Genomic DNA, 57,671 nt, shown 5'->3' on the forward strand with positions numbered 1-57,671 from the left:
CCGCGAGTCAGTACCCGAATTTCTTGACGACCATAGAGCGTTGGAACCACCTGATCCCATCCCGAACTCAGAAGTGAAACGATGCATCGCCGATGGTAGTGTGGGGTTTCCCCATGTGAGAGTAGGTCATCGTCAAGATTAAATTCCGAAACCCCAATTGCGAAAGCAGTTGGGGTTTTGTTTTGCCCGCAGGAAAGTGCTTTGCATGCCAACTCAGGCACTAACTGCTTGTTTTTGCCTCGATCTGACGCGAAAGCCACGCCCGGCTGTAGGCCAGAACACGGCTAGCCATGATGGTCGGAAAATGGATAAAGCCATGGGCGGACGAGGGCAATAGATGTACTTCAGCAGGTGCTGATTGTTGCCAGCGCTGAGCCAGTTCCAGCGTGTCATCGCGTAGCGGATCCAGTTCACCGGTGAACATCAACGCCGGTGGCAATCCGCTCAAGTCGCCGTACAGCGGAGACAGTGGCGCCCGCCGGCGCTCATCATCGCTCAAGCCCGGAGTCAGCAGGCCCAATGCCTCGGCCATGCCCGGGCCGTCTAACACCAGCGTTTCAGCAGCGGCTGAGTGCACGCTCGGGGTGCCCGCGAGATCGTAGACGCCGTAATAAAGCAGGGCGCCGCTGACCCGCTGCAGCAAATCGGCTGATTGCTTGAGCGACAACAGCGTGGCGACGGCCAGGTGCGCGCCCGCCGATTCGCCGACAACGATCACCGGCAGGCCGACGAACTCCGTGCAATCGTCGCTGAGCAGCCAGCGTGCGGCGCACAGACAATCCTGCATGAGATCCTCAATAGGCGTATTGATTGCCAATCGATAGTCAACCGATACCACTGCCACGTTGCATGCCTTGACCATGGCGATATTGAGGTCGTCGTTCATCTGCGCATTGCCGATCACCCAGCCGCCACCGTGGTAATCCAGCACCACACCTTGAGCCTTCCCTTGCGGTCGGATGATTCGGACGGGCACTGAAGTACCTTGCGAATAGACCACAGTGTTTTGCGCAAGCAGGTCATATTTGAGCGGTTTGTCCGTGCCGACAATCTGACTGAAGCGCAGCAATGCCTGGATCAAACGCGGAGTCAGCCGATTGCGGATGCGAAACCGCGGCAGCCAGGCGAGTTTGCGGTTGAAGCGCTGCATCTGCGCCAGATCACTTTCGCTGAATTCAAGCGTGTTATCAGCCAAATCCTTTCTCCCTCATCAGCAATCCCCCCTTAAAGATACATGCCGTTACGGCGGAGAGGTGAAGGGCGCCGCGCGGTCAGGAACATGTGCATCATTCCCCACGCGCTGCAATGTTTCCGGCACCGCCAACCACAACAGCATAAACGCCACCCCGGCAATCACCGCCAGGGTCAGAAAAGCCGCGTTGTAACCGGCCTCCTGCAACACAATGCCCGCGACACTACTGCTCAATGCCGCGCCCAGGCCGAATACCGTCGAGAGGGCGCCGAGGCTGATGTTGAAGTGGCCGGTGCCCTGCGTCAGGTCTTTCACTACCACCGGGAACAGTGCACCGAAAATCCCCGCACCGACGCCGTCGAGCATTTGCACCGCAACCAGCCAGTAAGGATCAGCAGACAAGGTGTAGAGCACGCCACGCAACGGCAGAATCAGGAAGCCTGCGAGCAGCAGCGGCTTGCGTCCCCACACATCGGCTTTGGCCCCGACCAGCAAGGCGACCGGCACCATGACCAGTTGCGCGGCGACAATGCAGGCCGAGGTCAACGGCGTCGCCATCTGCAAGTTGACCTGCGCCAGTTTCTGGCTCACCAATGGCAGCATCGCCGCGTTGGCCAAGTGGAAGAGGGCACAGCAGATGGCGAACATCAGCAGCGCCTTGTTGGTCAGCAGCACCGCGAATCCCGAAGGTGCCTTGGCATGTGCGGCGTCGCTGGGGTCCAGTCCCCGTGCCAGATCATGGTTGATCGCGTTGGCATCGACGAAGCTCACGGCGATTACACTGCACAGCGCCATGACCGCCATCAGATAGAACACCGCCACCGGCCCGAACAGGTAGGCGAAACCACCGGCCAGCAGCGCCGCGCAGGCGTTGCCGGCGTGGTTGAAGGTTTCGTTGCGTCCGGTGCGTTGGGTGAAGGCTCGTGGGCCGGTGATGCCGAGGGTGATCGCCGAAATGGCCGGGGCGAACACCGACGCTGCCGCGGCGCTCAGCGCTTGGGTGATCGCCACCAGGCTGAAGGAGGTAACGAACGGCAACACCACGCAACTGCCGGTTACCAGCAGCGCGGCAACTGCGATCGCTGCCCGCTTACTACGGGTGTTGTCGACCAGGGCGCCGGCGGGTGTCTGGGTGACAAGGGCGGCGATGCCGGCCAGGGTCATCACCACCCCGATGCTGGCCGGCTCCCAGTGGTGAACCGCCAACAGATAAATCGCCAGATACGGCCCGAGTCCGTCGCGCACATCGGCGAGGAAGAAATTCAGGCTGTCCAGCGAGAGGTTGTTGCGACGATCGTTATGAGTGACCACGCTGGCATCTTCAATAAACGAGGTTTGGCGAAATGCCTCAACCTCCGCTAAGTCAGTGACTTGTCGCCTGCGGATTTAGTTTCGTGCAGGGTGCAGGCGCGAGGCTCGAATCGCTCGACGTTCTCCCGAGCAATGGCAACCCGAAAAGGGTCAAGCCAATACCGAACAGGGCGCTGACACTCAGCGGATCGTCGAACTGCAGCCACGCCCACAGCAGCGTCACGGGTGGCGTCAGAAACAGTGCGCAACTGATGCGTTGCATGCTGAAACGCTGCAGGCAAAGCCAGTAAAACCCATAGCCGCCGAAGGTCGAGAAAATCACCAGCCACAGCACGCCACTGGCGAAATCCGTACTGATGGGCGGGCACAATTCACCCTCGACACCGGCCAGCAACGCAAACAGCGGCACCACGGCACACACCTGAATGAACAGCGCTGTAGTGACCGGCATTGCCACGCCGGCGCGGGCTTTTTCAAACAAGGTGGCAGCCGCCAGCGACAGCACCGCCAGCAATGGCAAGCTGTAGACCCACAGCGTCGCATTGGCCCATTCGACACTCGCGGCGCTGGCCAGCAGCATGCCGATCACGCACAGCGCCAGCCCCAGCCATTGCCAGCCGCGCGTGCGCTGGCCCGGGACGCTGCCGGCCAGCAGCACAATCGTCAGCGGCAACAGATTGGCAAACAGTGACGCGGTTCCCGGCGTGACGCCAAGTTGAATCGAGGCGGCAATCGGTCCGATGTAGCCACCCATTGCGAACAGCCCAAGCAGTGCCTGGTGCAGCACATCTTTTCCGCGCAAACCACGCAAGCCAGCCCAGGCGAAGGGCAACAACAGCAACCCCGCCAGCACAAATCGCCACAACGAGGCCAGATACACGCTGCCCTGATCGGCGATGTAGCGATAACCGATGAATCCGGAACTCCAGCTGACCACCATCGCCATCAGCAAGCAAAAATTCAGCAGTGAAAATCGAATCGATATGACGTTCATCGAGTGGCACCTGACAGGGGGCTGAGTTCGATGATATGAATCAACCGCTGATGCACACAAACGATACGATCCGCACCACTGATGCAGGAATTCTCAAGCATGGCCGAAGCCCTTGATATCGAACTGTTGCGCACCTTTCAGGCGATCGTGCGCTTCGGGCAATTTCTCGCCGCCGCGAGTTTCCTCAACAAGAGCCCGTCAGCGGTCAGCCTGCATGTGCGGCGTCTGGAAGCGCTGGCGGGCGGGCGCTTGCTGGAGCGCGATAACCAGACGGTCAACCTCACTCCACTGGGTCGACGCTTTGCCCTGCAGAGCGCCGAATTGCTGCGCCACCACGATCAATTGCTGGCGAGTTTCAGCACGCCGCTGGCCAGCGGGCGGGTTCGCCTGGGGATTTCCGAGGAGTATGCCGGCGCGGTACTGGGCTGTACGTTGCCGCACCTGTCGGCAAATTTTCCGCACATCGAACTGGAAGTCGAAACGGGTGCCAGTGGCCGTTTGAGTGCGCGTCTGGAGCGCGGGCAGCTGGATCTGGCGTTGCTGGTGGTCGTCGCCGATGCGCCGCCATCGACGCGTTGCGTAAGGATGCTGGGCCTGACCCAGCCAGTGTGGGTCGCCGCGCACAACTACACGCAGGATCTTACCCGGCCGGTACCGCTGGCCTTGCACGGTAAGGGGTGCCCGTATCGCAGCGTTGCCGTGGATGCATTGAGCGAGCAGGGGCGGCGGTGGCGCGCAGTGATTGTCAGCGCCGGAGCGAGCGCGCTGGAAACAGCCATCGAGGCCAGTCTGGCGGTGGGCATTGTTGATCGCGCGCAAGTGCGCCCCGGCATGCGGGTGCTGAGCAGTGAAGAGGGATTACCCGAGTTGCCGTTGCACGAGTTGCGCCTGATGCAGGCACCGGGTGAATTGAGTGAGGCGGGGGAGGTTCTGGTGCGCTTGATCGGTGACGGCTTCGTATTGTGACGCGTTGATCGACGGCAGCCCCGGGCAGGGCCGCCGTCAGTCATTACATCAGTTGATGCGCGGATGCTGCTGCACCAACTCCTTGCGCTTGGCTTCCAGCTCGGCGATTTCGGCGTCGATGTCTTCGATTTTCTGCTCGATGTTGTCGTGGTGTTCCTTGAGCAGTTCCTTCGCTTCCTCAAGGTCCGACGCCGCCGGCGCGGCACCGCGCAGCGGTTTGTTGGCGGTCTCTTTCATGGTCACGCCGGTGATCAGGCCGACCACGGCAATCACCATCAGGTAGTAGGCCGGCATGTACAGGTTGTTGGTGCTTTCTACCAGCCAGGCCACGGCAGTCGGGGTAAGGCCGGCGATCAGCACCGAGACGTTGAAAGCCGCGGCCAGTGCACTGTAGCGGATGTGTGTGGGGAACATCGCCGGCAGGGTCGAAGCCATGACGCCGATGAAGAAGTTGAGCAATACCGCGAGGATCAGCAGGCCGGAGAAGATCAGACCGATCTTGCCGCTGTTGATCAGCATGAACGCCGGAATCGCCAGCAGGAACAGGCCGATGCTGCCGATCACAATGAAAGGCTTGCGGCCGATCTTGTCGCTGATAAATCCAATAGCCGGCTGCACGAACAGCATGCCGACCATGATCGCGATGATGATCAGCACGCCACGGTTTTCGCTGTAGTGCAGGTTGTGCGACAGGTAGCTCGGCATGTAGGTCAGCAGCATGTAATAGGTGACGTTGGTCACCGCCACCACACCGATACAGGTCATCAGGCTGCGCCAGTGTTTAGTCGCGACTTCCTTGAACGAGACCTTCGGGCCGCCGGCCAGACCTTCACGGTCGCCTTCTTCGAGTTTCTCGACATGCTGTTGAAACGCCGGGGTTTCTTCCAGCGCATGCCGCAGATAAAGGCCGATCATGCCCAGCGGCAGGGCGAGGAAGAACGGCAGGCGCCAGCCCCATTCGAGGAATTTCTCTTCGCCGATGATCGCCGAGATCAGCACCACCACACCGGCGCCTAGGACGAAGCCGGCAATCGAGCCGAAGTCCAGCCAACTGCCGAGGAAACCACGTTTGCGATCGGGCGCGTATTCGGCGACGAAGATTGAGGCGCCGGTGTACTCACCGCCGACCGAGAAACCCTGGGCCATTTTCGCTAGCAACAACAGGATCGGCGCCCAGATGCCGATCGACTCGTAAGACGGTATCAGGCCGATGGCGAAGGTACTCAGCGACATGATCACGATGGTCGCGGCCAGCACTTTCTGTCGCCCGTACTTGTCGCCCAGTGCACCGAAGAACAGCCCGCCCAGCGGACGGATCAGGAACGGCACCGAGAAGGTCGCCAGCGCTGCAATCATCTGCACGCCAGGGTCGGCGCCGGGGAAGAAGATCTTGCCCAGTGCATAGGCGACGAAGCCGTACACCCCGAAGTCGAACCATTCCATGGCGTTGCCCAGGGCGGCGGCGGTGATCGCCTTGCGCATCTTGGCATCGTCGACAATCGTGATGTCTTTCAATCCGATGGGATTGACCTTGTTTTTCCTTGATTTCATGCGGGTCACTCATAGCTGAACGGATTCGATGCCATTGTTTTGCTGGCATGGGTTCTTTCCGTCAGATACAAGAAGACACGAAAAAATTCACTGCTCAGGGCATTTTTGTCGTTTGCCCGTGCTGATGCACCGCGCAAGCAGCGGCTCCCACCCGGCGGCGATTACGCAAAAGCACAAGACGTCAGGCTGAAAACCCGGATAATGGCCGCCAATTCGTTTTTGCTCTCTGGTAAACCCGCATGGAAATCAAGGTCAACTTTCTCGACAACCTTCGACTTGAAGCCAAGTTCGACGACTTCACGGTGATCGCCGATCAGCCCATTCGCTACAAGGGCGATGGCTCGGCACCGGGGCCGTTCGACTACTTCCTGGCGTCGTCGGCCTTGTGCGCGGCTTACTTCGTGAAGCTGTACTGCGAAACGCGCAACATCCCGACCGAGAATATTCGCCTGTCGCAGAACAACATCGTCGACCCGGAAAACCGCTACAACCAGATCTTCAAGATCCAGGTCGAATTGCCGGCGGACATTTCCGAGAAGGATCGTCTGGGCATCCTGCGTTCGATTGATCGCTGCACGGTGAAGAAGGTTGTGCAGACCGGCCCCGAGTTCGTGATCGAGGAGGTCGAGAACCTCGACGCCGATGCGCAAGCGCTGCTGATGCCACACTCGACTTCCGAGGCCGGCACCTACATTGCCGGTAAGGATCTGCCGCTGGAGCAGACCATCGCCAACATGTCGGGGATCCTCGCCGATCTGGGGATGAAGATCGAAATCGCTTCGTGGCGCAACATCGTGCCTAACGTCTGGTCGTTGCACATCCGCGATGCGCATTCGCCGATGTGTTTCACCAATGGTAAAGGCGCGACCAAAGAGGGCGCGCTGGCCTCGGCATTGGGCGAGTTCATCGAGCGCCTGAATTGCAACTTCTTCTACAACGACCAGTTCTGGGGCGAGGACATCGCCACCGCCGAGTTCGTGCATTACCCGAATGAGCGCTGGTTCAAACCGGGCCCGAAAGACGAACTGCCGGCAGAGATTCTCGACCAGTACTGCCTGGACATTTACAACCGCGACGGCGAGCTCAAAGGTTCGCACCTGTTCGACACCAACTCCGGCAACACCCAGCGTGGCATCTGCTCGCTGCCGTTTGTGCGCCAGTCGGATGGCGAGGTGGTGTACTTCCCGTCGAACCTGATCGAAAACCTGTTCCTGAGCAACGGCATGAGCGCCGGCAACACCTTGGCCGAAGCCCAGGTGCAGTGCCTGTCGGAGATCTTCGAGCGCGCGGTCAAACGCGAAATCCTCGAAGGCGAAATGGCCTTGCCCGACGTGCCGCAGGAGGTGCTGGAGAAGTACCCGAGCATTCTTGCCGGGATCAAAGGCCTGGAAGAGCAGGGCTTCCCGGTGCTGGTCAAGGACGCGTCGCTGGGCGGTGAATTCCCGGTGATGTGTGTGACCCTGATGAACCCGCGCACTGGCGGCGTGTTCGCCTCGTTCGGCGCGCACCCGAGCTTGGAGGTAGCGCTGGAACGCAGCCTGACCGAACTGCTGCAAGGCCGCAGTTTCGAAGGCTTGAACGATCTGCCGCAACCGACATTCTCCGGCCAGGCAGTGACCGAACCGAACAACTTCGTCGAGCACTTCATCGACTCCAGCGGTGTGGTGTCGTGGCGCTTCTTCAGTGCCAAGGCTGATTTCGAATTCGTCGAGTGGGACTTCTCGGGTCAGGGCGAAAACTCCAACGCCGAAGAAGCCGCAACCCTGTTCGGCATCCTCGAGGACATGGGCAAAGAAGCCTACATGGCGGTCTACGACGACCTCGGCGCCAACGCCTGCCGGATTCTGGTGCCGGACTACTCGGAAATCTATCCGGTGGACGACCTGATCTGGGACAACACCAACAAGGCCCTGCAATTCCGCGCCGACATCCTCAATCTGCACAGCCTGAGCAAGGTCGGCCTGCGCAATCTCGCTCAAGGCCTGGAAAACAGCGAGCTGGATGATTACACCGATATCACCACGCTGATCGGCATCGAGTTCGACGACAACACGCCGTGGGGCAAACTGACGATTCTGGAACTGCGCCTGCTGATCTACCTCGCCCTGCAGAAATTCGAACAGGCCAAGGATCTGGTCGAAGCCTTCCTGCAATACAACGACAACACCGTCGAGCGCGGCTTGTTCTACCAAGCGGTGAACGTATGCCTGGAAATGGAGCTGGACGAGGATCTGGAACTGGCCGACTACGAGGCCAACTTCCGCCGCATGTTCGGTGACGAGCGCATGGACGCGGCGATCGGCTCGGTCAACGGCAGTGTGCGTTTCTACGGTCTGACACCGACCAGCATGAAACTCGAAGGGCTGGATCGTCACCTGCGTCTAATCGACAGCTACAAGAAGCTGCACGCGGCGCGGGCCAATGCGGCGGGTTTGAATCGCTGATCGGTAAGCCTGTAGTGAGGGGATTCATCCCCGATGGCGTGCAAAGCGAGCCCGGCTTCTTCAACCAATAAAGAAGCGGGCCTGCTGCGCAGTCCATCGGGGATGAATCCCCTCGCCACAAATAAGTATTCTGGTGACACAACCTCATGTGGAAGCGAGCCGGCTCGCGAAGAGCGCGTATCAGTCGCCATCGTCCTGGCTGACAGATCGCATTCGCCAGCAGGTTGGCTCCCTCAGCGCTTGCACTGCGCCTGCACCACCTGACAGGTGTTCGGCGTGCCTCCGGAGCGGCTCGCATAACGCATGCAGTTATTCATCGACTTTTTGCGCGCCATGCTCAAGGTATCGCCCCAGGCCAGCCCCCCTTCGCCGGAAGTGGGCACGGCTTTGGCGTAGCAGTTCGAGCCGTTGGTGGCGTAGCGCTTGCTCGAACAGCCGGCCGTTAGCCCAAGAGTGGTGGCGAGCAGGCTGAGCAGCAGCCATGAGGTGCATTGGCGTACGTTTGTTGCAGTCATCACGGTTCCCCGTTGGGTCAAGCGCATTGATTGCCTGTCTGTCAGGCGTTGGGCATTATCCAGCAATCGACATAAGGAAGCGTCCCCAATGCGTGCACCCACACTACACCTGATGTGCGGCAAGATCGCCTCGGGCAAATCGACACTGGCCCAATCACTGGCTGAGGAGCACGGCGCGCTGTTGCTCAGTGAGGATCAGTGGCTGTCGCGACTGTATCCGGAGCAGATCAAATCCGTGGCGGATTACGTTCGATGTGCGCGGCAGATTCGCGGGGTGCTGGGGCCGTTGGTGATCGATGTGCTCGCGGCCGGGGTGAGTGTGGTGCTGGATTTTCCGGCCAATACTGTGGCGGATCGGCAGTGGCTGCGAGGGCTGGCAGATAGCGCGCGAGTGCCGCACTGCCTGCACTATCTCGAAGTGGATGACGACACCTGCCGCGTCCGGCTGCATGCACGCAACGCGCTGGCGGAGCATGAATTTGCGGCGTCGGATGCGGAGTTTGATTTGATCACGCGCCACTTTCAGGTGCCGGACGTGGGCGAGGGGCTGGAGATCGTCATGCACCGCAATCGGCAACAGGGCTAGTTCCCACCAATGATCTCAGTCTGCCGACCTGCTGCATGACCCTGTAGGAGTGAGCCTGCTCGCGATGGGGCCATGTCAGGCACCCCGCACACTCTGCTGCACAAACCGCTCGATCAACCACCGTGCCGCCGGTCCCGGTGGCAGGTCGGTGCGGTAGATGACGTCGAACGGGTAGATGCCGCTTTGGTACTCCGGCAGGTTCAGCTGTACCAGTCGGCCGGACTGCAAATCTTCCTCGACCATCGGCAACGGCATGTTCCCCCAGCCAATCCCTTCGCGCAGCAGCATGTGTTTGGCACCCAGATCCGCCAGGCGCCAGGTGCGGTTGCTGAGGACGGCGAAGTCGCGATCCTTGGTCAGTTGCGAGCGATCGGACAACACCAATTGCGTCAGTTCACGCCCGGCGCCCGGTGTGTTCGCTTCACCCGAAGCCAACGGATGATTCGGTGCCGCCACCGGAATCAACTCGACATTGCCGGCACCGATACGCTCGATCGCATCGATGCCTTCATTCATTGGCCCACTGACGCCAATGATCGCGCCACGATTGATCACTCGCTCAGTCACCGCCCCCAGCGCCTCCATGTGCAAATGCAGAGCGACGGTGGGAAACGCCTCGCGAAACGACTTCAACGCATCCACCACCCGCTGCGGCGGCAGCATCACGTCCAGCACCACATGCACCTCGGCTTCCAGCCCCTGCAACAGGCCTTTGACCTTGGCGCGCAAGCCATGCACGCCGTTGGCGATGGTGCGCGCCTCGGCCAGTACGGTGCGGCCGGCCTCGGTGAGTTGTGGTTTGCGCGTGGTCTGGCGATCGAACAGCGTTACCCCCAGCTGCAATTCCAAGTTGGCCATCGAATAGCTGATCACCGACGTTGCGCGGTGCAGCTTCCTCGCGGCGGCGGCGAAACTGCCCAATTCCACCACCGTCAGAAACACCCGCAGTTGATCCAGCGTCGGCGTGCCCGGGTCAGAAATCATGGCTGTTACCTCGTCATCATCAGCGAACTGGCATCGTCGCTGAGCTGCGTCAGCTTGTCTATTTTCTAGAACGTAATGATCGAAATTAGTCGGCTATTCAGATTAGCGGGCCAGGCGCACCATTTCCTCACTTGGACGATTCATCTCGGATCGCCGCACCTTTGAAGGAAATACCGTCATGACCACTACCGCAAACATTGCTCCAACCGCTACTGAACAAACCCGCAATGACGTCACCCAGTCCTCGGCCTCGTTGATCGGCCGCATTCTGCTCAGCGCGATCTTCATCCTCTCCGGTTTTTCCAAACTGGCGGCGCCGGCGATGATGATCGGCTACATCGGCTCGGTCGGTCTGCCACTGCCGCAAGTGGCGCTGGCGCTGGCAATCATCGTAGAAATCGGTGGCGGCCTGGCACTGATCGCCGGCTACCGCACCCGAGCCGTCGCCGCTGTGCTGGCCGTGTTCAGCGTGGTCACTGCGCTGGCGTTCCACAACGCCTTGGGCGATCAGAATCAGTTCATCCACTTTTTCAAGAACATCGCCATGGCCGGTGGCCTTCTGCAAGTGGTCGCGTTCGGCGCCGGTCGTTTCAGCCTTGACGCTCGTCGTCACTGATCACGCGCTACCCACTCCAATCGATCGAGGTCTCTCATGAAAGCCATCCGCGTGTATGAATACGGCAACCCCGAAGTGTTGCAACTGGAGGACATCGCCGACCCTGTGGCCGGCGAAGGTGAAGTGTTGATCGAGGTCGCCGGGGCAGGGGTCAACCCGATCGACTGGAAGGTGCTGTCCGGCGCGATGAAAGCGTTCATTCCGCTGCCACTGCCATTCACCCCGGGCGTTGAAGTGTCCGGCAAAGTAATCGCCACTGGCCCCGGTGTGACCCAACTCAAGCTCGGTGATGAAGTGTTCGGCTTCATCAACATCGTCGGTGGCTATGCGAGCAAAGCCGTGGCCCCGGTGAGCAAACTGGCGCTGAAACCGCAATCCCTCAGCGCCTTGCAGGCTGGTGCCGTTCCGGCCACCGCGCTCACCGCGTGGCAAGCGTTGACCGAGCATGCTGGCGTGCAGCGGCGGCAGAAAGTGCTGATTCACGCCGCCGCCGGTGGCGTGGGCAGCATGGCGGTGCAGATTGCCAAGTACCTGGGCGCCGAAGTCATCGCCACCGCCTCGGCCAGTAATCATGCGTACCTCAAGCAACTCGGTGCTGACTACGTTATCGACTACACCACGCAGGCGTTCGATGAGCTGGTATCTGAAGTCGACGTGGTGCTCGATCTGGTGGGCGGTGACACCCAGAACCGTTCGTTCCGCGTGTTGAAACGCGGAGGCTTATTGATCTCACCGGTCAGCGCGCCGAGCATCACGTTGGCCAATGACTACGGCGTAACCCCGATCAACTTCGCCACCCGCTCCGACGGTGCGCAGTTGTCGTTGATCGCCGAACTGTTCGATCGCGGCCACCTCACGGTCGACGTCGAAGTGTTCCCGCTGAGTGAGGCGCAACGTGCGCTCGAGAAAAGCCTGAGCCGCCGTGGTCACGGCCGGTTGGTCCTCGATCCTACGAAGTAGTTCGCCGCTCACGATTGCACCTTAGAGACCTGCTTGCTCTTCATCGGGCAAATACTGAAGTCGGGTCAAATGGTCGACCCGACCTCAGCACGCCATCAGCAAAATCGGCACTTTGCCCGCATCAGGGCAAAACGCTCGGGTGTTGATCAGTCAGTTGGCGCACGACGATCTCCACCGCCTGATCCACGCTGACATTCGCGGTGTCGAGACACAGAATCGGCTGCGTCCAGGCCTCATATTCGTGATTCACAACAGAAAACCAACTCGGTGGCGTCAGCCCCATGATGTCTGATTGCCGCTGCTCAACCCGACGACGATGCTCACGTCGATCCGAGCAAATCACTTCGATGTTGAGCAACGGCACACCCGAGCGAGCCGCGATGTTGGCCCACGCTTGCCGGCTTTCCTCGACAGGGTTCACACAATCAACCACGACACTGTGGCCAGGACGCAGGTTGTTCGCGGCCAGCTCGTTGGCAACCCGGTAACCGCTGGTACCGACATCCTCGGCCAGAACCCCGGCGTTGCGGATGGCTTGTTCGATCGTGTCGATCCGCAGACAGGTCGCATCCAGCCGGATCGCGAGTGATCTGGCGATGGTGGTCTTGCCGGTTCCCGGCAGGCCGCTGAAGACAATTAGCATTGGCAGTCCTTCTTCGCAGTGGCCCATGTCGCGTTCAGAAGTGGATGAAGACCTGACTTACAGCGCCCACATCCGAACCAGGGCAAATTGCAGATCCACAGGGACGCATGTCCGGCCATCCACCCACTCATCTTCGCGAAGACGGCGCCCGGTATTGGTTTCGCGCTCGCCTTTGGCGATGACCAGGACGAACAGGCGGGTAGGGCACTCGAAAGAGCCCAACCGATCAACATCGGCCCGCACCGACCAATCGCCTTCCAGGCACTTGGCCTGCGAGACATCGCCCAGGCATTTGATTTCGGCGACCATCCTCGGGGCGCCGTTGTCGTCCAATGAGTACAGGTCTGCCTTGCGTCGGTCGCCTATCGGCAGATCCGTCCAGATCTCGATCTCATCTTCGAACCAGGCTTGCAGACTGATCTGGGCTTGAATCCAATGCTCGCGGCAACTGTTGAGTTGCAGCACTTGCTCAAGATTCTTCTCCATGCCTTGAAAGGCGCGCTCGAACAAACCGAGCCATTGAGCGGTGTCCATTTCCCATTTCCTGTTTCAGTCCATTTGGGGGGAGGGATTATGGACGGAATCGCCTTCAACCAAAAACTCCACATTCATCACCGGCAGACATCATTCCTGTGGCCAACACAAACAACTGTGGGAGCTGGCTTGCCAGCGATGGGGCCGTGTCAGTCTCCATCCTTCCCGACTGATCCACCGCCATCGCTGGCAAGCCAGCTCCCACAGGGTTATCTGTTGCTCCCGGAATTTGCGAAATAAACTGATCCCTGACGGACAAAAAACGCAGCCCACGGCCCAATCGCGCAGGCATTTGCGTGCGCAGTCGTTCTGTCATATTTGGTATCAGTTGACTGCAGATAGTAGCCAGCCCAACGCTAATTCCAATGAGGCTGCACTGTGTTTCAACGTCTTGTGTGTTCGCTGTCCGTTCTGAGCCTGTCCATCGCCGCTGCCCACGCCGCCGAGCCTGTCGCGCTCGACACGCCGCGCCTGCAAAGCATCGACAACTTCCGTGATGTCGCCGGCCTGACCACTGCGTATTCCACCGCCCACGACGGCACCATGCGTAGCGGGGTGTTTTACCGCTCCAACGCGATCACGCCGTCGGCAGCGGATCTGGCGACCCTCAACAGCCTCGGCATCAAAGCCGTCTACGACCTGCGCACGCCGAGCGAAATCGCCGGCACACCGGACACGCTGCTGAGCGGTGCGATCTACCAGAACATCGACATCATCGGCAGCACCACCTCGGGCGCGAACATCACCACCGTGTCGTTCAAAAGCGCGGCCGACGCCATCGCCATGATGGAACAGACCAACCGCGCCTTCGTCAGCGATGCGGGGATGCGCGGTCAGTTCGGCAAGCTGTTCAACGAACTGGCTACCACCGACGGCGCGCAACTGTTCCATTGCACCGCCGGCAAGGACCGTACCGGCTGGACCACCGCCGTGCTGCAGAGCATCGCCGGGGTCGATAACGCGACCATCATGGCCAACTACCTGGCGACCAACGACTACACCGCCGCCCGCGTCGCCGCGACTCTTAAAGCAATGCCGCCAAGCATGGCCTCGATCTACGCGCCGCTGCTCGGCGTGCAGGCCAGCTACTTGCAGGCCGGTCTGGATGAGGTCACCGCGGAATACGGCAGCATGGACAACTACCTCAAACAAGGCCTCGGCCTGTCGCAGGAAACCATCTACGTGCTGCGCGGCAAACTGGTCGAATACAACAGCCTGCCGGGGCAGGCGGGGTTGATCGGCAACGCTGCTGCGGGTGCCGAATTACTCCGCCAATTGCAGAACACCAGCCTGTCCGGCACCTACAGCGCCTACAACTATTACCTGCAATCGGCGATCGACGCCGGCACCCTCGGCGGTGTCGAATCCCAGGTTGGCGGCCAGGTTCACGCCGACGCCGCCAGTTACCTGCTGCGCCAGAACGCAATGATCGAGCAAGCCGCCGCGCCCTATGCCAGCGGCTCCGATCTGAAAGTCGGCCAATACCGTTTGTGGACCACCGCGCTGGCCGGCTACCTCGGCACCGACGGCTCGTCCCACGCCGAGAGCAGCAACGAACATAGCCAGGGCCTGATGGTCGGCGTCACCCAGCGCTTCTCCGAACAACTCAGCGCGCGCGGCGGCTTCGGCTACAGCAAAGGCACCGTCGGCGGCGCGGGTGGCGAGGCCGATACCGATTTCACCTTCTTCAACCTAGGCGCCCGCTACGGCTTCACCAGCCTGGAACGCGGCTTGTTCGTCGACGCCAACGCCAGCGCCGGCTACGTCGATTACGACAGCAAACGCGAACTGGGCGGCGGCCTCGGCACTGCCAAGGGCGACACCCACGGCAACCTCACCGGCGCGACGCTGGCGCTGGGTTACCGTGTACCGGTCGACGGCATGATCTTCGAACCAAGTCTCGGCGTGCGCGTCAGCCACCTCGATCTCAAAGGCTTCCAAGAGAAGGGCAGCGAACTGGCACTCGACGTCGACGACAACACCGCCACCCGCCGCAGCGCCGTCGCCAACCTCAACGTGGCGTTCGCCCCAGTGGCGATGGGCGCCTGGCAACTGGTGCCGGGTGTGCAAGTCGGCTACGAACGCACGTTGGGCAACAACGACGTCAACAGCAACGGCCACCTGCTGGGCCTCGACATCGAACAACGCGCCGCCTTCGACAACCGCGACCAGTTCAGCGGCGGCGTCAACCTGATGGCCAGCCTCGGCGCCGTCAGCCTCGGCGCAGAAGTCGGCGCCAGCGGCGGCGGTGACAGCCATGGTTTCAGTGGCAGCCTGAAGGCCAGTTACGCGTTCTGAAGCAAGGACAACCGCGCAAGGTCAAGGATGACCAGAATGCAAAAAGTCCCACCAAACCCGTTGGAACGGCCTATCGCCAATCCTGAGTCCACTGCATATTCCTGTGGCAGCGGGCTTGCTCGCGAAGAGGCCATGTCAGTCACCATCAACTCGCCTGATCCACCGCATTCGCGAGCAAGCTCGCTCCCACATTCAGATCCCGACCAGCCGCCAATCCTGAGTCCAGCACATCAGCCGTGTCACCGACCAGCGCCAGTCTTGAGTCCACCAATTAACCCTGTGGGAGCGAGCTTGCTCGCGAAGGTGTCATGTCAGCCAACATCACCATCAACTGACCCACCAGCACTCTTGCCTATAAACCAATCAACCCCGCCCCCTCAATTGCGCCGGACTGACCCCATACGCCTGCTGAAAATACTGACAAAACCGCCCGACATTACTGAAGCCAAAGCGCAGCGCCACCTCCGTCACCGACGCCGAATGCCGCTGTCCCAGCGCCTCGAAAGCCCGCTCCAGCCGCACCTGACGCTGATACGCGACAATCGACATCCCGACAAACCGCCGAAACCCCTCCTGCAATGCACGCTGACTGACATTGCTCAACCGTGCCAGCTCCACGCCACTCACCAGTTGCTCCGGATGGGCCTGAATAAACTCCATCGCCAACTTCACATGCCGCGGCGCCACCCTCGGCACCGGCTGGCGCAACGCCTCGGTAAAATTGTGCGGCCACGCCTCCAGCACCGCATCAATCAACATCTCGCGCAACCGCGACGGCATCAGCGTGCCGCTGTTGAGCAACAGATCAAACTCCGTCCCCGTCGCCAGATCAATCAACGCCTTGATCCCGCCAAATGCCGCCGTGTGCAGATCCACCACCGGCTCAAACACAATCTTCTGCACAACCGGCCGCCCCAACAACGCCGCCAACCGCTCCGTCAGTTGCCCACGATTAACCGAAATCCCGTGCTGCGCGTGATTGTCGAGAAACCGCATCGAACGAATATCCGCCTTATCAATCGCCAACCCCACCTGGACCATGCCGACGGACTCGGTTCGGTGGTTGAACACAATCTTGCCCGCCGTGGGAATCACGAACGTGATCTCGTCCTGCGGGTCGGGAAAGGTGACGGTGAAATCGCCGTGATAATGCATGCGCCGGAAACTGACGCCGTCGTGTCTGCCGTAGACGCCGCCGATGATGATGCTGGAGGGGATTGGCGGGGTGTCGGCGTAGCGATTGCCGAAGAGTCGGGAGAAGAGGGCGCCGAAGTCATCGGAGTGGAGGTTTTCGGAGCGGAGGATGATTTTTGGGCGGGGTGGGGTTGGGGACACCTTGGGGGGCACCTTGGGTTGGGGGCTCTTGGGTGAGGAAATCAGGAAGACGGAGGGGAGGTTAGCAGGTTGGGGGTGACAGGTTTGTGACGGGAAATTGAGTCGCTGGAGTCCAGTCCGCTTTCCGGCATCAGTGGACATTATTGCTTCAGAGCGTGAAATGCCACCAGACGTAAGTTCCGATAACGAACGTCGTTGTTAGCTGTGATGAGATTCCTGTTGGTGCAACGGCTTCGTGCGGAAATGAGGCATTGCCGTTCTAATACCACACCTTACAGTTCAACGAGTCAGGAACACGCCTGAGTTGTACCACCCGCTATCGCACTGTTCATCCTGCTGCACTGCTGAGCTTGTACTGACTAGTTACTTGTCGGGTGCGCAGAAATTCCCGATCTTTGTGCGAATGACGCCCGAGGCTATTGGTTATAACGAAAATACAGGCTGGCAGCTGAAAATGATTTAAGTCGCGCCGTTGACAGTCATGAATGAACTAAGTGATATTTCAATTGCTTTCAAACCCAGGAAATGGAGACAACGGAAAAATGTCATTCAATTATCAGGAAGTCCCTAGCGTACTTATTCAGGATCCGCTGGCGGGGCATGCTTATGTCATCAGCAGCGATGAACTCAAAGAGTTTGAACTTACACCGGCCAGCCTGAAAAGCATAAGTGACGGAGTTGTGACGTTTGTCGTTCCTGATGACGAGTTCATCGAAACGACGCCAGCATTCAACGCCAGCGGTAGTAAAACTCCTAGTGTTATTGTTCAGGTACTTTCTGTAAACAAGTCCTTTCTGCTCAGCTATGAGCAACTTCAGTTATTCCGGGTGCAGCAGCCAAACGATTACGGTGGTTACGGTATTTCCTTCGTCATTCCTTCCGGCAACGAATTCCTCGAAGACCTTTCACCTGTTCAACAGGCGATGTTGCAGAGCGGAGAGGTCTGCGACGCGGGTACGTCCAGTCGCAAGATCTGCTCGCTGCCGGCACAGAGCGAGCAGTACGCTCACTAGTCAATCGGGCCCGGCGCGTTGTGCCCGGGCCATTCAGCAGAATGGATGCCCGCAGCAATGGAACGGTTTTCCCTTTCAAAAAAAAACTTGCCCTGAATCCGTCAGATGATATTCGCTATTTAGTCATTGATGATTTTCTCGAAGATGAAGTCTGCAAGGCACTGCACGCAGAGCTTTTGGCAAATCAGATGTGGCGTCAGAAAAATCCGTTATCAAAGCATCTGCACAACGCTCGTCCTAAAAGCGACCTGATTATCTCTTTGGTTAACGGAATAACTGCGCAAATAAGACAGGATGCGCTTGAAGATGTCGAACTTATAGATTATTGGGCGCTGTTATATTCGCTCAATACCGACGGCAATGTACACGCCGACTTTGGCCAGCTCACACTGACGTATTGGTTGACGCCGGAGCATTACAATCTTGATCCGGTAACGGGCGGGCTTTTGTTATATGACGTGCGGCGCGACCCTGGACAGGGTGCCAATATATATTTGGCGGCGGGAAAGGAGTCCGAAGACTATGTTAATACACGTACGCGAAGAAAAGTGGTTATCCCCTATCGATGCAATCGGGCTGTGCTGTTTGATTCCAGTCACTATCATAAAACCCATTCGCCGAACTTCGATAACTCTCGCCCTGAGGGTATGAGAATGAATTTGACGTTGGCCTATGCCAGCGCCGCACATGTTGAACGACAGTTCAAACTCATCGAAGGCTGATTCGGGCGATCCTCATGCAAGGCATTATTTATAAGCTGTTCAACGAACATTATCGACTGCTCACCGACAGCGCCGAAATGTACGCCTTTCTTCTCGATGTGCTGGAAAAGCACGTCGTCGTCGACGCTCGGGTCAAGCCTAAGTACGACATTCGTATTCCATGGCTGAGCCCGGAGAGAAGGCGCTATCTGACGCGCACGGCTCCCTCGTCGGATCACGCCTTGACGGAGGTTTCCATCCGCGAAGGGGCGACATCGTTCTCGGCATGGTCCAGTACTGCGCCGCCGCTCGTTCCATTCAACCTGGACGTGATTGACGGTCGTTACTTCGCTTTCCATGCGGCGGCTGTCGAAGTCCCCCGGTACGGCGCAATCATCCTGCTTGGCAACAAGGGGGCAGGTAAAAGCACCAACTCGCTGGCCTTGTGCAAGGAGCAGGGCTGGTCATTGCTCACCGATGAAACCTGTGTGATTGACGCTCATGACCTGAGTATTCAGGCCTTGTTGCGCCAACCGCATGGTTATGAAATCGATGAACAGCGCGTCGCGCGCAAAAGCGTACTGCGCTATGCCGACAACCCGTGGCTGGTCACGGCCAGTGTCGCGACCCCGCGACTGGCTTTCGAACTCGTGCACATTCAGGGGCTGTCGATACCCCACGTTCAGCCGATCAGCGACCCGAAGATTGCGACCCAGATATTGCTCAGGCATCAGTTGCAATTCGGCAGTTCGCCCAGTGCTGCCTTGTCGTGCGCGAAAGCATTGGCGGCCAACGTGCAACTGAGTCAGATACATCATGGTGGTTATGAAAGCTTTGCACTGACCCGCGAAACCATTTTCAGCAGCGTCAACAGGATGTTCGCATGACTGCGTTTTTTACTAATCCCTCGCTTTACATACTGCAGACCAAACTGGTTTCCCCGAACAGCCAGGGCAATAGCCGCTGGACGGTCATAAACCCGGATACCACTGCACTTTACGGGGCCGTCGGCAAAGATGTTTACCCCAGACTGCTGCAGATTCTGAAGCGTGCAGGTACGCCGTCCGGCGTGGATCCGGCGGACGTTGCAAACCTGGTGGAGAAGGGGCTGCTTACCCAAGACCAGCACCGCCGGATACGCACTGAGGGCCGATGGTTTCTCGATCATTACCATGAGTTTGTCCACGACTACCGCTTCCATAACTACGCCTCGGTAGAGCGCTTCAGGAAAGATCGAGAACAAATGGCCGAATATGGCAAGATCCAGACGCCGCCATCGGTCTATACGCAACGCGACCAGCGTTCTGAAACCTTCTTGCTTGCACCGCCCCGAATGGACCTCGATGAGGTAGAAGACGAGCTGCAATTACTCAGCAATATTCTGTCGGGTACGTTCCTCGCTGTAGGTCAAATCGAGGGTGGAGATTTCGGGCCTTGGCTGCGCAAGGCCAGCCCCTCGGGCGGCGCACGCCATCCGACCGAAGCGTGGGTGATGGTGTATGGCAAGCGTGACATCGCGGACGGGCTCTATTATTTCGACGCACCTTCCAATCAATTGTTTTGGAAAGGCCCTTATCGGTCGGCCGACGATAGCGAGCAGTTAGCGCTCATCATTACCGCTCACGTAGAGCGACCAATGTGGCGCTACCGTGAAAGCAGAAGTTTTCGTGCCGTACTTCTGGATGCCGGGCACTGCGTGGAAACGCTCAACCAACTGAGCGTAGCATTTGGCTGGACGCTGAAGGGGCGGGATATCCCACAAGCCGTTCTGCAGGTCCTGGACCTTCAGGACATCGCGCTGTGTGCCCTGGACATCTGTCGAGGGGCCGGCGACGGATCGGCTGTCGGGATCGAGCCACCGACGTCTTGTGCCCCTCAAAAGGTGCCGCGCGTAGAGCGAGATACCGAATACCGGACCAATCCTTTTCTGTGGGGATCGTTCACGGGGGCGGAGCTGACCGGCACGATTGCCTACCCGCAAAGCACGCGCCTCACGCTGAGTGACGATATGCTGCGCATATTGAGCTATGCCCAGGTATCCCGACGCGGTGACCGTCCCTCGACGCCGGGCGCTATCAGCGCCAGTCTTGGCGTTCCAGACGAGTTGATCAGAGTCCTTGTCGAGTCGGGACTGCTGCTCGAGCAGGAACGCGTCAAGGCGCTCTATGCCGAGGCCGCTCACTGGATCGCTCACGGCTGGTACCAAAACCTCTTGCTCTACCTGGAATACCGGTCGACCAAGATTCACGCATCAAGCCAACAAAACCTCACGCTTCTCGCACCACCCAGACCTGAACACCCTGGCACCCTCTGGCGGGCGCTTTCGCGCCATCGAAAAACCACCCGATCCTTTACCGCTGACACTATTTCGGCAGAGCACTTGAGCCAAGTACTGGCGCCTTGCCTGGAACTGCTGCAGAGCCACGCCTCGCTGGAGCTGTTTCATCTGAAAAGGCATGCCTACGGTCATTTCGAGGGGGAAAAGTGGAATAAGGCGTCAGCGAGTTTCGTTGCCCAGGCGTCGGTTGCCGCCGCGGCGCTGGAAAGTGCGGTCATCGGTCAAAGCCCGATCATTCAGGCATCGAACGTGCTTTGGCTTTCCATCTCGGTACGGGATCTGACTGCAGAAGGTTATTTCAACGCCCTGATGGTACTGGGTATCGCCGCGCAGAAACTTTGCATCCAGTGTGCATTGCTGGGGTTGGGTATATTCGTGACCCCTGCATCAAACGATGGCGAGGCCGCGACGATCAGCCAGCTCGACTCGCTGCATACTATCAATTACTTCGCAGCCATCGGGCACGGGGCAGGAGCTGTCAAACGTGAAGACTGAAAATGGATCTTTGGCCTACAGCGATCAGCGGCGTCTGCTGAGAAACATCAACCACTCGACACTTGTGCAGTTCGCTACGCTGGCGATGTCGCTGCTCTTCGGCGCCTACATGATCAGGCGCGTCGGTGCCGACTATTTTGGACACATCACGTCGGCCAATGCGGTCATCTCCATCTGCATCATCTTTACCACTTTCGGCTGGCCGGTCCTGCTGACCAAAATTTTCGCCAACGGGCATCGAGCAACAGCGTTGCGGGCACTGCGAAAATCTGTCGGCGATGCATGTGTCATCACAGTCCTGACTGGGGCGGTGCTTTATGTGCTGATTTTGCTCGGCGTTCTGAAAGAACCGGCGTACCACTTTGCCTTTTTGCCCTTGCTGATCTTTCTGCGATCGCTGGCAGCCTTGGCAAAGGCGGTACTTGACGGGCTCGGCAAGGTCGTCGTCGAGCAATATGCACTGGGAATCGTCCTGCCTCTACTGACCATCCTGTGTTTCATACTCGCCGGCACACTGGACAGCGTTGACAGCCTGTTCGTCATTTACAGCCTGTCAGCGCTGATCGGCCTGGCCGTGCTGGCGGGGATCGCCACTACGGCTACCGGCCCGGGGCTCGACGCTAATCAGGCACCACCAGCGGAAAAGCGCTCACACAACTGGTGGCTGATGTCCGCAGGCCTGTCGAACGTCGTGCTGCTGAACACCGACATCATCATCATGGGCCACTACGTCACAGAAGGGGTGATCGCCGTCTACGGGATCATCAGTGTGGTCGTGGCAGTGATGACCATGGCAATCTCGGCTGGAAACGCAATCTATGCGCCAGTCATCGTCAAGCACTATCAGAACAATGATTACAGGGCCGCGCGCATTACCTTCCGCAGCGTGCAGAAACGTGTATTGATCTGGTCACTGCCGTTCTTCCTGATCGTGTCCCTGTTCCCGGGCGGAATTATCGGCGCCCTGGCTGGAAACACGAGCGACCCGGATCTGGCCGGATGCCTGATTATTCTCGCCGTCGCTCAACTGGTGAATGCAGCGACTGGCCCCGTGGCCACTTCGCTTTACATGAAAGGCGAGATTGCGTTCTTCGCCAGCAGCATGATGATCGCAGTCGTGTTGAATATCGCCGGTAACCTGTGGCTGGTCCCTGAGTTCGGCGTGCTGGGGGCAGCTGTTTCCACTGCCGCTGTCATCGCGCTCGCAAACGTCGCCCAGTACCTCAGGGCCCGTCAGTTGCACATCGTCTAGGAGACACGAAATGAGCATCCGCCGTGCCACCCCCGAGGACGCCGTTCAGATCGCCCGGATTCACTGGGCGTCCTGGAAGAGTACCTACCGCGACATCATTCCCGAGGCCTATCTTGAGCGGATCACGGTCGAGTCGCGGCTGGCTCACTGGGAACGCCAGATCGCCAGCGCAGAACTGGACATACAAGTCTGGACCGATGACGCAGGGGACGTCTTGGGCTGGATCGCGACCGGGCCCGATCGCGAAGATCCGAGCAACCCGAACATCGCCGAAATACATGCGTTCTATATTGCACCGCAACACACAGGTAAAGGCATCGGCCGTCAGTTACTCGGCCATACAACGGTGCAGCAGCAGAGCGCCGGAAGATCAAGGATTGTGCTCTGGGTCTTGGAAAGAAATGAATCGGCCGTGATTTTTTACCGCCAGTCCGGCTTTCGCAAAGACCCCGTCAAGACCCAGCTCATCGAGCGCGGCGGGGCTGAACTGGTTGAGTTGAAACTGCAGAGAGTCATTGCCTGACGCATTGCTGGAGCTGTTCGGATAACGCGTTGCGGATGTGCCGTGCACAATTGACGTACCAACGCGGCAACAAAAAACGAATTGACGAAGAGTTTCGTTAAACCATTGCGCAACACGGCATTGAAAATGTGGAAATCAAAAAGGAACACACGGTGCCAGGGGCCTGTCGCGAAGGCGGAAAACGGCCGTTTGATGTCCACAGGATTGTTCTCAGCCCACCGGATCGCTGGTTTGTGACGAATCAATGCATGCCGATTTCTTACAGCTCCCTCCTTGATCCTCACAATAGAGCGCCAAGGAGGGAGCGTTCGCTACGCCGTCGGCACAACATTATCCAACGCCTGATTCACCGCCAGCTCCCCCAGCATCACCACCTGCGCAATGCCCAGCAGCGTCTTGCGAATCGGCCCTTCCACCAGCGCGGCCACATCGCCCAACATCACCGTCGCTGAACCCAGTGATTCACTGGCGTTCGCCAGCAATTCCTCGGTGGCGATTTTGGGGTTGGCGAGGAACATGGCGTTGGGTGTGTAGGGCGTGGCCATGATATGGCTGGCGGGGTTCAGGTAGTGGTCGAGGGCGCGTTCGGCGGCTTCGCTGAGTTTTCGGGAATCGGGGGATTCGTAGGGGGAGACCGTTTCGGTTTCGGGTGGGTTTGGTGTGACCTTGAACATAGTGACGCTCCATATGTGGCTAAGGGAACCATCACATTCGCTACCAAACGAGGGTGGTGGCCATTACGAAGGTTGGTAGACCGGCACACATGGAAAAACCGGCGCGCTCGAAAGCGCCCTGCGCATGGCCACCATAAAACACAGGCGCCAGAAGGCATCTGCGTAAGGTGACGTTTTGCGCCATGTGTGAAACCGGGCTACCAAACCCGATCGCTGCTTTTCAGCGACCGACCCACGATAGAACCCGCACCCTGGGCGCACAAGCCGGCGGATTCTGGCGTAGTCGTAGGCAATGGCGCAAGGCGTTGTAGCCTGGGATGACGTAACACTGGGTGTCTTTAAACGGCTCTGACAGAACCTTAAACACGAGCGGGCAACTGACCGATGCGCGGCTTGAGCATTTCGATCGGGGTGATACGATCGTGGCGTGCCACCCACACCACAGAGCAGAATCGTTCACCATGAAGCCCAGTTTCGAAAAGATCCCCACCGAAGCCACTGCCTCGTGGACGCTGCTGAACCGGCGCCTGCCGCAAGCGATTCCGTTTGAATGGCATCACCATCCCGAGTACGAGCTGACGCTGACGTTGAACAGCCGTGGCCATCGCTACATCGGCAATGATGTCGCGCCATACGATGACGGCGATCTGATTCTGGTCGGGCCGAATGTGCCACATAGCTGGTCGTCGGCGGAGCGGGTCGATGCCGGGCAACCGCATGTGGCGTTGGTGATCTGGTTTTCGGCGGCGTGGGCGGAGTCGTTGGTGGCGCTGTTTTCGGAGATGGGGGCGCTGCGGCAATTGCTCGCGGCGGGGCGACAGGCGTTGAGTTTCAGTGCGGCGGCGTCGCGGGAGATTCGCCCGCTGATCGAGGCGATGGTCGAGCAGGAGCCGTCCGAGCGGTTGATCGCGTTGCTGGTGGTGTTGAACAAACTGACGCGGGACGTCGATGCCAGGCGAATCCTGTCGGCGCCGGACTCGCAGGTTGGCAGTCAGATTGTTGAAGACCCGCGCATCCATCGGGTTCTGGATTACGTGCATGGACACTACGCCCAGGCGATCAGCATTCCCGCGTTGGCCGAGATGGCGTGCGTCAGCGTGTCGGCGTTCCATCGGATGTTCCGCCGTCATACGCGCTGCACGGCGCTGGACTACATCGTACGGCTAAGAGTCGGACATGCCTGTGCGCTGTTGATGCAGGGGCATTCGACGGTTTCGCTGATTGCCGAGGAAGTGGGTTATTCGTCGCTGGCGCTGTTCAATCGCCAGTTCAAGGCGCTGAAGGGGCTGACGCCTTCGGAGTTTCGGCGTCAGCACGGTTATCACTTTCAGTAAGCGGCGCGCCGCTACAACGCCACAATCGTATTACTCGACGCGGCAAATCAGGCTGCCGGCGCCACCCTCGGAAATGGTCCCATACCTGCACCCACAACAAGGTCTGCAGGTCCCCCGATGAGCAAATACCAGGCATTCGAGAGCGCAACGCTGCCGGAGAATTACCGCGACAGCATCGTCAAAATGAAACGCACCTTGCGCGCGCAGATCGGCGATGTGCAGGGGTTGTTCGCCGAAGTCAGTGAGTTTATTGCCGGCGAGATTGCGTCGATCAAGGCGCAGGAGGCGCAGACCGGGTCGGCCTGGCCGGTGCTGGAGTTCGCTGATATCGCCGCTGGCACAGTGACTGCCGAGCAGTTGGCTTTGATCAAACGTCGCGGTTGCGTGGTGATCCGTAATCACTTCCCCCGCGAGCAGGTGCTGCAATGGGACCAGGGCTTGCTGGATTACCTCGACAGGAACCGGTTCGATGCGGTTTACCGTGGGCCGGTCGATCAGTTTTTCGGCAATCTTGAGGCGTCGCGACCGGAGATTTTTCCGATCTACTGGTCGGCGTCGCAGATGCAGCTGCGTCAGCATGAGCGGATGGGCACGGCGCAGGCGTTTCTCAATCGGTTATGGAAGACCCATTCGCACGGTCAGGACTGGTTCAACCCGGACATCAATGCGCTGTATCCGGATCGGGTGCGTCGGCGTCCGCCGGGCACTCACTCAAAAGGCCTTGGGCCGCACACCGATTCCGGGGCGCTGGAGCGCTGGTTGCATCCGGCGTATCTGAAGGTCTTCGACAACCTCTACAGCAACGACTTCGCAGCCTACGACCCGTGGGATGCGGCGTTTCGTACCGAGGTCGATGAATACGCCTACAAGGACACGGTCAAGTGTTCGGCGTTTCGCACGTTTCAGGGCTGGACTGCGCTGTCGGACATGCAGGCCGATCAAGGCGTGCTGCACACCGTGCCGATCCCCAAGGCGATGGCCTGCCTGCTGCTGCGGCCGCTGCTTGATGACGTGCCTGAAGACGAGTTGTGTGGGGTAGCGCCGGGCAAGGTGCTGCCGGTGTCGGCGCAATGGCATCCATTGCTGGTGGAGGGGTTGAGTCCGATACCGGACGTGCAGGCGGGCGATTCGGTGTGGTGGCATTGCGATGTAATCCATAGCGTCGCGCCAGTGGAGAACCAGCAGGGCTGGGGCAACGTGATGTACGTGCCGGCGGCGCCGATGTGTCCGAAGAATCTGCGTTATGCGCGGGATGTGTTCAGGGCATTCGAGCAGGGGACTTCGCCGGATGATTTTCCGCGTGAGGATTATGAGAGGTCGTGGGAGGAGCGTTTTGCTGTGGAGGGGCTGAACTCGCTGGGGCGTGCGGGGCTTGGGCTGGAGTGAGGGGGATTGCATCTTCGCTCGGCAAAGGCCGGGCGAAGATGCTTTGCGTTATCGCGATCAGTAATCCCAGATTGCCGGAATCCAGCGGAATGCTTCGCCGTTGACGGAGACACGGCCAACCGAAGGGAAGGGCAGGTGTGTGGCAACAAACAGTTCTCCGCTGGCGGCGGCTTCCTGCAGCAGTCGTACGCGCACGCGCACCGCTTCTTCGGGGTCGTGCTCGAAGCCGTTGTGCCAGTCCGGGTGGTCGAAGGCTACCGGGAACAGGGCGTCGCCGGCAAAGGTAAGGCGTTCGGCGCCGGACGTCACGTAGACCACGCAATGGCCCGGGGTGTGGCCGCCGGTGAGTCTGGCGACCACGCCGGGGGCCACTTGGTATTGATCTTCGAAGATACGCAGCTTGCTCTGGTACTGGTCGATGAACGCGTTGGCGGTGGAGCGCAAGACGTCCGGCACCGGCGCGGGCATGTCGGTATAGGTGAAGTCCGGCGAGGTCCAGAAGTCGACTTCGGTGGCGGTGACGTGGATACGCACATCGTCACGCAGACGGTTTTTCACCGCGTCGACGAGCAGGCCGCCGATGTGGTCCATGTGCATGTGGGTGATCACGATATCGGTGACATCCGCGAGGTCGATCCCGGCCGCCGCGAGGCGTTTGGGAAACTGCCCGGCACGCGGGAAGCCGGGGAACTGGCCGCCGAGGCCGGCGTCGACGAGGATGACCTGCTCGCCGCTGCGCACCACCAGCACGTTGAGTGCCCAGTCGAACGCGTCGGGGCCCAGGTACATCTCTTTGAACCACGCGGCGCGGTCGGCGGGATCGGCGTTGGTCGACATGGTCTGGGTCGGCAGAGGAAGCACGCCGTCGCTGATGACCATGACGTCGATGTCACCGAGGCGCAGCGCGTAGCGCGACGGCACCAGTTCTTCGGTCGGGGTTTGCAGGGTTGCGCGGTTGGCGGTGAAGGAATCCAGAGGCAAAGTCATGGTGTTCTCCTTTTTATCAGGCAAGGTAATCCGGGGCGAGATCAGGCCACCGGAATCATCGGGTCGGCAGCGGCGAGGGCGGTTCGCCGGTCAGCGGCTGGCGGGTAGATCCACACGCTGTTGATTTGCGTCTTCAGCTCCTTGGCTTCGGCTCGCACCAGTTTCAATTGGCGATCCCAGCCTTCGGTGTACACCGCGCCCCAGGCACCGAGGTCCAGGCAGGTCACGTACTTGGGCTGACGGTAAGTGGTTGGCGCCACACCGAGCAGATCGGCGACGGCGTTGTTGCCGGCATGCCGACCGAGGCTGATGGCGTGCTGGCAGGACATGACCGAGAAATTTCCGACGTCATCGGTGGCGGCGCGGGCGACATCGCCGGCCGCGAATACGTGATCGAGGCCCTGTACTTTGAGGTTGCCATCGACGTGCAGACGCCCCTGGCCATCGCGCTCGGCGGTGAGTTGTTCGGTCAGCGGGCTGGCGCGGAAACCCACGGTCCAGATCACCGTGTTACTTTCGATGTGGCGACCGTCAGCGAGCGTGACGCCGTTGGCATCCACGGCGGCGACTGTCGCGTCGACGATCCATTCGATGCCCAGGTCTTTTGACGCCTCGATGATCGACGGACGAATGCCGTCACCCATGGTCGCGGCGATGTCTTTGCTGCGATCAACGATGATCACCCGAACGTCTTGCTTTGCACCGAGAATGGCGCGCAGACGGCTGGGCATTTCGGTCGCGGTTTCGATACCGGTGAAGCCACCACCGGCGATTACCACGGTGTTGCGCGCAGCGCTGACGGGATGCTTGGCCAGTGAGTGGAGGTGGCGCTCGAGGCGCGCCGCCGATTCGATCTGGTCGACGTCGAACGCATGCTCTTTCAGGCCGGGTACCGGCGGACGGGCCAGTTGGCTGCCGCTGGCCAGCACCAGGCGATCGTAGGTCAGTTCACCGGGGCGGCCCGCCTCATCGCGATACCCGACCCGCCGCGCCTGGCTGTCGACGCTTTCGGCAGTGCCTTTGACGAAACGCACGCCCACGGCATCGAGCAGCGCATCCAGCGGCGCGTACATGCTCTGAACATCGGGCTCGTAGAAACGCGGACGAATGCGCAGTTCGGCTTGCGGTGCGAGCAGTGTGATCTGCACATCGTGGCGGTCATGCATATCCAGCAAGCGCGCGGCGCTCAACGTGCTCCACAGCCCGCCGAACCCTGCACCGATCACCAATAATTGCTGTTTCATAATGTGCTCCCTGACGCAGATGGATGGATAAACCGAGTCGTGATTGCGACTCTGGCGTGACGATCACCGGCCGCCTCAAACTGCTTGCCGTACTGCATGGCGCTAAATCGCCCGCTGTCGAAAGCAATGCTATGGCGGGAGGCCTGCGGGCGCAGTTGTCCATCGGTGTGTGCGGGTTACGCATGGGTCGAAGGGGGGTATACGAAGGTATCGGGCGGGTACGCCAAACTGTAGGAGCTGCCGAAGGCTGCGATCTTTTGATCTTGTTTTTAAAGATCAAAGTCAAAAGATCGCAGCCTTCGGCAGCTCCTACAGGGGAGGTGTTTGGTTCAGGGAGATCGCGATGTGCCTGAGCAGGTCTTCGGCGCGGAAGGGTTTCGCCAGGCAGGCGATGACGCCGGGGGGAAGATTCTTCATTTCATCGGGACGGGCGGTGACAAAAATCACCGGGATGCGCCAGCCTTGCGCGTGTAATGCGGCATGCAGTTGCGGGCCGCTCATGCCGGGCATCTGGATATCGGAAATCAGACAGTGCGTCTGCGCCGGACCTTCCGACTCAAGGAAAGCCTGACCTCCCGAATAGCCAAGCACTTGATAATCACTGGCGCGCAACAGGCTTTCCAGCGCACGGCGAATGGCCTCGTCGTCGTCAACCACGGCAATGACAACTTTATGCTGCATAGGGCTCCCTGGCCGGATGGGCACGCATGGCGACTCCTGTCGTTCTTGCACCATACGCCGTCGGCAGCGGCGCAAAACTATACCTAGGTATAGCGCGGCCAGCCCCTTTGCCAGTCAGTGCTGACGGCGTCAGCCTTCGCGGCTGAAGCGGCTGCGGTAGTCACGCGGTGAAATCGACAGATGACGCTGGAAGCAGGCGCGCAAACGCTCTTCGTCGCCGAAGCCACTGAGACGCGCGACCTGGTCGATGTTGTGCGCCGAGGACTCCAGCAAACGCCTGGCCGCTTCGAGGCGAAACAGCTCGATGGCCCTGGAGGGCGTGTGACCGGTGCTCTGTTTGTAGACCCGGGTGAAATTGCGCAGGCTCATTTTGGCCTGTTCGGCGAGGCGTTCCACCGTCAACTTCGGATCGCTTGAGTGCTCCATCAGCCACAGGTGCAGCGAATCGAACTGCGGGCTGCCCTGCATCTGCGATTGCAACAGGGTGCTGTATTGCGCCTGACCACCGGGACGCTTGAGGTACACCACCAATTCACGGGCGACCTGCAACGCCACCTCACGGCCGCAATCAGCCTCGACCAGCGCCAGGGCCAGATCGATTCCTGCCGTGACCCCGGCCGATGTCCAGACCGCGCCCTGTTGAATGAAGATCGCATCGGCATCCACCTCGACCGCCGCAAAGCGCTCACGCAACGTGTCGCACATGGCCCAATGCGTGGCGGCGCGGCGACCGTCGAGCAAACCGGCCTGAGCGAGCAGGAAGGCGCCGCTGCACACCGAGACCACACGTCGCGCGGCCTGGCTTTCATGCCTTAGCCACGTGGTGAGTTCAGCGTGATCGTCGAGAGTCTGGCAAATATCGGGCGCGCCGGGCACGACCAGGGTGTCGAGCGAGGCCATGTCGAGCTGGCGCAGCGCCCGGGTGTCCACGGCCAGGCCTTCGATGGTGTTGATCAGGCCGCCTTCAAGGCTGGCGGTGTGCAGTTGGTAACCGTGTTGGCCGCGTTCGGCCAAGGCTTTGCTCGCCGCCCAGAACACGGTTTGCGCACCACTGAGGTCGAGCAGGCTCATTCGCGGGTAAGCAATAAACACCACGTCGCGCGGCTCGGATTTGGGCCAGGTGAGGGTTTGCAGAGAAACGCTGGACATGGAAATCGGGCCTGTTCAAACGGTGGCAGAGGGGCGGCGGTGTGGCCGATTTTCAGGGGTTTCTGGCCTGTCGGCAATGCGTCCCGACTGCTAGCCTGTGGCGCGACCGTTTGGCTGGCCTCTGGCTGCGTTCGCCATCATGGACTAGATTTATTCACCTGCACATCGCACGCGTTGCGATCTCGCCGAGGACTCACGATGACCCTGTGGTCGCATTCCAGCCCCAGCGCAACACCGCCCGCGTTGGGGGAGCCGGTGGTTTATGTGGTCGACGACGACGCGTCCATGCGTCAGGCCCTCGACGGTTTGCTGCGCTCGACCGGGCTGCAGGTGCAGACGTTCGAAACCTCCCGGGACTTCCTCACTTCGGCCAGACGTGACGCGCCCGGTTGCCTGGTGCTCGATGTGCGTTTGCGCGGCGAAAGCGGCTTGATCGTTCAGGAACAGATGGAGAAAAACGGTCTGCGCATTCCCGTCGTGTTTATGACCGGCCACGGCGACATTGCCATGACGGTCAAGGCGATGAAGGCCGGGGCGGTGGATTTTCTGGCCAAGCCTTTTCGTGATCAGGACATGCTCGACGCCGTAGCCAGCGCGCTGGCCCGTGACAGCGCGCGACTGGTCGCCGAACAATCCGGTGCGGCCCTGCGTCTGGCCTACGAGACACTGACGGTGCGTGAGCGCGAGGTGCTCGGTTTCGTCATCAGCGGGCTGATGAACAAGCAGATTGCCGCGCAACTCAACCTCAGCGAAGTGACGGTTAAAGTCCATCGCGGCCAGGTCATGAGGAAACTCGCTGCACGTTCGGTGGCCGATCTGGTGCGTATCGCCGAGTCGTTGGGCATTGAGCCGGCGCGGCGCTCCAGTTGAGCTGAATACGCGGGGGGAACATTCACCGCGTGGCAAAAACCCTTTAACGGTGTCGACCCGGATGGCCAGCAAACAGCAGATTTTGTGGAGTGACGGCGAGCGGGTGTTTTGCCGCGAGCGCGGTAAGGGCGAGGGCAGTCCCAGTGTGCTGGTGATGCGCCCGACCCTTGATCAGCCGTTGCCTGCCACCCTCGACCGACTGGCACACGAATACAGCCTCAAGGACGAGCTCGGCAGGCAATGGGCGTTGCAGCCGCAAGCCCTTGTGCGTGCTGGCGGAACCACGCGCCTGGTGTTCGACGACCCCGGCGGCGAGCCACTGTCACGCTTGCTGGTCGCACCGCTGGACACGGAAACCTGCCTGTTGCACGCGATCAACATCGCCGTCGCGCTCGGCCATGTGCATCAGTGCGGGCTGGTGCACAAGGATCTCAAGCCGCAGCATATTCTGGTCAATTGCCACGACGGTCAGGCTCGTCTGACTGGCTTCGGCCTGGCCTCGCGTCTGCCGCGCGAACGTCAGGCGCCTGCGCCGCCGGAAACCATCGCCGGCACACTGGCCTACATGGCGCCCGAACAGACCGGGCGAATGAATCGCTCGATCGACTCACGCAGCGATTTGTACGCCTTCGGCGTGACGTTGTATCAGATGCTCACCGGCTCGTTGCCGTTCAGCGCCAATGACCCGATGGAGTGGGTGCATTGCCACATCGCACGGCTGCCGATGCCGGCCTGTGAACGGGTCGCCACGGTACCGGTGATGCTGTCGCGTGTGGTCATGAAGCTGCTCGCCAAGACGGCCGAAGCACGCTATCAAACGGCCGCCGGCGTTGAACATGATCTGCGCCGTTGTCTGGACGATTGGCGGCGGACGCGGCAGATCCAGGTGTTCACGCTGAACGAGCAGGGCGCGATCGATCGCTTGCTGATCCCGGAGAAGCTCTACGGGCGTGAGCGCGAAGTGCAAACGCTGATCGACGCCTTTGCCCAGGTGGTAAAGACTTCTTCGCCGAGGCTGGTGCTGGTTTCGGGTTATTCCGGCATCGGCAAGTCCTCGGTGGTCAGTGAATTGCACAAAGTGTTGGTGCCGTCGCGGGGATTGTTTGCTGCCGGCAAGTTCGACCAATACCAGCGGGATATTCCCTATGCGACGCTGGTTCAGGCTTTTCAGGGATTGGTGCGCACGCTGCTGGGCAAGCGCCGTGAAGTGCTGGCTGACTGGCGCGCGGCGCTGTTGCAGGCACTGTCGCCGAACGCGCGGTTGATGACCGAGCTGATCCCGGAACTCAAACTGATTATTGGCGAACCACCGCCGGTGCCGGAACTTGAGCCGCAGCAAGCGCAGCAGCGTTTCATGGCGGTGTTGCAACGCTTCATCGGCGTGTTCGCCCGGCCCGAGCACCCGCTGGCGTTGTTCCTTGATGACCTGCAATGGCTGGATGCGGCGACGCTCGATCTGCTGGAGGACCTGTTGACCCGCTCGGAGCTGGGGCACTTGTTGCTGGTGGGGGCTTACCGCGATAACGAGGTCGATGCCGATCACCCGCTCAACGGCAAGCTCCGGGCCATGCGCACTGCCGGCGTGCACATTGATGAGATCCGCCTGGCGGCGCTCGCCGGCGTGCACATCGAGCAACTGATTGCCGAATCCCTGCGCTGTCCTCCCGCAAGCATCGTTGCATTGGCACGGCTGGTGCTGGACAAGACCTACGGCAATCCCTTTTTCGTCATCCAGTTTTTGCACGCGCTGTTCGAGGAGCAGTTGCTGGTGTACGACCATCAGTTCAGCCGCTGGCGCTGGGATCTGGCCCTGATCAACGCCAAGGGCTACACCGATAACGTGGTCGATCTGATGCTCGGCAAACTGGCGCGCCTGCCGCTGGACACTCGCCAGGCGCTGCAACAACTGGCCTGCCTGGGCAACGTGGCGCGGATCGACACGCTGGCCACTGTGCTCGACCTGTCGACGGTGCGCGTGCGTGCGGTGCTGTGGCCGGCGGTGCGTCAGGAACTGGTCGAGTTTCACGAAGGCACCTGTGCATTCGCTCACGACCGCATTCACGAAGCCGCGTATTCGCTGATCGCCGACGCTGAACGCGCGCAACGGCATCTGCGCATCGGCCGCTTGCTCGCTCTGCAAACGCAACGCGAAGGGCGCGAAGAGGCGATCTTCGAAATCGTCGGTCAACTCAATCGCGGCGCCAGCCTGATCAGCGCCCGCGCCGAACGCGAACAGTTGGCCGAATTCAACCTGCTCGCCGGCCAGCGCGCCAAGGCGTCGACCGCATATACGTCAGCGCTGACTTACCTGGGCGCGGGCGCGGCGATGCTCGGCGAGCAGGACGCTGACAGTCGCCATGAACTGGGGTTTGCCCTGGCGCTGAACCGCGCCGAGTGCGAGTTCCTCACCGGGCAACTGGCGCTGGCCGAGGCGCGTCTGGCCGCGCTGGCCGAGCGCGCCATAACCACCGTGGAACGGGCGGCGGTCACCTGTTTGCAGATGGATGTCTACTTGTTGCTCGATCGCAGTGATCGCGCCGTGAACGTGTGCCTGACGTATTTGCGTCAGGTCGGCATTGACTGGACGGCGCATCCGGACGATCAGCAAGTGCGATTCGAGTACGAACAGATCTGGACGCAACTGGGTGAGCGCAGCATCGAGCAGTTGATCGACCTGCCACTGATGCAAGATCCGGCCTCGCTGGTCACGCTGGATGCGTTGAGCAAACTCTTCGCACCGGCGTTGCAGTCGGATGCCAACCTCGCGTGCCTGACCATTTGCAAAGCCGTCAGCCTGAGCCTGCAACACGGCAACTGCGATGCCTCCTGCATGCTCTACGCCAACGTCATGCGTGTCGCCGGCCCGCGCTTCGGCGATTACGCCGCCGGTTACCGCTTTGGCCGTTTGGGCTGCGATCTGGTCGATCGCCGCGGACTGACGCGATACGAAGCGCGTACCTACCTGTGCTTCTCGATTTTTGTGGTGCGCTGGATGCGACCTGTGCGTGAGTGCCGCGAATTGCTGCGCCGAGCACTCAGCGCCGGCAACCGCATCGGCGATTTGCCTTATGCGGCTTATGCCGGTAATAGCCTGATTTCCGATCTGTTGTTTATTGGCGAGCCGCTGGCGCAAGTGCAGGATCAGGCCGAGACGGGGCTGGCCTATGCGCAGAAGATTCGCTTCGGTCTGGTGGTGAGCTTCATCAGTTGCCAACGCGCGCTGATTCGCATGCTGCGCGGGCAGACGCCGCAGTTTGGCTGTTTCAACGACGAGCACTTTGACGAGGCAAGTTTTGAGACGAACCTTGCTGCCCCGGATCTGGCACTGGCTCGCGGCAAATATTGGGTGCGCAAACTGCAGGCGCGCTATCTGGCCGGGGATTATCCGGCGGCGGCCGTCTGCGCAGCGCAGGCACAGGCGCTGTTGTGGGTGATTTCCTCGTTTTTTGAAGAGGCCGAATATCACTTTTACGCCGCCTTGACTCTGGCCGCTACCGCCGAATCAGACCCTGATCAACGACAACGCCTGAGTGAACATCTCGATCAACTGCAAGTCTGGGCGCAACAGTCTGCGCAGACTTTTGCCAGTCAGACGGCGCTGGTCGCTGCTGAAATCGCTCGGGTTGCAGGGCAGTTGATCGAAGCACAGTCGTTGTACGAGCAGGCGATTCAACTGGCCCAGGACAGCGGTTTTGTGCATGTCGAAGCCTTGGCCAACGAACTCGCCGCGCGCTTTTACAGTGCCCGTGGTCTGGACAAGATCGCCCGTCTGTACCTGCAAGACGCGCGCTACGGTTATCGGCGTTGGGGCGCCGAGGGCAAGGTGCGACAACTGGAACGATGCCATCGCTATTTGCGCAATGAAGAGGCGTCGCCCAACCCGACCGCGACCATCATCACCCCGGTCGAGCATCTTGATCTGGCCACGGTGCTCAAGGTATCCCAAGCCGTTTCAAGCGAAATTGTCCTGGATCGATTGATCGAAATGGTCATGCGCACCGCCATCGAACAGGCTGGCGCCGAGCACGGTCTGCTGATTTTGATCGAAGACGAGACGCCCTATATTGCCGCGCGAACCAGCGTTGGCAACCACCGCACGCAGTTGTGCAACGAGCCGGTGAGTACCACGGCGTTGGCCGAATCGGTGCTTTACCAGACCCTGCGCACCGGCGAAAGCCTGTGCCTGGACGATGCCGTCGCCGATCCGGCCTTTGCCGCTGACCCGTACATTCATCAGCGCGGCGCGCGTTCGATCCTGTGCCTGCCATTGATGAATCAGGGGCGGATTGCCGGGGCGCTGTACCTGGAAAACAACCTGTCTGGCGGCGTGTTCAGCCCGGCGCGTTTTGCCGTGCTGCGACTGGTGGCTTCACAGGCGGCGATCTCGCTGGACAACGCGCGGCTGTATCGCGACGTCGCCGAGCGTGAGGCGAAGATTCGGCGGCTGGTCGACGCCAACATCATTGGCATCATCGTCTGGAATATTGAAGGGGAAATTATTGAAGCCAACGACGCGTTTCTGCGCATGGTCGGTTATGAGCGTGAAGATTTGCTTTCGCGCAGGGTGCATTGGCGGGACATGACTCCGCCGCCATTGCGCGAGGAAAGTGAAGTTGCGCTGGCGACCGCGATCCGCACCGGGCGCGCGCAGCCGTTCGAAAAGGAATACATCCGCAAGGACGGCAGCCGCCTGCCGGTGATCGTCGGCCTGGCCGCGTTCGAAGCCAGTCAGCAGCAGGGCGTGGCGTTCGTCCTCGACCTGAGCGAGCGTAAACAAGCTGAAGAACAAGTACGTGAGAGCGAACGCCGATATCGTCAGGTCCAGGCGGAACTGTCCCACGCCAATCGCGTGGCGACCATGGGCCAATTGGCGGCGTCCATCGCCCATGAAGTCAACCAGCCCATCGCTGCCACCGTGACCAATGCCAACGCCGCGTTGCGCTGGCTCGGTGCGCAACCGGCGAACATCGACGAGGTCAAGCAGGGCCTCAGACGTATCGTCAACGATGGCAACCGCGCAGCCGAGGTGCTCGGACGCATCCGCGCACTGATCCGCAAGACACCACCGCAACGCCAGGTGCTGAACCTCAACGCGGTGGTGGGCGAAATGGTCGGGTTCACGCGCGGTGAGGCGGCGCGGTGCGGAGCCGTGGTCAGTACGCAATTGGCCAGCGACTTGCCTGCGGTATTGGCCGACCGGGTCGAATTGCAGCAAGTCCTGCTCAACCTGATCATCAATGCCCTCGAAGCAATGGAGGTGATGGAGGCGGGCGAGCGCAGACTGCTGATCAGCAGCGAATCCGTTGCAGATGACGTTCGGATCATGGTCAGCGACTCCGGGCCGGGATTCGCCTGCGAGCGTGCAGAGGAAGTGTTCACTGCGTTCTACACCACCAAATCGACCGGGCTGGGCATGGGACTGTCGATCTGCCGCAGCATCATCGAAGCCCATGGCGGACGTTTGTGGGCAGAGGCCAATTTGCCGTTGGGTGCGCGAGTGTTATTTACGCTGGCGGTGTGCAAAAGCGTCGCAATCCCCCAGCAATCATGGCCGGGGAGGTAGGTGGTGGACGTTTCGGGTTCTTTGTTGACTGGGCTGGCGCCATCGCGAGCAGGCTCACTCCTACAGTGGATTTTGCAGTGTTCACGAATGTTGTGGCGGACGCAAAACCTGTGGGAGCGGGCTTGCTCGCGAAGGGGCATCCACGCGATTCCCAGCACTTGGTCGAAACTTACCGTCCACTGCAATTGGCGTCGTCAGCGCCGAAAATCTAAACATTGCAACTGCGCAAAAAGTTGCGCAGTTGCTTCGCCAATTTCACCCGAGAATTCCCTTCAAGCCTCTCTAAATCAAGCCCTCCATACCTCTAGCAATCCTGATGACATGCACTTGGGGCATAAAAATGTGGCGACTTCGAATGGCGGCAACCTGGCCGATGTCAACGTAGATCTTGAGGGCGCTTCGTGTAACCTGAGTGCGGGAAATAGCGGTTACGTGAAAGAAGGGATGTCGTGTGTCGAACGTGGAAGTTGTGGAGCGCCATATGGACGATAAAGAATTGCCTGTTCTGATTGAGGTGTTTGTATCAGATGACGATGGCCCTGTATTCGAGGAGCTCCCTGCAATCGCGATGGGGCAGGATACTTATCAGCTGCTGTCCTCACCTGGTCTTGCGTTGAATTTGGCTCGAGGTGACATCATCTCGATAAAAAACAAAAACACTCACGCTGAAGTCCTGAAGCGCGGAGGAAATTTTTGTATTCATATTTACGCCGACTACATCCCCGAGGACGTCATTGCACAACTGGAAACTGATGTTGGCAATGAACTGGGTGGAACGCTGGATGGCGTTTTCGAAGGCAACCTGTCACTGGCTGTGCCGTCAAGCAATGGCATGGACAGCATCAATGCGTTTTTTGATCGGTTCCGCGAGCAAACGGGACTCGAATGGTATTACGCCAATATCTATAAAAACATTGATGATGAAGATGATGAAACGCTGCTCAATTGGTGGCTGCAGAGCTGACTGACAGGCCAGCAGACGGCAAGGTCGCGAGACCAGGATCAAGTCAAAGGGGTGACAACATGAAGGACGCCATTCGCTTGGGCGACTCCACCACCCACGGTGGCAAGGTGCTCGAAGCCTTCTCCCAAACCGATCTCAACGGCAAGCCTGTTGCCGGAGTCGGTCACAAGGTCAGCTGTCCACTGTGCAAAGGGGTTTTCCCGATTGCAGAGGGCAGCAGCACTTACACCGTTGATGGCACGCCCATCGCTCTGGACGGTATGAAAACCGCTTGCGGTGCTGCGCTGATTGCAAGCGGCCCGAAAGGGGCTGTGATCAGTTGAATCAACATGTACCGCATCGGCATATGCCGGGCATCCCCTGATGTTTGTTGCATGAGTGTTGGCAGGCCCAGGCCATCAATCATTTCTTTAAAGTCTTGAACTATCTTACGGATGAGATGCAGTCATGACGACTGAAACGCCTGTCGCGAAAGTACGTGAACCTCAAGTGGCGATCGTTCCGCTCAACACCATTGACATTAAGGATGTCGGACGCGGTGCAGCCAGATTCGATGCCTGGCTGCAATCGATCAGTGGTGGAGTAGTCACTCTTGAGCGCGTCAAGAACGTTGCCGGAGCGTTGCCGGTGGTGGGCAACATCATGGCCTTGGTGGATGCGCTCGGAGACATTGTTGTCCTTGCCAAAAGCAAGCAACGCCAGATTCTGGACTGGGTCAGCCTGGGTATCAATCTGATCGGTGTTTTACCGGCGCCACCCACAATGGCCTCGGCGCGTATGACCTTGCGTCCGACCTTGTCGCTGGTGCGTCAAGAACTTCGTAACAGCGCCAAGATGCTGCTGGGCGATTCGCTGATCGAAGTCCTGATCGGACATTTGAATGCCACCATTGTCGGTACGATCGATGACTTTGTAGAGCAGGCCAAGCCGAAGCTGGCTGAAATACTCGACAACGGCGGCAAGCTTGGCCAGAACGCGGTCAACGAAATCGCCAAGGGCCTGGAAACGGTCGTCAACGGCAAGCTTGATGCAAAAGGCGACATGAAGTCGGCGAGTGCCAAGATGAGTGCGGCCGGAGGTCAGTTGTTGCATGACCCCAAGGCAGCCATCAGTAATTCGACCGCGCGTGGCCTAGGGGTACGTCCTGTCGATATTCCAGTTGATAAAGATGGGAACGTTCATCCCAATACCGGTGGGATGTCCGTAGCGCCGGATACTCCGCAAAACCTGCCGGATCATCGGCGCCCCTCTACGTTACCCGGCGGAACCAGCAAAGACAGCGCCTGCAAATTGAATACCGCTTCACTTCCGGAAAGTCTTCGTTACGTGCAAGACAAAAAAACTCACGGAACCATTCAGCCTAATAAGGCCATGCCACTTTCTGATTACCAGAAGGCACTAGGGTCGACGGCTGAGCATTGGGAGAAACAATGATGAAAACGCTTGATAAACCGTTGGACGATGAACTGTCCGGCGCATTGAGGAGGGGGGATGATCTTCTTTCGATACGGGAAATCCTGCTGAAGTATCGAGATAAGGGTTTTTCGGCTATATCGGTTAATGAACTGTTGGGGTCAATGCGCGGTGATGCCGATGAAGAGTTGGAGGATCGGATTCTGGAGGTGATGGATATCGTTACCGGGTTTTGTGCGCCAGCTCTGGAAGTCTGGTGAGCGGCGGGTTTGGAATTGAGAAGTTTCACTGGAAATCTGGGGAATGAGCATGAAAAACATTGCTGTGATCCTTGCACTGACCGCCACTTTCGGCCTCTGCGCTCTGGCCCGCGCAGAAGCACCAGATTCCGCTACCCTGAAAGGCATGTACGACACGGGGCGCAACATGTCGGGCCTGATCAAGCATTGCGTCGACAACGGCTACCTGAAAGCGGATAGCACTGAAAACGCCAACAAGATGGTGGCGTTCGTTGCGAATATGCCGGGCGCGTTCGACAAGGCCGATGGCGACAAGAACGAAGGTCTCGGTCGCAAGGGCGAAGTGTTGGCCGACGGTCAATACAAGAGCCTGGAAGGCAACCTGCCACCGGATCTGAGCCTCAAGCAATGGTGCGAGCAAGCGGATCAAGGGATGCGTGAGGGGCTCAAGCAAATCGGCTTGTAAACGACATCGATGAGAACACTTGCCATGAAATCCGATATACCACCCACCGACGCTTCGGCACTCATCGACGCTCGAATCGCTGAACTGGCCGATTGGCGCGGCGCCATCCTCGGCGAGATTCGCAAGGTCATGCACCAGGCTGATCCCGAGGTGGTGGAGGAGTGGAAGTGGCGCGGTGTTCCGGTGTGGTCGCGGGGCGGGATCATTTGCACCGGGGAGACCTACAAGTCAGCGGTGAAGATGACCTTCGCCAAGGGCGCGGCGCTGGCCGATCCTGCGCGGTTGTTCAATGCCAGCCTGGAAGGCAACACCCGCCGGGCGATAGATTTTCATGAGGGTGACAAGGTCGATGAGCCGGCCTTGAAAGCGCTGATTCGCGAGGCGATTGCGCTGAATTTGTCGAAGTGAATCGTGGCGTTTGCCTTGGCTCAGAAATAACTGGCTGTTTTAAAACAAATTTTTTTGCACTCAGGGCTTCCCAGATCAAAAAAAGCTTGGTAAATTGCGGCCCATTCTCGCAGAGCTTGTTACAGAGCTTGAGATACAGGGGCGTCGCCAAGCGGTAAGGCAGCAGGTTTTGATCCTGCCATGCGTTGGTTCGAATCCAGCCGCCCCTGCCATATTCAGAAAAAACGCCAGTCCGAAAGGGCTGGCGTTTTTTTATGCGCGCGATTTGTGGCTGGGGCTGACAGTTGCCTGAGCCGTAGCGGGGGACTGATGTAAACTGCCCGCGCGAAAGTCCCGGCGCGTTGTTGGCCGGCGACCCTCAATCTCTCCAGACAAGAGACTTTCATGGCTAATCAAGACCTCAGCTTCACCCCTGATCCGGATGCCGATTCCATTTCCTCCGACGTTGTCGGTTTCAACGGCATTCTGGTTTCGACCCAGATCCCGACCCGCGCCGACGGCAGCCTGGAACTGGGCGACATTACCCAGCAGAGCGAATGCACGCTGCAGGCGCTGAAAGTGGCGCTGGAACGCGCCGGCAGTTCGATGGATCGGGTCATGCACCTGACCATCTACCTCACCGACATGGCTGACCGTGCGGCATTCAACGAAGTCTACAAGCGCTTCTTCGCCAAGCCATGGCCGGTGCGCGCCGCGGTGGGCGTGGCGTCGCTGGCGGTGGAAGGCATGCGCGTGGAAGTCACCGCAATGGCCGCCAAGGCCTGATCCTGCGGTAAAAAACTGTGGGAGCTGGCTTGCCAGCGATGGCGTCAGCACCACCAACATCTATGTTGACTGAACCATCGTCATCGCTGGCAAGCCAGCTCCCACAGGGTTTGCGGTTGCCACTTGGCAGCACAGGCGTGCCGCTCAGTCGATTCGCGGCTACAATGCGCGCCTTAACCGTGACCGCCTGACTAAAAAAACTATGTCCTTGCCCAAGCATCATCTGGAATTGCTCAGCCCCGCCCGTGACGTGGCGATTGCCCGCGAGGCGATCCTGCACGGCGCCGACGCCGTGTACATCGGTGGCCCGAGCTTCGGCGCGCGCCACAACGCCTGCAACGAGGTGAGCGAAATCGCCGAGCTGGTGGAGTTTGCCCGCCGTTATCACGCGCGCATTTTCACCACCATCAACACCATCCTGCACGACAACGAACTGGAGCCGGCGCGCAAGCTGATCCACCAGTTGTACGACGCCGGTGTCGACGCGCTGATCGTCCAGGATCTGGGCGTGATGGAACTGGACATCCCGCCGATCGAGCTGCATGCCAGTACCCAGACCGACATCCGCACGCTGGAGCGGGCGAAGTTTCTCGATCAGGCCGGTTTCTCGCAACTGGTGCTGGCCCGTGAGCTGAACCTCAAAGAAATCCGCGCCATTGCCGATGAAACCGATGCCGCCATCGAATTCTTCATCCACGGCGCACTGTGCGTGGCGTTCTCCGGGCAGTGCAACATTTCCCACGCGCAGACCGGGCGCAGCGCCAACCGTGGCGACTGCTCGCAGGCCTGCCGTTTGCCGTACACCCTGAAAGACGAAAAGGGTGGGGTGATCGCCTACGAAAAACACCTGCTGTCGATGAAGGACAACAACCAGAGCGCCAACATCCGCGCGTTGGTCGAGGCCGGTGTGCGCTCGTTCAAGATCGAAGGTCGCTACAAGGACATGGGCTATGTGAAGAACATCACCGCCTATTACCGCCAGCGCCTCGATGACGTGCTCGAAGACCGTCCGGACCTGGCCCGCGCTTCCAGCGGCCGCACCGCGCACTTCTTCCTGCCTGACCCGGAAAAGACCTTCCACCGTGGCAGCACCGATTACTTCGTCACCGATCGCAAGATCGACATCGGCGCGTTCGACTCGCCGACCTTCACCGGCCTGCCAGTGGGCACTGTCGAGAAAGTCGGCAAGCGTGACCTGCAGGTGGTGACGCAGGAGCCGCTGTCCAACGGCGACGGCCTCAACGTGCTGGTCAAGCGTGAAGTCGTGGGTTTCCGCGCCAACATCGCCGAGCCAAAAGGCGAGTTCGAAGAAGACGGCGAGAAGCGCTATCGCTACCGCGTCGAACCGAACGAAATGCCCGAAGGCCTGTACAAGCTGCGGCCGAATCATCCGCTGAACCGCAACCTCGACCACAACTGGCAACAGGCGCTGCAGAAGACTTCTGCCGAGCGTCGTATCGCATTGAGCTGGGTCGCACGTCTGCGTGAAGAACAGCTGGAAGTGACTGCGACCAGTGAAGAGGGGATCAGTGCCAGCGTGACCCTGAACGGTCCGTTCGGTGTCGCCAACAAGCCGGAACAGGCGCTGGAGCAATTGCAGGATCTGCTCGGCCAGCTCGGTACCACCCAATACCACGCCACCGACCTCAAGCTCGATGCACCGCAGGCGTTCTTCATCCCGAATTCGCAGCTCAAGGCCTTGCGCCGTGAAGTGATCGAAGCGCTGACCGCTGCTCGCGTCGCCGCGCATCCGCGTGGTAGCCGCAAGGCCGAAACCACGCCGCCGCCGGTGTACCCGGAGTCGCACCTGTCGTTCCTGGCCAACGTCTACAACCAGAAGGCCCGCGACTTCTATCACCGTCACGGCGTGAAGCTGATCGATGCGGCCTACGAGGCGCACGAAGAGGCTGGTGAAGTGCCGGTGATGATCACCAAGCACTGCCTGCGTTTCTCGTTCAACCTGTGCCCGAAACAGGCCAAAGGCGTGACCGGCGTGCGCACCAAGGTCGCGCCGATGCAGTTGATTCACGGCGACGAAGTGCTGACCCTGAAGTTCGACTGCAAGCCGTGCGAGATGCACATCATCGGCAAGATGAAAGGCCACATCCTCAACATGCCGCAACCGGGCAGCGTGGTTGGCCACATCAGCCCGGAAGACCTGCTGAAAACCATCCCGCGCGCGCCACACTGAGTGACGGGCGGGCGTGGCGCTACGGTGTCACGCCTGCTCGGGCTCGCGCTCGGCGAGGTCTTCGAGCAAGTCGGCTGACGGCACAAAGAACAGACCCCCGGTGACCGCGGTGCTGAAGTCCAGCAAACGGTCGTAGTTGCCCACGGGTTTGCCGACAAACATGTTCTCCAGCATCTGCTCGATCGGTTCCGGCGAGCGCGCGTAGCCAATGAAGAAAGTGCCGAACTCACCAGCCCCCGGGCGGCCGAACGGCATGTTGTCGCGCAGGATTTTCTGCTCCTGGCCGTCCTTGGTGATGGTGGTCAGGGCGCTGTGGGAATTGCTCGGCTTGACCTCTTCACCGAGTTCGATGTCGGCCAGCTTGGTGCGGCCGATCACCTTTTCCTGAGCTTCGACGCTCAGCGCATTCCACGCCTCCATCTTGTGCAGGTACTTTTGCACCAGCACATAGCTGCCGGATTCGAACGCGGGGTCTTCGTTGCCGATCAGGGTGAAGTGATCTGCCTTGCGGCCCACCGGGTTCTCAGTGCCATCGACGAAACCGATGATGCTGCGCATGTCGAAGTAGCGGAAACCCTGCACCTCATCCACCACGGTGATCGCGCCATTGAGCGCGCTGCACAATTGCGTGGCCAGTTCGAAGCACAGGTCCATCTGGTCGGCGCGGATGTGCAGCAGGATGTCGCCGGGGGTGGCTACGGCGCGGCGGCCCTCGACGCCGAACTCGCGGAACGGATGCAGCGATGCCGGGCGTGGACTGCCGAACAGGGCGTCCCAGGCGCTGGCGCTGAACCCGCAGACACATGACAAGTTGCCGTTGGGCACACGTTTGCCGACCGAGCGGGTGAGGGCGGCGATGTCACCGCACCAGCCGCGCACCTGATTGGCGGCGTCGCTGCCGGGCAGCAGCGTGGCGACGATGAAGATCGCGCTGCTGGTGATCGGGTTGCAGATCGCTTGCGGCTCGGGGGTATCCATTGATGAAGTCATAGTCGGTTCCATATGCGCGGGGCCAAGATCGGCGCTCAGTATGAAACCAAAAACGTTTCATCGATATCTCAGAAACGACCCAGTCGATAAGCATCCATCGTCGGCACGCCGGAATGGGCCGAGGGAGATGTCAACTGAGCTATCATCTCAGCAGTCACCGCCGCCTGCGTCAGCCCCAGATGCTGATGCCCGAACGCGAGCAGCACCTTGCCGTCGCAGACCTTGTCGATGACCGGCAGCGAGTCTGGCAGCGATGGGCGAAAACCCATCCACGGCGTTGCGTCTTCCACATTCAAATCATGGCGGAACAAGCCCTTGCTCAAGCGATGCAGTTGCCAGGCGCGCTCCATGAACGCTGGGCGCTGCAGGCCGGCGAACTCCACCGTACCGGCCAGGCGCAGGCCGCCGGTCATTGGCGTCATGATGAACTTGCGCTCCAGCGACGTGACCGCGAACGGCAGGCGCGCGTGTTCGTGCGGCAGCATCAGGTGATAGCCGCGCTCGGTGTCCAGTGGCACGCGTTTACCGGTCAGCGCCGCGGTGAGCTTGGCCGAATGCGCACCACAGGCGATCAGCACCTGCCGCGCGGTGAAACGCCCCTGATCGGTGAGCAACGACACGCCATGCGTCTGCAACTGGCCGCTCTGAACCTCCTGCTGGAAGAACCGCACACCGGCCGTTTTGGCGGCGCTCACCAGTTCACACACCACCTGATACGGGTCGAGAAAATGCCCGGTGCGCGGGTAGAACAATCCGCCTTGAATCTGTTCGCTGAGCTGCGGCGCGCTTTCTCGCACGGCGCTGGACGACCAGAAGTCCACCGGCACCTGCTGCTGACGCATGCGTGCCTGCAAGGCGTCGATCGCTTGCCGCGACTCGGGGCGCTCGAACACCAGCAGCGAGCCGTCCTCCTTGAGCAGGTCAAGGCGGGCGATGCTGTGCAGCAGGCGCTTCCAGGCGTCGAGGCTGCTTTCGTTGAGCGCGCGCAGGCCGGCCACGGTGCGCTGAAACGGCGCCGGGCGCAGGTTCAGCAGCAGGCGGCTGAACCACGGCACGGCGCGTGGCAGGTACTTCCAGTCCAGGCGCAGCGGCCCCATCGGGTCCATCAGCATCGCCGGCAGACGCTTGAGGATCGACGCATCGGCAATCGGAAACACCTGCTCGGTGGCCAGATGCCCGGCGTTGCCGAACGAGGCGCCATGACCGGGCGGCTGCTTGTCGATGACCACCACCCGTTTACCCTGACGCGCCAGTTGCAGGGCGCAGGCGACGCCGATGATGCCGGCGCCGATCACCGCGATATCGGCGTTGTCCGCTGTGAAGTTGTCGGGCATGGTCAAGCTTCCCTCTGACCGTCGAGCAAGCGCCGCAATTGCAGCGGATTCGCTTGTTTCAGCGGCGGCGGCAACAGGCTGTCGGAGAAGTCCTGATAACACACCGGACGCAGGAAACGCAGAATCGCCGCGGTACCGACCGATGTACTGCGCGAGTCCGAAGTGGCCGGAAACGGCCCGCCATGCACCATCGCATCACACACCTCGACCCCGGTCGGCCAGCCGTTGACCAGCAGACGTCCGGCCTTGCGTTCCAGTGTCGGCAACAAGGCCCGGGCGCGATCCAGATCGGCGTCATCCAGGTGCAGGGTGGCGGTCAACTGGCCTTCGAGGTGTTCGCAGACCTGACGGATTTCATCGTCGTTGGTGCACTGTACGATCAGTGATGCGGCACCAAAGATTTCACCTTGCAGGCGTGCGTCGGCGAGGAAGTCCTGCGCGTGGGTGACGAACAATTGCGCCTGACACTGGTTCGGGCCTTCAGCCGCTAGACCACCCGCCACGTGTTGCGCCTGCGGATGTTCGGCCAACGCGGCGACGGCGCTTGCATAGGCGCGGAAAATCCCCGGCGTGAGCATGGTCTGCGCCGGGCTGCCCTGGACCCCTTCGGCGGCAGCGGCAATGAAACCGTCCAGCATCGGCCCTTGGCGTGCGATGACCAGCCCGGGATTGGTACAGAACTGCCCGGCGCCCTGGGTCAGCGAGGCGACAAAACCCTGCGCCAACGCCTCACCGCGTGCGGCAAGCGCTGCGGGAAATAACAACACCGGATTGATCGAACTCATTTCCGCGTACACCGGAATCGGTTCGGGCCGTGCCTGCGCCGCTCGGCTCAGGGCGAGGCCCCCACTGCGCGATCCGGTGAAGCCCACAGCCTTGATGCGCCAATCACTGACCAACGCAATGCCGACCTCGTTGCCGGAGCCGAACAGCAGCGAGAACACGCCTTTAGGCAAAGCAGATTTTTCCACCGCGCGACTCAGCGCCTGGCCGACCAGTTCACTGGTGCCGGGATGCGCGCTGTGCGCCTTGACGATCACCGGGCAACCAGCGGCCAGTGCCGAGGCGGTGTCGCCGCCCGCCACCGAGAACGCCAGCGGAAAGTTGCTGGCGCCGAACACCGCCACTGGCCCCAACGCGATCTGCCGCTGGCGCAGATCAGAACGTGGCAGTGGCTGACGTTGGGGTTGTGATTGGTCGACCCGCACATCCAGCCATTCGCCGGCCCGCACGGTGCGGGCGAAGGTGCGCAATTGCCCGCAGGTGCGTCCACGTTCGCCTTGAATACGGGCGCGTGGCAGGCCGGTTTCGGCCACGGCACGGTCGATCAACGCATCGCCAAGGGCTTCGATCTCATTGGCGATGGTTTCGAGAAATTCGGCGCGAGCTTTGAGGGAGGTCTCGCGATAACGATCAAAGGCTTGCCACGCCAGTGCGCAGGCCTGTTCGACATGTTCTGCAGTGCCACCGGCATAGGCCGGTTCCAGCACTGCGTCGGTGGCGGGGTTGATCGCATGGATCGCTTCACGGCTGCCGGCGATGGCTTGGCCGCCGATCAACATGTGGCCTGTCAGAGTCATGACGCTTCCTTGAAAAAACAGGTGAAGCCCCGGTATCACACCGGGGCAGGGGCTGCGGTCAGGCGAGGTTCTGTTCCGCGGACCAGTTTTTGTACCACTGACGGAACAGCGCGTACTGGGTCTCGGCGTAACGCCGCTGGGCATCGCTGAGGGCGTCGGTTTCGTTGAAGTGCGGGGCGTATTCGCGGTCGCCGTTGAGCACCATCAAATGCTTGTAATACAGCACCAGATCGCAGCCTTCGTCGAACGACGACAGCACCGCCAGCGCCGCTTCCAGTTCGCGCGCCAGACGCCGGGCCTTGGCGTCGCCCTTGGCCGCTTGCTTGCTCAGCGCCACCAGTTGCAGCACTTCGCGGGGAAGGGCGTTGCCGATACCGGTGATCGCGCCGGTGGCGTTGCAGTTGACGAAGCCGTGCACCACTTGCGTATCGACACCGACCATCAGGGTCACGGCATCGTCCTGCGAGGTGATGTTTTCGGCGGCGTAGCGCAAGTCGGCGCCACCACCGAACTCCTTGAAGCCGATCAGGTTCGGGTGTTCACGACGCAGTTCGAAGAACAGCTCGGCGCGGGTGGCGAAGCCGTAGTAAGGGCTGTTGTAGATCACTGCCGGCAGGTTTGGCGCGGCGTTGAGGATCGCGGCGAAGTGGGCTTTTTGTGCGGTAGCCGAGGCACCTCGGGACAGCACGCGTGGAATCACCATCAGGCCATGGGCGCCGACTTTCGCGGCGTGCGCTGCATGGGACACCGCTTCACGGCTGTTGACCGCGCCAGTACCGACGATGGTTGGTACGCCGGCGGCGACCAGACGCGCCACGCCTTCCTGACGCTCAGCCTCGGTCAGCAGCGGCCAGTCGCCCATCGATCCGCAGTAAACCACCGCGCTCATGCCGATATCGATCAGCTCGCGACCTTTGGCCACCAGCGCGTCGAAGTCAGGTTTGCGTGCAGCGGTGCACGGGGTCATCAGCGCGGGAATGCAGCCAGTGAAGATGTTATCGCTCATTGTTGTAGCTCCTCGGGACATTCATTCGGATCGGTAGAAAAGCGGGGCTCAGATGCCCCAGGCGAAAGGGTCCTGCTCGTCGATCAGCAGGGTGGCGTCGGCGGTCATGTAGGCGCGGCCGGTAATGAACGGGCGTACGCGCTCGCCGTGCCATTCGAAGCGGCCTTCGAACTGGCTGCCGGTGATGCTCGCTTGCGTCCAGACCTGGCCTTCGGCGAGTTTGCCGTCAGCGGCCAGGCAGGCCAGTTTGGCGCTGGTGCCGGTGCCGCAGGGCGAGCGGTCGTAGGCTTTGCCGGGGCACATGACGAAGTTGCGGCTGTCGGCATTGGCATCGTCGGCAAACAGTTCGACGTGGTCGATCAACGCGCCGTCCTCGCCGTGGATGCCTTGGGCTTCGAGAGCCTTGAGCATCGCCCAGGTGTACTCGGTGAGGGCTTCGACGTTGCTCATCTGCAGGTCCTGACCATGTTCGGAGACGAGGAAAAACCAGTTGCCGCCCCAGGCGATGTCGCCGAGCACGCGACCGTAACCGGGCACGTCCACCGGCACCTGTTTGCGGTAGCGCCAGGCCGGAACATTGCCCAAAGTCACCGCGCCGTCCTCGTGCAGGGTGGCGCTGACCGGGCCGACCGGGGTGTCGATCTGGTGCACGCCCGGTTCGATCTGTCCCAGGTAATGCAGCGAGTTGACCAGGCCGATGGTGCCGTGGCCGCACATGCCGAGGTAGCCGGCGTTGTTGAAGAAAATCACCCCGCAGGTGGCGTCCGGCGACACCGGCGCGCAGTACAGCGCGCCGACCAGCACGTCGTTGCCGCGCGGCTCCAGCAGACAGGCGCGGCGCCATTGATCGTGGCCTTCGCGCAAGGCATCGCGCTTCTCGGCGATGCTGTGGCCGGGCAGCTCGGGGAAGCCCTTCATCACCAGGCGCGTCGGTTCGCCGCCGGTATGGGAATCGATGATGTGCAGTCGTTTCATGGGTTCGTCCCTTGAATGAAGTCAGGCGTGAGCAGGGCGTTGGCCCGTTGCCGAAGGGGTGGAGGATTCAGCGGCTTCGCTTTCGTCGTCCTCGTTTTCCAGACGAATCAGGTGTGCCGGTACGCCGGTGGCGGCGCCCCAGTAGTAGATGCCCAGCGCGCAGACTGCGACGATCACCGTGTCGAACGGATGACTGAGCACGCCGATACCACCGAAACTGCCGAGCTTGGAGAGGACGATGGTCACCGCGTAGAAGCCGATCAACCACGCCGAAGAACGCACTTGCTGACCCAGATTGAGGTGCGCGGTCGGCACCATGCGCCCGCACAACAGGTAGATGACAAACATCAGGATTTGCAGGCCGAGCAACCACGACACGGTGCCCCAGCCCGACCAGTAGACGATCAGCGCGGCGATGATGAACGACAGTGGCCCGAGCACGCTCATGCCCTTGACCCGGAACGGACGCGGCATGTCCGGCGCGCTGCGGCGCAGTGCGGCCACCGACACCGGGGCCACCGCATAGCTCAATACCAGCGCGGCAGAGACAACGTTGATCAACGCTTCCCACGACGGGAACGGCAGGGTCCAGAACACCGACAGGCCAAAGGTCAGCCACAGTGCCGGGCGGGGGATGCCGGACTTCTCATCGATGCGGGTGAAGATCTTGAAGAACGTCCCGGTCTGCGCCCAGCCGTAGATCACTCGCGGCGTGGCGTTCATGTAGATGTTGCCGCAGCCGCTGGGCGAGATCACCGCGTCGGCCACCACCAGATACGCCAGCCAGCCAACGCCCAGTGCCAGGGCGATGTCGCGATACGGCAGAGCCAGTTCCTTGGCGACGCCGGCCCAGCCATTGGCGAGCATTTCAGTCGGGATGCCACCGAGGAACGCGGTTTGCAGCAGCACGTAGATCGCGGTGGACAGCAGCACCGACAGGATCAGCGCAATCGGAATCGTGCGTTGCGGATTCTTCACTTCACTGGCCACGGAAATGATCGGCGTCAGGCCCAGATAGGCGAAGATCACCCCGCCGGCCGACACGGCCATTTCGATGCCGGACAGACCGAACGGCGCAAAGCCCTGGACCTGGAAATTGGCCGGTTTGAAAAAGGTGAACAACACGCCGATCACCAGCAGCGGCACGATGAACTTGAATACGCTGACCAGATTGTTGGCCATGGCGAAGGTCTTCACACTGCGGTAGTTGAGCAGGAAAAACAGGCACAACAACCCGAACTGCACGAACCAGCCGAGCACGGTCGGGTCGCTGGAGCCGACCTTGGTCAACTCGGGAAACCACGCCGCCGCATATTGCCGCGAGGCGACCACTTCGATCGCCACCAGGCTGGAAAACGCGATCAGCGTGATGAAGCCCATCAGGTAACCGAGCAGCGGGCCGTGGGAGTAAACCGGGTAGCGCACCACGCCGCCGGCACGCGGCAGTGCGGCACCCAATTCGCAGTAGACGATGCCCAGCAGCAACACGGCGAAACCACCGAGCAGCCAGGAAAAGATCCCCGCCGGGCCGGCGATGGCCGACACGTGACTGGCGGCGAACAACCAGCCCGAACCGAAGATCGCCCCCAGTCCGATGAACGTGAGGTCTATCAGTGAAAGTTGTTTCTTGAACTTGCCTTGGCCTGTCATAGCGTCGCCTTCTTGTTGGTTGTTGGAGGGGCGTGCAGTGGCGCTACAGTGAACTCATCAGGCGATGGGCGATTGATGTTTTTTGCCGGTGACGATGACGAAATCAGCACAATGGCCAGTGGCAAAGGCCCGGCTCGACAGGCTGTCGGCCATCGGGCAATCTGCGCGCAAGTCAATGCGCAGAGTGGGGAGTGAGAGGCATGCCGCAGAACGCGTTTGCGATCCTGAGCCAGCACAACGAAGCGAGCCGACCGCAATGCCTCGACGATCTGCTCGCCAGCATGGCGCTGCTGTTGCCCATGCTGGATGTGATTCCCAACGCGGCGATCTTCATCAAGGATCTGCAGGCGCGCTACGTCATGGCCAACCAGACGCTGGTGCAGCGCTGCGGTTTGAAAGACCTGCGGCCGTTACTGGGCAAGACCAGCGCCGAGGTGTTTCCGGCGCAATTGGGTCCGGGCTACACCGAGCAGGATCGGCGCGTGCTGGAAGAGGGATTGGTGCTGGAGGATCAGCTGGAGTTGCATCTGTACGGCAGCCGCGAACCGGGTTGGTGCCTGACCCACAAGCGCCCGCTGTACGACCGCGACAACCGGATCATCGGCCTGGTCGGTATTTCCGTCGACCTGCAAACTGCCAGCGAAACCCATCCGGCGTATCAGCGGCTGGCGGCGGTGGACGAGTACATCCGGGCGAATTTCAATCAGCGCGTCAGCCTGAGCGAACTGACGCGCATCGCCGGGATTTCCGTGGCGCAACTGGAGCGTTACTGCAAGCGGGTGTTCCACCTGACGCCGCGGCAGATGATCCAGAAAGTGCGCCTTGAGCATGCGCATCGGCTGTTGCACGGCGACCTGCCGATCACCGAAGTGGCGCTGCAGTGCGGGTATACCGACCACAGCGCCTTCACCCGGCAGTTCAAAGCATCGACCGGATTCACCCCGCGCCAGTATCGGTTGGCGACGGGGCAGTGAGGCTTGCCCGTCAGGCCTTGACCCAGCGCTGCCGACTCCAGGCACTCAGCGAATCCACGCCCAGCACCAGAATCAGCATCGCCAGAATCACCGTGCTCGCCTGCGCTTCCTGAAACAGGCTGAGGCTGACATACAGCATCTGCCCCAAACCACCGGCACCGACAAAGCCCAGCACACTGGCCATGCGGATGTTGTTTTCCCAGCGATACAGACAATACGCGAGCAATTGCGGGGCGAGGTTGGGCAGGGTGCCGTAGCAGAACGCTAGCACCGGATTGCCGCCCTGCAAGCGGATCGCTTCGGCCGGTTCCGGCGGGGTGTTTTCCAGCGCTTCGGCGAACAAACGGCCGAGCACCCCGGTGGTGTGCAGGGCCAGCGCCAGGGTGCCGGCATTCGGGCCGAGGCCGGCGGCGAGTACCATCAACGCCGCCCACACCAGTTCCGGAATCGCCCGCAGACCATTGAGTAGCAGCCGCGAAGCGCTTTGCAGCGGCCAGCCGAAACGACCGGCGGCAGGCAGCGCGAGGAGGATGCCGAATACCGCTGCGAGCAGGGTGCCGAGGGCCGACATGGCGAGGGTTTCCAGCGCGCCCTTGAGGATCGCCTGCAGGTGCGTGGCGCTCAGGTCCGGGCTGAGAAAGCGCTGTGCGTAGGCGCCCATCTGCTTGAGGCTGGTGGCGCTGCCCAGTTCACCGAGGTCGAGTTCGAGGTAACCGAACGAGGCGATGACCGCGACGCCAATGCCGACGATCAGCAACAGATTGATCAGGCGATTCATGTCAGCCTCCAGCGCAGCAGACGGCTGAGTTGGTCGGCACCGAGCACCAGGATCAGGAAGGTCAACAACATGCTCGCCACTTCACCGCTGGCGAACATGCGCAGCGACAGATCGATCTGCTGACCGAGGCCACCGGCGCCGACAAACCCCATCACCACCGACGCCCGAATCGCGCACTCCCAGCGATACACCGTGTACGACAGCAGCTCCGCCGCGACATTCGGCAGAATCCCGTAGGCAAACGCCGCGAGCCGTCCGCTGCCGGCCTGCATCAGGGCATGGGCCGGACGCTGGTCGGTGGACTCGAAAATCTCCGCGTAGACCTTGCCGAGCATGCCGCTGTAGGTGATGGCGATCGCCAGCACACCGGCCGCCGGGCCGAGGCCCACGGCACGCACGAACAGCAGCGCCCAGACGATTTCTGGCACGCTGCGCAAGAAGATCAGCAGCCCGCGCACCGGCCAGCGCAGCAAGCGTCCGAGCCGACTGGGAATGCCGCTGCGGGACGCCGCCGACAACGACAGTGCGCGGCTGGCAATCAGACTGGCCGGTACCGCCAGCAACAGCGCCAGAGCCATGCCGGCGGTGGCGATGGCCAGGGTTTGCAGGGTCGCCTTGAACAGCAACTGGAGAAAGTCGTGGTCATGCGCCGGTGGCCAGAACCCGGAGATGAAACGGCCCATTTCGGTCTGGCTGTCGCTGTGCAGCAGCACGCCAAGGTCCAGTTCGCTGAGCTGGATGCCCGGCCACAGCAAGGCCAGCGCCAGCAGGGTCAGCAATAATCGCGGCGCGGCGGCCGGGTCGCGTGAGTCAGCCCTCAGCATCGCGGGATCTGCACAATCAGCGGCGCACTCGGCGTCGTCGGGCTTTGCAATTGCTCGTTGGCGTACAGCGCATCAAGCATCTCGCGGCTGACCTGTTCGGCCGGGCTGTCGAACAGGATCTGGCCATCGCGCAAACCGATGATGCGCGGGAAATGCGCGAGCGCCAGTTCCACCGCGTGCAGACTCGCCACCAGCGTGACGTTATGTGCCCGGGCATGCTGCGAGAGGATCGACAGGGTGTGCCCGGCCAACACCGGGTCCATCGCCGACACCGGTTCGTCCGCCAGCAGAATCTCCGGTGCCTGATACAGCACCCGGGCAATGCCCACGCGCTGCAATTGGCCACCGGACAATTGCTGGCAGTAAGCGAAAAGTTTGTCGCCCAGATCCAGGCGGGCGAGGGCCGCACGGGCGCCGGGGATATCCGTCGGGTGCAGCAGATTCAGCAGGCTCTTGCCCAAACTCCACTGGCCGAGTTTGCCGGCCAGCACTGCCGTCACCACCCGTTGGCGCGGCGGCAGCGGTGGGGCTTGATGCACCAGGCCGATGCGCGCACGCAGGCGTTGGCGCTGGCGGGCGGAGAGGTGCCAGGGGCGTTCGCCCAGCACCTCGATTTCACCGCTGCTGGGGCGCAATGCGGTGGCCAGCAGGTTCAACAGACTGGATTTACCGGCCCCGGACGGACCGATGATTACCACCTGCTCACCGGCGCCAATCTGCAGGTCGACGCCACGCAGCGCATCGACCCCGTTGGTGTGGTGCAGACGGGCTTGTGTAAGGCTCAGGGTCATTTCAGCAGGTCGGCAGCGCGAGCAGCTTCCTCGATGCCCTTGTAGTTTTCGGGCTTGGTGTCGATGAAGCGGCTGGCCGCCTGCAGATCCAGAATCTTCTTCTGCTCGGGGTTGGCCGGGTCGAGGTCGAGGAAGGCTTTCTTGATCTTCGCCGCCAGCGCCGGGTCAAGGGTGCCGCGCACGGTCCAGTTGTAATCGAAGTAGGCCGGGGTGGTGGCGAACACATGCACCTTGCTGGTATCGACCTTGCCGGCGTCCACCAGTTTCTGCCAGACGCTGGCGTTCAAGACACCGGCATCGACCTTGCCGGCCTGAACCCAGGCGACGGTGGCGTCATGCGCGCCGGAATAGGCGACGCGGCTGAAATAGGCTTCCGGCTTGATGTTGTCGTTCTTCAGCATGAAGTAGCGCGGCATCAGGCTACCGGAGGTCGATGACACCGAGCCGAAGGCAAAGGTCTTGCCCTTGAGGTCGGCCAGGCTCTTCACGTTCGGGTCGGCGCTGATGAATTTGCTGGTGAACTGCGCATCCTGCTCGCGCTGCACCAGCGGGATCACCGGGGTAGTGGCGTCGGTCTTCAGGCGTGCCTGAACAAAAGTGAAACCGCCCAGCCAGGCCATGTCGAGGCGATCGGTCGCCAGCGCTTCAACCACCGCCGGATAGTCCGCCACAGGAACGAACTGCACTTTCATGCCCAACTGCTGCTCCAGGTAAGCACCGAGCGGCTCGAACTTGCGCAGCAATTCGGTCGGGGCTTCGTCAGGAATCGCGCTGACCCGCAACACATCGGCGGCATGCGCCACCAGAGCAGAAAAAGACAGGGCCAGACCAGCAGTCAGTGCCAGGGTTCGTTTGAGCATGGAAATCTCCGTTTCATGAGCGTCGCATTCTAAGCGCCACGACGCGAGGTGTCGCGGCTGGGCGCTCAATCAGGTTAGACGAAACGGCGAGGTTATACGCAGGCGTGCGGTGAAAGGCCAGCGCGCTTGTCCGGTGATGTTTTGCTCCACATTTCCTGCAGCCCACTGCCGCTGTGACCCCGCAAAACCCTGTAGGAGCTGTCGAGTGAAACGAGGCTGCGATCTTTGCGTTTCGATTGAAGATCAAAAGATCGCAGCGTGCCGCAGCGCCTACACGGGAATTTTGGCAATCACCTTGATCTCGAACTGAAACCCGGCCAGCCAGGTCACGCCGACTGCGGTAATCGTCGGATACGGTGCACGGCCCCAGAACTCCGGTACCACTTCCCAGATGGTTTCGAAGGTCGATTGTGGATCGATCATGAACACCGTGACGTCCACCGCGTCGGCAAAGCTGCAACCGGCGGCATCGAGAATCGCATTGAGGTTGTTGAAGGCCAGGCGCACCTGGTCCTGCAGCTCCGGTTCGGGCGAACCATCTTCACGGCTGCCGACTTGCCCCGAGACGAACAGAAAACCGTTGGAACGAATCGCCGGCGAATAGCGATGCCGCTCGTAAAGCGCATGGCGGGCTGGCGGGAAAACGACGTCGCGCTGGGTCATGGGTGTCTCCATCATTGTTTGGTGGTTGTTGATGGAGTGACTGTAGGGACTTGCGCCGTGGCGATAAACGCGCAAGCTTGGCGTTCACTGTTTGCAGATTCCAAACAATCCGAGGGCGCAAAGTGGACCGTTTCGATGCAATGCAGGCGTTCGCCCGGGTGGTCGAGGCGGGCAGCTTCACCAAGGCTGCCGAGACCTTGCACATGAGCAAGACTACGGTGACCCAACTCATCCAGCAGCTGGAAGCACGGCTGCGGGTCAAGTTGCTCAACCGCACCACACGCAAGGTCAACGTCACTGCCGATGGCGCGATCTATTACCAGCGGGTGATCAGGCTGTTGGCCGGTATGGACGATGCCGAAACTAGCCTGACCGGCGCGTCGGCCCTGCCCAGGGGGCGTTTGCGGGTGGATGTGCCGAGCCCGCTGGCACGGCTGATTCTGATTCCGGCACTGCCGATGTTTCACCAGCGCTACCCGGAAATCCAGATCGATATGGGCGTCAGCGACCGGATCGTCGACATCATTGATGAGAACGTCGATTGCGTGGTGCGCGGCGGCGAACTGCTCGACCAGTCACTCATGGCGCGGCGGGTCGCCGATCTTCAACTCGGGGTCTTCGCCGCGCCGAGTTATCTGGCCCGTGCCGGTACGCCGCAGCACCCGCGTGAGCTGGAAGACTCGCATCATCGGGTGGTCGGATTTCTCTGGGCGCGCACCGGCAAGCCGGTGCCTTACGCCTTGCACAACGGCAGCGAACACCTGCAGATCAAGGGGCGCCACGTGCTCGCCGTGGATGACGGCAACGCCTACCTTGCGGCAGGGCTGGCCGGCATGGGTGTGCTGTGGTTGCCCAGGTACATGGCGCACGCACATCATTCTCGGGGCGAGTTGGTGGCGCTGCTCGAGGACTGGCAACTTGAGCCGATGCCGCTCTATGTGGCATACGCGCCGAACCGGCATGTCAGCCAAAAGCTCAGGGTCTTTATCGATTGGGTGATGGAGTTGATGGCGTTGCATGGCAATGGCCCGGAACTTGCTGAAGCGTAAACCAGGACAGTCAAATAAATAGCGTTTTGACGGTGAATACCGCCATTGGCGGCTCTGGATGCACCGCTATTCACTCAAGGAGTTTCATTCGTCATGAATATGTACATCGATATTGTGGGTGCGTGCAATTTGAGCTGCCCCTCGTGCCCGATGGGTAACTCGGAAAACGTCAATTTCAAGAAAGCCATGCAAATCGACATGTTCAGGAAGATCGTCGAGAAGGCCCGGGTCGAGGGGGTCAAATCGATTTTTCTTTATAACTGGACAGAGCCGTTGATTCATCCGCGAATCGGTGAGTTTGTCGAGATCGTCAATGCCGCTGGCTTGCGTTGCGGTATCAGTTCCAATCTGAATCTGGCCAAGAACATGGAAGTCGCGTTGCTCGCCAACCCATGGTTTTTCCGTATTTCTCTCTCTGGGTTTTACCAGGAAACCTACGAGAAAGGGCATGCGGGTGGCGACATCGAAGTCGTCAAACAGAACATGCTCAAGTTGCACGAGATCAAGCAACGAGAGGGGTTGGATACTCTGGTCGAGGTGTACTACCACCGCTATCTGGACAACATCGACGAAGAAGCGCTGATGCGCGAATTCAGTGAAGGCCTGGGTTTC

The 57,671-nt window shown here is 60.5% G+C and carries 52 protein-coding genes, 1 tRNA gene and 1 rRNA gene (1 of these 54 running past the window's edge); 29 read left to right on the forward strand and 25 right to left on the reverse strand.

All coding sequences use genetic code 11. The features are described 5' to 3' along the window. Window positions 1-22: 22 nt before the first annotated feature. Window positions 23-138, forward strand: a 5S ribosomal RNA gene (rrf, locus tag PMI25_RS26420). Window positions 139-220: 82 nt separating this feature from the next. Here rrf and PMI25_RS26425 read toward each other — a convergent pair. From PMI25_RS26425 to PMI25_RS26435, 3 genes are all read right to left on the reverse strand, one after another. Further along, window positions 221-1,150, reverse strand: a complete 930-nt coding sequence (locus PMI25_RS26425; RefSeq protein ID WP_081755244.1) for an alpha/beta hydrolase — start codon at window positions 1,148-1,150, stop codon at window positions 221-223. A 90-nt stretch (window positions 1,151-1,240) separates the two neighbouring features. Further along, window positions 1,241-2,503, reverse strand: a complete 1,263-nt coding sequence (locus PMI25_RS26430) for an MFS transporter (RefSeq protein ID WP_007969014.1) — start codon at window positions 2,501-2,503, stop codon at window positions 1,241-1,243. 52 nt (window positions 2,504-2,555) lie between these two features. Further along, entirely contained in the window at window positions 2,556-3,497 is a 942-nt protein-coding gene (locus tag PMI25_RS26435) for a DMT family transporter (protein WP_007969016.1), read from the reverse strand. A gap of 99 nt (window positions 3,498-3,596) precedes the next feature. Here PMI25_RS26435 and PMI25_RS26440 point away from each other — a divergent pair, with 99 nt between their 5' ends. Continuing rightward, window positions 3,597-4,463 carry a LysR substrate-binding domain-containing protein gene (locus PMI25_RS26440; RefSeq protein WP_007969023.1) on the forward strand — a complete coding sequence of 289 codons (867 nt, stop codon included), beginning with the start codon at window positions 3,597-3,599 and terminating at the stop codon, window positions 4,461-4,463. A 48-nt stretch (window positions 4,464-4,511) separates the two neighbouring features. On the opposite strand, the gene proP is transcribed toward PMI25_RS26440, so the two are convergent. Further along, a complete protein-coding gene (gene proP, locus PMI25_RS26445) occupies window positions 4,512-6,014 on the reverse strand; it encodes a glycine betaine/L-proline transporter ProP (protein ID WP_007969025.1) in 1,503 nt (500 codons plus the stop codon). Window positions 6,015-6,253: 239 nt separating this feature from the next. Here proP and PMI25_RS26450 point away from each other — a divergent pair, with 239 nt between their 5' ends. Further along, the gene (locus PMI25_RS26450; protein ID WP_007969026.1) at window positions 6,254-8,458 is read left to right on the forward strand and encodes an OsmC domain/YcaO domain-containing protein; all 2,205 of its coding nucleotides are present in this window, start codon (window positions 6,254-6,256) and stop codon (window positions 8,456-8,458) included. Window positions 8,459-8,691: 233 nt separating this feature from the next. Here PMI25_RS26450 and PMI25_RS26455 read toward each other — a convergent pair whose 3' ends face one another. After that, complete coding sequence (locus PMI25_RS26455; RefSeq protein ID WP_045122201.1) at window positions 8,692-8,973, reverse strand: hypothetical protein; 282 nt, start codon at window positions 8,971-8,973, stop codon at window positions 8,692-8,694. Window positions 8,974-9,061: 88 nt separating this feature from the next. Here PMI25_RS26455 and PMI25_RS26460 point away from each other — a divergent pair, with 88 nt between their 5' ends. After that, a complete protein-coding gene (locus tag PMI25_RS26460) occupies window positions 9,062-9,559 on the forward strand; it encodes an AAA family ATPase (protein ID WP_007969032.1) in 498 nt (165 codons plus the stop codon). A 75-nt stretch (window positions 9,560-9,634) separates the two neighbouring features. Here the strand turns inward: PMI25_RS26460 and PMI25_RS26465 are convergent, their stop codons facing one another. Next, a complete protein-coding gene (locus tag PMI25_RS26465) occupies window positions 9,635-10,543 on the reverse strand; it encodes a LysR family transcriptional regulator (RefSeq protein ID WP_007969033.1) in 909 nt (302 codons plus the stop codon). A 178-nt stretch (window positions 10,544-10,721) separates the two neighbouring features. On the opposite strand from PMI25_RS26465, the gene PMI25_RS26470 reads away from it, so the two are divergent. Next, entirely contained in the window at window positions 10,722-11,159 is a 438-nt protein-coding gene (locus tag PMI25_RS26470) for a DoxX family protein (protein WP_007969034.1), read from the forward strand. Window positions 11,160-11,195: 36 nt separating this feature from the next. Beyond that, window positions 11,196-12,119, forward strand: coding sequence for an NADP-dependent oxidoreductase (locus PMI25_RS26475; RefSeq protein WP_007969035.1), 924 nt, complete (start codon window positions 11,196-11,198; stop codon window positions 12,117-12,119). A gap of 121 nt (window positions 12,120-12,240) precedes the next feature. Here PMI25_RS26475 and PMI25_RS26480 read toward each other — a convergent pair whose 3' ends face one another. Next, entirely contained in the window at window positions 12,241-12,762 is a 522-nt protein-coding gene (locus tag PMI25_RS26480; protein WP_007969036.1) for an AAA family ATPase, read from the reverse strand. 57 nt (window positions 12,763-12,819) lie between these two features. Continuing rightward, window positions 12,820-13,296 (reverse strand): hypothetical protein, encoded by a 477-nt coding sequence (locus tag PMI25_RS26485; protein WP_007969037.1) that lies wholly within the window; start codon window positions 13,294-13,296, stop codon window positions 12,820-12,822. Window positions 13,297-13,674: 378 nt separating this feature from the next. Here PMI25_RS26485 and PMI25_RS26490 point away from each other — a divergent pair, with 378 nt between their 5' ends. Beyond that, on the forward strand, window positions 13,675-15,594 hold the full coding sequence (locus PMI25_RS26490) for a tyrosine-protein phosphatase (protein ID WP_007969039.1): 1,920 nt from the start codon (window positions 13,675-13,677) through the stop codon (window positions 15,592-15,594). 363 nt (window positions 15,595-15,957) lie between these two features. Here PMI25_RS26490 and PMI25_RS26495 read toward each other — a convergent pair whose 3' ends face one another. Then, complete coding sequence (locus PMI25_RS26495) at window positions 15,958-16,929, reverse strand: AraC family transcriptional regulator (protein ID WP_045122202.1); 972 nt, start codon at window positions 16,927-16,929, stop codon at window positions 15,958-15,960. A 542-nt stretch (window positions 16,930-17,471) separates the two neighbouring features. Between PMI25_RS26495 and PMI25_RS26500 the strand changes: the two genes are divergently transcribed. The 6 genes from PMI25_RS26500 to PMI25_RS26525 are packed head-to-tail and all read left to right on the forward strand — an operon-like array spanning window position 17,472 to window position 23,251. After that, on the forward strand, window positions 17,472-17,942 hold the full coding sequence (locus PMI25_RS26500) for a hypothetical protein (protein WP_007969041.1): 471 nt from the start codon (window positions 17,472-17,474) through the stop codon (window positions 17,940-17,942). A gap of 41 nt (window positions 17,943-17,983) precedes the next feature. Continuing rightward, window positions 17,984-18,664, forward strand: coding sequence for a hypothetical protein (locus PMI25_RS26505; protein ID WP_007969042.1), 681 nt, complete (start codon window positions 17,984-17,986; stop codon window positions 18,662-18,664). A 14-nt stretch (window positions 18,665-18,678) separates the two neighbouring features. Then, on the forward strand, window positions 18,679-19,530 hold the full coding sequence (locus PMI25_RS26510) for a hypothetical protein (protein WP_007969043.1): 852 nt from the start codon (window positions 18,679-18,681) through the stop codon (window positions 19,528-19,530). Beyond that, the gene (locus tag PMI25_RS27740) at window positions 19,527-21,476 is read left to right on the forward strand and encodes a nitroreductase family protein (protein WP_007969045.1); all 1,950 of its coding nucleotides are present in this window, start codon (window positions 19,527-19,529) and stop codon (window positions 21,474-21,476) included. The genes PMI25_RS26510 and PMI25_RS27740 overlap by 4 nt, the downstream gene beginning before the upstream one ends. Beyond that, the gene (locus tag PMI25_RS26520; RefSeq protein WP_007969047.1) at window positions 21,466-22,728 is read left to right on the forward strand and encodes a polysaccharide biosynthesis C-terminal domain-containing protein; all 1,263 of its coding nucleotides are present in this window, start codon (window positions 21,466-21,468) and stop codon (window positions 22,726-22,728) included. Before PMI25_RS27740 ends, PMI25_RS26520 begins: the two co-directional genes overlap by 11 nt. Before the next feature lie 10 nt (window positions 22,729-22,738). After that, window positions 22,739-23,251: a GNAT family N-acetyltransferase gene (locus tag PMI25_RS26525; protein WP_007969048.1), complete on the forward strand. Its 513-nt coding sequence runs from the start codon at window positions 22,739-22,741 to the stop codon at window positions 23,249-23,251. Window positions 23,252-23,562: 311 nt separating this feature from the next. Here PMI25_RS26525 and PMI25_RS26530 read toward each other — a convergent pair whose 3' ends face one another. Further along, entirely contained in the window at window positions 23,563-23,925 is a 363-nt protein-coding gene (locus PMI25_RS26530) for a DUF6124 family protein (protein ID WP_007969049.1), read from the reverse strand. Between the two features lie 461 nt (window positions 23,926-24,386). On the opposite strand from PMI25_RS26530, the gene PMI25_RS26535 reads away from it, so the two are divergent. Together PMI25_RS26535 and PMI25_RS26540 are read left to right on the forward strand one after the other, a co-directional pair. Further along, entirely contained in the window at window positions 24,387-25,259 is an 873-nt protein-coding gene (locus PMI25_RS26535) for a helix-turn-helix domain-containing protein (protein ID WP_007969050.1), read from the forward strand. A gap of 117 nt (window positions 25,260-25,376) precedes the next feature. After that, window positions 25,377-26,645, forward strand: coding sequence for a DUF1479 domain-containing protein (locus PMI25_RS26540; RefSeq protein WP_007969051.1), 1,269 nt, complete (start codon window positions 25,377-25,379; stop codon window positions 26,643-26,645). 57 nt (window positions 26,646-26,702) lie between these two features. Here the strand turns inward: PMI25_RS26540 and PMI25_RS26545 are convergent, their stop codons facing one another. The 4 genes from PMI25_RS26545 to PMI25_RS26560 form a co-directional block, all read right to left on the reverse strand. Further along, a complete protein-coding gene (locus tag PMI25_RS26545) occupies window positions 26,703-27,632 on the reverse strand; it encodes an MBL fold metallo-hydrolase (protein WP_007969052.1) in 930 nt (309 codons plus the stop codon). Window positions 27,633-27,673: 41 nt separating this feature from the next. Continuing rightward, the gene (locus tag PMI25_RS26550) at window positions 27,674-28,876 is read right to left on the reverse strand and encodes an NAD(P)/FAD-dependent oxidoreductase (RefSeq protein WP_007969053.1); all 1,203 of its coding nucleotides are present in this window, start codon (window positions 28,874-28,876) and stop codon (window positions 27,674-27,676) included. Between the two features lie 309 nt (window positions 28,877-29,185). Beyond that, the gene (locus tag PMI25_RS26555; RefSeq protein ID WP_007969238.1) at window positions 29,186-29,557 is read right to left on the reverse strand and encodes a response regulator transcription factor; all 372 of its coding nucleotides are present in this window, start codon (window positions 29,555-29,557) and stop codon (window positions 29,186-29,188) included. Between the two features lie 129 nt (window positions 29,558-29,686). Continuing rightward, entirely contained in the window at window positions 29,687-30,706 is a 1,020-nt protein-coding gene (locus tag PMI25_RS26560) for a GlxA family transcriptional regulator (RefSeq protein WP_007969239.1), read from the reverse strand. A gap of 198 nt (window positions 30,707-30,904) precedes the next feature. On the opposite strand from PMI25_RS26560, the gene PMI25_RS26565 reads away from it, so the two are divergent. The 11 genes from PMI25_RS26565 to PMI25_RS26615 all read left to right on the forward strand — a co-directional run bounded on the left by PMI25_RS26565 (window position 30,905) and on the right by PMI25_RS26615 (window position 43,585). Further along, window positions 30,905-31,576, forward strand: a complete 672-nt coding sequence (locus PMI25_RS26565; RefSeq protein WP_007969240.1) for a response regulator transcription factor — start codon at window positions 30,905-30,907, stop codon at window positions 31,574-31,576. A gap of 61 nt (window positions 31,577-31,637) precedes the next feature. Then, window positions 31,638-37,139: a trifunctional serine/threonine-protein kinase/ATP-binding protein/sensor histidine kinase gene (locus PMI25_RS26570; protein WP_007969241.1), complete on the forward strand. Its 5,502-nt coding sequence runs from the start codon at window positions 31,638-31,640 to the stop codon at window positions 37,137-37,139. 481 nt (window positions 37,140-37,620) lie between these two features. Continuing rightward, window positions 37,621-38,103 (forward strand): DUF4265 domain-containing protein, encoded by a 483-nt coding sequence (locus PMI25_RS26575; RefSeq protein ID WP_007969242.1) that lies wholly within the window; start codon window positions 37,621-37,623, stop codon window positions 38,101-38,103. A 59-nt stretch (window positions 38,104-38,162) separates the two neighbouring features. After that, complete coding sequence (locus PMI25_RS26580) at window positions 38,163-38,426, forward strand: PAAR domain-containing protein (RefSeq protein WP_007969244.1); 264 nt, start codon at window positions 38,163-38,165, stop codon at window positions 38,424-38,426. 124 nt (window positions 38,427-38,550) lie between these two features. Continuing rightward, complete coding sequence (locus tag PMI25_RS26585) at window positions 38,551-39,537, forward strand: hypothetical protein (protein WP_007969246.1); 987 nt, start codon at window positions 38,551-38,553, stop codon at window positions 39,535-39,537. Next, complete coding sequence (locus PMI25_RS26590) at window positions 39,537-39,776, forward strand: hypothetical protein (RefSeq protein WP_238547102.1); 240 nt, start codon at window positions 39,537-39,539, stop codon at window positions 39,774-39,776. The genes PMI25_RS26585 and PMI25_RS26590 overlap by 1 nt, the downstream gene beginning before the upstream one ends. Window positions 39,777-39,825: 49 nt before the next feature. Beyond that, complete coding sequence (locus PMI25_RS26595) at window positions 39,826-40,221, forward strand: hypothetical protein (protein ID WP_045122210.1); 396 nt, start codon at window positions 39,826-39,828, stop codon at window positions 40,219-40,221. Window positions 40,222-40,245: 24 nt separating this feature from the next. Then, window positions 40,246-40,629: a DUF1801 domain-containing protein gene (locus tag PMI25_RS26600; RefSeq protein ID WP_007969249.1), complete on the forward strand. Its 384-nt coding sequence runs from the start codon at window positions 40,246-40,248 to the stop codon at window positions 40,627-40,629. Window positions 40,630-40,766: 137 nt separating this feature from the next. Further along, window positions 40,767-40,841 (forward strand) — tRNA-Gln (locus PMI25_RS26605). A gap of 172 nt (window positions 40,842-41,013) precedes the next feature. Beyond that, on the forward strand, window positions 41,014-41,394 hold the full coding sequence (locus tag PMI25_RS26610) for a RidA family protein (protein ID WP_007969250.1): 381 nt from the start codon (window positions 41,014-41,016) through the stop codon (window positions 41,392-41,394). A 202-nt stretch (window positions 41,395-41,596) separates the two neighbouring features. After that, a complete protein-coding gene (locus PMI25_RS26615) occupies window positions 41,597-43,585 on the forward strand; it encodes a peptidase U32 family protein (RefSeq protein ID WP_007969252.1) in 1,989 nt (662 codons plus the stop codon). A gap of 27 nt (window positions 43,586-43,612) precedes the next feature. Here the strand turns inward: PMI25_RS26615 and PMI25_RS26620 are convergent, their stop codons facing one another. The 6 genes from PMI25_RS26620 to PMI25_RS26645 form a co-directional block, all read right to left on the reverse strand. Beyond that, the gene (locus PMI25_RS26620) at window positions 43,613-44,575 is read right to left on the reverse strand and encodes a Dyp-type peroxidase (protein WP_007969254.1); all 963 of its coding nucleotides are present in this window, start codon (window positions 44,573-44,575) and stop codon (window positions 43,613-43,615) included. A gap of 68 nt (window positions 44,576-44,643) precedes the next feature. Continuing rightward, window positions 44,644-45,909 (reverse strand): NAD(P)/FAD-dependent oxidoreductase, encoded by a 1,266-nt coding sequence (locus tag PMI25_RS26625; protein ID WP_007969256.1) that lies wholly within the window; start codon window positions 45,907-45,909, stop codon window positions 44,644-44,646. 2 nt (window positions 45,910-45,911) lie between these two features. Then, window positions 45,912-47,489 carry an aldehyde dehydrogenase (NADP(+)) gene (locus PMI25_RS26630; RefSeq protein ID WP_007969257.1) on the reverse strand — a complete coding sequence of 526 codons (1,578 nt, stop codon included), beginning with the start codon at window positions 47,487-47,489 and terminating at the stop codon, window positions 45,912-45,914. 58 nt (window positions 47,490-47,547) lie between these two features. After that, on the reverse strand, window positions 47,548-48,495 hold the full coding sequence (locus PMI25_RS26635) for a dihydrodipicolinate synthase family protein (protein WP_007969258.1): 948 nt from the start codon (window positions 48,493-48,495) through the stop codon (window positions 47,548-47,550). Between the two features lie 48 nt (window positions 48,496-48,543). Then, on the reverse strand, window positions 48,544-49,470 hold the full coding sequence (locus tag PMI25_RS26640; RefSeq protein WP_007969259.1) for a 4-hydroxyproline epimerase: 927 nt from the start codon (window positions 49,468-49,470) through the stop codon (window positions 48,544-48,546). 21 nt (window positions 49,471-49,491) lie between these two features. Further along, window positions 49,492-51,120 (reverse strand): APC family permease, encoded by a 1,629-nt coding sequence (locus PMI25_RS26645; protein ID WP_007969260.1) that lies wholly within the window; start codon window positions 51,118-51,120, stop codon window positions 49,492-49,494. Between the two features lie 200 nt (window positions 51,121-51,320). Here PMI25_RS26645 and PMI25_RS26650 point away from each other — a divergent pair, with 200 nt between their 5' ends. Beyond that, the gene (locus PMI25_RS26650; protein ID WP_007969261.1) at window positions 51,321-52,094 is read left to right on the forward strand and encodes an AraC family transcriptional regulator; all 774 of its coding nucleotides are present in this window, start codon (window positions 51,321-51,323) and stop codon (window positions 52,092-52,094) included. Between the two features lie 10 nt (window positions 52,095-52,104). On the opposite strand, the gene phnE is transcribed toward PMI25_RS26650, so the two are convergent. The 5 genes from phnE to PMI25_RS26675 form a co-directional block, all read right to left on the reverse strand. Beyond that, window positions 52,105-52,872, reverse strand: a complete 768-nt coding sequence (phnE, locus tag PMI25_RS26655; RefSeq protein ID WP_007969262.1) for a phosphonate ABC transporter, permease protein PhnE — start codon at window positions 52,870-52,872, stop codon at window positions 52,105-52,107. Beyond that, window positions 52,869-53,696, reverse strand: coding sequence for a PhnE/PtxC family ABC transporter permease (locus tag PMI25_RS26660; RefSeq protein ID WP_007969263.1), 828 nt, complete (start codon window positions 53,694-53,696; stop codon window positions 52,869-52,871). Before PMI25_RS26660 ends, phnE begins: the two co-directional genes overlap by 4 nt. After that, window positions 53,690-54,487, reverse strand: a complete 798-nt coding sequence (locus tag PMI25_RS26665; RefSeq protein ID WP_007969264.1) for a phosphonate ABC transporter ATP-binding protein — start codon at window positions 54,485-54,487, stop codon at window positions 53,690-53,692. The genes PMI25_RS26660 and PMI25_RS26665 overlap by 7 nt, the downstream gene beginning before the upstream one ends. Next, complete coding sequence (locus tag PMI25_RS26670) at window positions 54,484-55,347, reverse strand: putative selenate ABC transporter substrate-binding protein (protein ID WP_007969266.1); 864 nt, start codon at window positions 55,345-55,347, stop codon at window positions 54,484-54,486. The genes PMI25_RS26665 and PMI25_RS26670 overlap by 4 nt, the downstream gene beginning before the upstream one ends. A gap of 270 nt (window positions 55,348-55,617) precedes the next feature. Continuing rightward, window positions 55,618-56,010: a RidA family protein gene (locus PMI25_RS26675; protein WP_007969267.1), complete on the reverse strand. Its 393-nt coding sequence runs from the start codon at window positions 56,008-56,010 to the stop codon at window positions 55,618-55,620. 122 nt (window positions 56,011-56,132) lie between these two features. Between PMI25_RS26675 and PMI25_RS26680 the strand changes: the two genes are divergently transcribed. Beyond that, window positions 56,133-57,059: a LysR family transcriptional regulator gene (locus tag PMI25_RS26680; RefSeq protein ID WP_007969268.1), complete on the forward strand. Its 927-nt coding sequence runs from the start codon at window positions 56,133-56,135 to the stop codon at window positions 57,057-57,059. Window positions 57,060-57,104: 45 nt separating this feature from the next. Continuing rightward, window positions 57,105-57,671, forward strand: the 5' end (the start) of a protein-coding gene (locus PMI25_RS26685) for a radical SAM protein (protein ID WP_238547103.1). It continues 642 nt past the right edge of the window; 567 of the gene's 1,209 nt are visible here — the first part of the coding sequence; it begins with the start codon at window positions 57,105-57,107; the stop codon falls past the right edge of the window.

The sequence above is a fragment of the Pseudomonas sp. GM30 genome, assembly GCF_000282275.2.
Taxonomy (GTDB): domain Bacteria; phylum Pseudomonadota; class Gammaproteobacteria; order Pseudomonadales; family Pseudomonadaceae; genus Aquipseudomonas.

Coding starts and splice junctions, on each gene's coding strand:
- PMI25_RS26425 (WP_081755244.1), bottom strand. CDS start 1,150: ATGCAGCGCTTCAACCGCAAACTCGCCTGGCTGCCGCGGTTTCGCATC.
- PMI25_RS26435 (WP_007969016.1), bottom strand. CDS start 3,497: ATGAACGTCATATCGATTCGATTTTCACTGCTGAATTTTTGCTTGCTG.
- PMI25_RS26440 (WP_007969023.1), top strand. CDS start 3,597: ATGGCCGAAGCCCTTGATATCGAACTGTTGCGCACCTTTCAGGCGATC.
- proP (WP_007969025.1), bottom strand. CDS start 6,014: ATGAAATCAAGGAAAAACAAGGTCAATCCCATCGGATTGAAAGACATC.
- PMI25_RS26450 (WP_007969026.1), top strand. CDS start 6,254: ATGGAAATCAAGGTCAACTTTCTCGACAACCTTCGACTTGAAGCCAAG.
- PMI25_RS26455 (WP_045122201.1), bottom strand. CDS start 8,973: ATGACTGCAACAAACGTACGCCAATGCACCTCATGGCTGCTGCTCAGC.
- PMI25_RS26460 (WP_007969032.1), top strand. CDS start 9,062: ATGCGTGCACCCACACTACACCTGATGTGCGGCAAGATCGCCTCGGGC.
- PMI25_RS26465 (WP_007969033.1), bottom strand. CDS start 10,543: ATGATTTCTGACCCGGGCACGCCGACGCTGGATCAACTGCGGGTGTTT.
- PMI25_RS26470 (WP_007969034.1), top strand. CDS start 10,722: ATGACCACTACCGCAAACATTGCTCCAACCGCTACTGAACAAACCCGC.
- PMI25_RS26475 (WP_007969035.1), top strand. CDS start 11,196: ATGAAAGCCATCCGCGTGTATGAATACGGCAACCCCGAAGTGTTGCAA.
- PMI25_RS26480 (WP_007969036.1), bottom strand. CDS start 12,762: ATGCTAATTGTCTTCAGCGGCCTGCCGGGAACCGGCAAGACCACCATC.
- PMI25_RS26485 (WP_007969037.1), bottom strand. CDS start 13,296: ATGGACACCGCTCAATGGCTCGGTTTGTTCGAGCGCGCCTTTCAAGGC.
- PMI25_RS26500 (WP_007969041.1), top strand. CDS start 17,472: ATGTCATTCAATTATCAGGAAGTCCCTAGCGTACTTATTCAGGATCCG.
- PMI25_RS26505 (WP_007969042.1), top strand. CDS start 17,984: ATGGATGCCCGCAGCAATGGAACGGTTTTCCCTTTCAAAAAAAAACTT.
- PMI25_RS26510 (WP_007969043.1), top strand. CDS start 18,679: ATGCAAGGCATTATTTATAAGCTGTTCAACGAACATTATCGACTGCTC.
- PMI25_RS27740 (WP_007969045.1), top strand. CDS start 19,527: ATGACTGCGTTTTTTACTAATCCCTCGCTTTACATACTGCAGACCAAA.
- PMI25_RS26525 (WP_007969048.1), top strand. CDS start 22,739: ATGAGCATCCGCCGTGCCACCCCCGAGGACGCCGTTCAGATCGCCCGG.
- PMI25_RS26530 (WP_007969049.1), bottom strand. CDS start 23,925: ATGTTCAAGGTCACACCAAACCCACCCGAAACCGAAACGGTCTCCCCC.
- PMI25_RS26535 (WP_007969050.1), top strand. CDS start 24,387: ATGAAGCCCAGTTTCGAAAAGATCCCCACCGAAGCCACTGCCTCGTGG.
- PMI25_RS26540 (WP_007969051.1), top strand. CDS start 25,377: ATGAGCAAATACCAGGCATTCGAGAGCGCAACGCTGCCGGAGAATTAC.
- PMI25_RS26545 (WP_007969052.1), bottom strand. CDS start 27,632: ATGACTTTGCCTCTGGATTCCTTCACCGCCAACCGCGCAACCCTGCAA.
- PMI25_RS26550 (WP_007969053.1), bottom strand. CDS start 28,876: ATGAAACAGCAATTATTGGTGATCGGTGCAGGGTTCGGCGGGCTGTGG.
- PMI25_RS26555 (WP_007969238.1), bottom strand. CDS start 29,557: ATGCAGCATAAAGTTGTCATTGCCGTGGTTGACGACGACGAGGCCATT.
- PMI25_RS26560 (WP_007969239.1), bottom strand. CDS start 30,706: ATGTCCAGCGTTTCTCTGCAAACCCTCACCTGGCCCAAATCCGAGCCG.
- PMI25_RS26565 (WP_007969240.1), top strand. CDS start 30,905: ATGACCCTGTGGTCGCATTCCAGCCCCAGCGCAACACCGCCCGCGTTG.
- PMI25_RS26570 (WP_007969241.1), top strand. CDS start 31,638: ATGGCCAGCAAACAGCAGATTTTGTGGAGTGACGGCGAGCGGGTGTTT.
- PMI25_RS26575 (WP_007969242.1), top strand. CDS start 37,621: ATGGACGATAAAGAATTGCCTGTTCTGATTGAGGTGTTTGTATCAGAT.
- PMI25_RS26580 (WP_007969244.1), top strand. CDS start 38,163: ATGAAGGACGCCATTCGCTTGGGCGACTCCACCACCCACGGTGGCAAG.
- PMI25_RS26585 (WP_007969246.1), top strand. CDS start 38,551: ATGACGACTGAAACGCCTGTCGCGAAAGTACGTGAACCTCAAGTGGCG.
- PMI25_RS26590 (WP_238547102.1), top strand. CDS start 39,537: ATGAAAACGCTTGATAAACCGTTGGACGATGAACTGTCCGGCGCATTG.
- PMI25_RS26595 (WP_045122210.1), top strand. CDS start 39,826: ATGAAAAACATTGCTGTGATCCTTGCACTGACCGCCACTTTCGGCCTC.
- PMI25_RS26600 (WP_007969249.1), top strand. CDS start 40,246: ATGAAATCCGATATACCACCCACCGACGCTTCGGCACTCATCGACGCT.
- PMI25_RS26610 (WP_007969250.1), top strand. CDS start 41,014: ATGGCTAATCAAGACCTCAGCTTCACCCCTGATCCGGATGCCGATTCC.
- PMI25_RS26615 (WP_007969252.1), top strand. CDS start 41,597: ATGTCCTTGCCCAAGCATCATCTGGAATTGCTCAGCCCCGCCCGTGAC.
- PMI25_RS26620 (WP_007969254.1), bottom strand. CDS start 44,575: ATGACTTCATCAATGGATACCCCCGAGCCGCAAGCGATCTGCAACCCG.
- PMI25_RS26625 (WP_007969256.1), bottom strand. CDS start 45,909: ATGCCCGACAACTTCACAGCGGACAACGCCGATATCGCGGTGATCGGC.
- PMI25_RS26630 (WP_007969257.1), bottom strand. CDS start 47,489: ATGACTCTGACAGGCCACATGTTGATCGGCGGCCAAGCCATCGCCGGC.
- PMI25_RS26635 (WP_007969258.1), bottom strand. CDS start 48,495: ATGAGCGATAACATCTTCACTGGCTGCATTCCCGCGCTGATGACCCCG.
- PMI25_RS26640 (WP_007969259.1), bottom strand. CDS start 49,470: ATGAAACGACTGCACATCATCGATTCCCATACCGGCGGCGAACCGACG.
- PMI25_RS26645 (WP_007969260.1), bottom strand. CDS start 51,120: ATGACAGGCCAAGGCAAGTTCAAGAAACAACTTTCACTGATAGACCTC.
- PMI25_RS26650 (WP_007969261.1), top strand. CDS start 51,321: ATGCCGCAGAACGCGTTTGCGATCCTGAGCCAGCACAACGAAGCGAGC.
- phnE (WP_007969262.1), bottom strand. CDS start 52,872: ATGAATCGCCTGATCAATCTGTTGCTGATCGTCGGCATTGGCGTCGCG.
- PMI25_RS26660 (WP_007969263.1), bottom strand. CDS start 53,696: ATGCTGAGGGCTGACTCACGCGACCCGGCCGCCGCGCCGCGATTATTG.
- PMI25_RS26665 (WP_007969264.1), bottom strand. CDS start 54,487: ATGACCCTGAGCCTTACACAAGCCCGTCTGCACCACACCAACGGGGTC.
- PMI25_RS26670 (WP_007969266.1), bottom strand. CDS start 55,347: ATGCTCAAACGAACCCTGGCACTGACTGCTGGTCTGGCCCTGTCTTTT.
- PMI25_RS26675 (WP_007969267.1), bottom strand. CDS start 56,010: ATGACCCAGCGCGACGTCGTTTTCCCGCCAGCCCGCCATGCGCTTTAC.